46 protein-coding genes (1 of these 46 running past the window's edge) are annotated in these 57,671 nt (G+C 73.2%); 30 read left to right on the top strand and 16 right to left on the bottom strand.

Annotated elements, in window-relative coordinates; genetic code table 11:
• On the top strand, window positions 1–518 hold the 3' portion of the coding sequence (locus ABZ386_RS40770; protein WP_358968569.1) for a hypothetical protein. 532 nt of this gene lie to the left of the window's left edge; the window shows 518 of its 1,050 coding nt (coding positions 533–1,050); its start codon lies off the left edge, out of view; its stop codon occupies window positions 516–518.
• A gap of 18 nt (window positions 519–536) precedes the next feature.
• Here the strand turns inward: ABZ386_RS40770 and ABZ386_RS40765 are convergent, their stop codons facing one another.
• From ABZ386_RS40765 to ABZ386_RS40755, 3 genes are all read right to left on the bottom strand, one after another.
• Window positions 537–1,100: a cysteine hydrolase gene (locus tag ABZ386_RS40765; protein WP_356505947.1), complete on the bottom strand. Its 564-nt coding sequence runs from the start codon at window positions 1,098–1,100 to the stop codon at window positions 537–539.
• Window positions 1,101–1,142: 42 nt separating this feature from the next.
• Window positions 1,143–3,665, bottom strand: coding sequence for a SpoIIE family protein phosphatase (locus ABZ386_RS40760; RefSeq protein WP_351335325.1), 2,523 nt, complete (start codon window positions 3,663–3,665; stop codon window positions 1,143–1,145).
• Window positions 3,666–3,762: 97 nt separating this feature from the next.
• Window positions 3,763–8,031 (bottom strand): HAMP domain-containing protein, encoded by a 4,269-nt coding sequence (locus tag ABZ386_RS40755; RefSeq protein WP_351335327.1) that lies wholly within the window; start codon window positions 8,029–8,031, stop codon window positions 3,763–3,765.
• 400 nt (window positions 8,032–8,431) lie between these two features.
• Between ABZ386_RS40755 and ABZ386_RS40750 the strand changes: the two genes are divergently transcribed.
• Window positions 8,432–9,103, top strand: a complete 672-nt coding sequence (locus tag ABZ386_RS40750; RefSeq protein ID WP_351335330.1) for a pyridoxamine 5'-phosphate oxidase family protein — start codon at window positions 8,432–8,434, stop codon at window positions 9,101–9,103.
• Window positions 9,104–9,131: 28 nt separating this feature from the next.
• Here the strand turns inward: ABZ386_RS40750 and ABZ386_RS40745 are convergent, their stop codons facing one another.
• Complete coding sequence (locus ABZ386_RS40745; protein WP_356673990.1) at window positions 9,132–9,737, bottom strand: PP2C family protein-serine/threonine phosphatase; 606 nt, start codon at window positions 9,735–9,737, stop codon at window positions 9,132–9,134.
• A 10-nt stretch (window positions 9,738–9,747) separates the two neighbouring features.
• Between ABZ386_RS40745 and ABZ386_RS40740 the strand changes: the two genes are divergently transcribed.
• Complete coding sequence (locus tag ABZ386_RS40740; protein ID WP_358968565.1) at window positions 9,748–10,347, top strand: hypothetical protein; 600 nt, start codon at window positions 9,748–9,750, stop codon at window positions 10,345–10,347.
• Here ABZ386_RS40740 and ABZ386_RS40735 read toward each other — a convergent pair.
• A complete protein-coding gene (locus ABZ386_RS40735; protein ID WP_355723624.1) occupies window positions 10,322–11,416 on the bottom strand; it encodes a glutamate--cysteine ligase in 1,095 nt (364 codons plus the stop codon). The genes ABZ386_RS40740 and ABZ386_RS40735 overlap by 26 nt on opposite strands.
• Before the next feature lie 249 nt (window positions 11,417–11,665).
• Here ABZ386_RS40735 and ctaD point away from each other — a divergent pair, with 249 nt between their 5' ends.
• From ctaD to ABZ386_RS40700, 7 genes are all read left to right on the top strand, one after another.
• Window positions 11,666–13,381, top strand: a complete 1,716-nt coding sequence (ctaD, locus tag ABZ386_RS40730; RefSeq protein WP_351335341.1) for a cytochrome c oxidase subunit I — start codon at window positions 11,666–11,668, stop codon at window positions 13,379–13,381.
• Window positions 13,378–13,752 carry a hypothetical protein gene (locus ABZ386_RS40725; protein WP_351335344.1) on the top strand — a complete coding sequence of 125 codons (375 nt, stop codon included), beginning with the start codon at window positions 13,378–13,380 and terminating at the stop codon, window positions 13,750–13,752. Before ctaD ends, ABZ386_RS40725 begins: the two co-directional genes overlap by 4 nt.
• Window positions 13,753–14,020: 268 nt before the next feature.
• A complete protein-coding gene (locus ABZ386_RS40720; protein ID WP_358968563.1) occupies window positions 14,021–14,347 on the top strand; it encodes a hypothetical protein in 327 nt (108 codons plus the stop codon).
• 107 nt (window positions 14,348–14,454) lie between these two features.
• Window positions 14,455–15,546 (top strand): hypothetical protein, encoded by a 1,092-nt coding sequence (locus ABZ386_RS40715; RefSeq protein ID WP_358968560.1) that lies wholly within the window; start codon window positions 14,455–14,457, stop codon window positions 15,544–15,546.
• A gap of 92 nt (window positions 15,547–15,638) precedes the next feature.
• Complete coding sequence (locus ABZ386_RS40710) at window positions 15,639–16,169, top strand: 2Fe-2S iron-sulfur cluster-binding protein (RefSeq protein WP_356505935.1); 531 nt, start codon at window positions 15,639–15,641, stop codon at window positions 16,167–16,169.
• The gene (locus ABZ386_RS40705) at window positions 16,166–17,170 is read left to right on the top strand and encodes a xanthine dehydrogenase family protein subunit M (protein WP_358968558.1); all 1,005 of its coding nucleotides are present in this window, start codon (window positions 16,166–16,168) and stop codon (window positions 17,168–17,170) included. The genes ABZ386_RS40710 and ABZ386_RS40705 overlap by 4 nt, the downstream gene beginning before the upstream one ends.
• The gene (locus tag ABZ386_RS40700) at window positions 17,167–19,266 is read left to right on the top strand and encodes a xanthine dehydrogenase family protein molybdopterin-binding subunit (RefSeq protein ID WP_358968555.1); all 2,100 of its coding nucleotides are present in this window, start codon (window positions 17,167–17,169) and stop codon (window positions 19,264–19,266) included. Before ABZ386_RS40705 ends, ABZ386_RS40700 begins: the two co-directional genes overlap by 4 nt.
• Before the next feature lie 134 nt (window positions 19,267–19,400).
• Here ABZ386_RS40700 and ABZ386_RS40695 read toward each other — a convergent pair whose 3' ends face one another.
• Window positions 19,401–21,272 carry a hypothetical protein gene (locus ABZ386_RS40695; RefSeq protein ID WP_358968551.1) on the bottom strand — a complete coding sequence of 624 codons (1,872 nt, stop codon included), beginning with the start codon at window positions 21,270–21,272 and terminating at the stop codon, window positions 19,401–19,403.
• 247 nt (window positions 21,273–21,519) lie between these two features.
• On the opposite strand from ABZ386_RS40695, the gene ABZ386_RS40690 reads away from it, so the two are divergent.
• The 3 genes from ABZ386_RS40690 to tgmB all read left to right on the top strand — a co-directional run bounded on the left by ABZ386_RS40690 (window position 21,520) and on the right by tgmB (window position 23,155).
• A complete protein-coding gene (locus ABZ386_RS40690; protein WP_351335363.1) occupies window positions 21,520–21,831 on the top strand; it encodes a YkvA family protein in 312 nt (103 codons plus the stop codon).
• 132 nt (window positions 21,832–21,963) lie between these two features.
• Entirely contained in the window at window positions 21,964–22,155 is a 192-nt protein-coding gene (tgmA, locus tag ABZ386_RS40685) for a putative ATP-grasp-modified RiPP (protein WP_031120348.1), read from the top strand.
• Between the two features lie 16 nt (window positions 22,156–22,171).
• A complete protein-coding gene (gene tgmB / locus ABZ386_RS40680) occupies window positions 22,172–23,155 on the top strand; it encodes an ATP-grasp ribosomal peptide maturase (RefSeq protein WP_358968548.1) in 984 nt (327 codons plus the stop codon).
• Window positions 23,156–23,191: 36 nt separating this feature from the next.
• Here the strand turns inward: tgmB and ABZ386_RS40675 are convergent, their stop codons facing one another.
• The gene (locus ABZ386_RS40675) at window positions 23,192–23,395 is read right to left on the bottom strand and encodes a hypothetical protein (RefSeq protein WP_031111422.1); all 204 of its coding nucleotides are present in this window, start codon (window positions 23,393–23,395) and stop codon (window positions 23,192–23,194) included.
• A 137-nt stretch (window positions 23,396–23,532) separates the two neighbouring features.
• Window positions 23,533–24,006 carry a hypothetical protein gene (locus tag ABZ386_RS40670; RefSeq protein WP_351335369.1) on the bottom strand — a complete coding sequence of 158 codons (474 nt, stop codon included), beginning with the start codon at window positions 24,004–24,006 and terminating at the stop codon, window positions 23,533–23,535.
• A 185-nt stretch (window positions 24,007–24,191) separates the two neighbouring features.
• Between ABZ386_RS40670 and ABZ386_RS40665 the strand changes: the two genes are divergently transcribed.
• Window positions 24,192–25,202 (top strand): helix-turn-helix domain-containing protein, encoded by a 1,011-nt coding sequence (locus ABZ386_RS40665; protein ID WP_356618864.1) that lies wholly within the window; start codon window positions 24,192–24,194, stop codon window positions 25,200–25,202.
• Between the two features lie 2 nt (window positions 25,203–25,204).
• Here the strand turns inward: ABZ386_RS40665 and ABZ386_RS40660 are convergent, their stop codons facing one another.
• From ABZ386_RS40660 to ABZ386_RS40645, 4 genes are all read right to left on the bottom strand, one after another.
• Window positions 25,205–25,456 carry a DUF5133 domain-containing protein gene (locus tag ABZ386_RS40660; RefSeq protein ID WP_114257127.1) on the bottom strand — a complete coding sequence of 84 codons (252 nt, stop codon included), beginning with the start codon at window positions 25,454–25,456 and terminating at the stop codon, window positions 25,205–25,207.
• Between the two features lie 115 nt (window positions 25,457–25,571).
• On the bottom strand, window positions 25,572–26,852 hold the full coding sequence (locus tag ABZ386_RS40655) for a CHAT domain-containing protein (RefSeq protein WP_358968545.1): 1,281 nt from the start codon (window positions 26,850–26,852) through the stop codon (window positions 25,572–25,574).
• Between the two features lie 2 nt (window positions 26,853–26,854).
• Entirely contained in the window at window positions 26,855–29,263 is a 2,409-nt protein-coding gene (locus ABZ386_RS40650) for a dynamin family protein (RefSeq protein ID WP_358968543.1), read from the bottom strand.
• Window positions 29,264–29,936: 673 nt separating this feature from the next.
• Entirely contained in the window at window positions 29,937–30,782 is an 846-nt protein-coding gene (locus ABZ386_RS40645; protein ID WP_358968540.1) for an aldo/keto reductase, read from the bottom strand.
• 296 nt (window positions 30,783–31,078) lie between these two features.
• On the opposite strand from ABZ386_RS40645, the gene ABZ386_RS40640 reads away from it, so the two are divergent.
• The 6 genes from ABZ386_RS40640 (at window position 31,079) to ABZ386_RS40615 (ending at window position 41,685) form a co-directional block, all read left to right on the top strand.
• Complete coding sequence (locus ABZ386_RS40640; RefSeq protein ID WP_358968538.1) at window positions 31,079–32,614, top strand: acyl-CoA carboxylase subunit beta; 1,536 nt, start codon at window positions 31,079–31,081, stop codon at window positions 32,612–32,614.
• 131 nt (window positions 32,615–32,745) lie between these two features.
• A complete protein-coding gene (locus ABZ386_RS40635; RefSeq protein WP_358968535.1) occupies window positions 32,746–34,512 on the top strand; it encodes a fatty acyl-AMP ligase in 1,767 nt (588 codons plus the stop codon).
• Window positions 34,509–38,573, top strand: coding sequence for a type I polyketide synthase (locus ABZ386_RS40630; RefSeq protein WP_358968533.1), 4,065 nt, complete (start codon window positions 34,509–34,511; stop codon window positions 38,571–38,573). The genes ABZ386_RS40635 and ABZ386_RS40630 overlap by 4 nt, the downstream gene beginning before the upstream one ends.
• Window positions 38,574–38,594: 21 nt before the next feature.
• The gene (locus ABZ386_RS40625; RefSeq protein ID WP_356618873.1) at window positions 38,595–39,563 is read left to right on the top strand and encodes an alpha/beta hydrolase family protein; all 969 of its coding nucleotides are present in this window, start codon (window positions 38,595–38,597) and stop codon (window positions 39,561–39,563) included.
• A 122-nt stretch (window positions 39,564–39,685) separates the two neighbouring features.
• Window positions 39,686–40,906 carry a helix-turn-helix domain-containing protein gene (locus ABZ386_RS40620; RefSeq protein WP_358968530.1) on the top strand — a complete coding sequence of 407 codons (1,221 nt, stop codon included), beginning with the start codon at window positions 39,686–39,688 and terminating at the stop codon, window positions 40,904–40,906.
• Window positions 40,907–41,043: 137 nt separating this feature from the next.
• Complete coding sequence (locus tag ABZ386_RS40615) at window positions 41,044–41,685, top strand: cutinase family protein (RefSeq protein ID WP_358968527.1); 642 nt, start codon at window positions 41,044–41,046, stop codon at window positions 41,683–41,685.
• A gap of 64 nt (window positions 41,686–41,749) precedes the next feature.
• Here ABZ386_RS40615 and ABZ386_RS40610 read toward each other — a convergent pair whose 3' ends face one another.
• The gene (locus tag ABZ386_RS40610) at window positions 41,750–43,471 is read right to left on the bottom strand and encodes a hypothetical protein (RefSeq protein ID WP_358968524.1); all 1,722 of its coding nucleotides are present in this window, start codon (window positions 43,469–43,471) and stop codon (window positions 41,750–41,752) included.
• Window positions 43,472–43,691: 220 nt separating this feature from the next.
• On the opposite strand from ABZ386_RS40610, the gene ABZ386_RS40605 reads away from it, so the two are divergent.
• The 3 genes from ABZ386_RS40605 to ABZ386_RS40595 all read left to right on the top strand — a co-directional run bounded on the left by ABZ386_RS40605 (window position 43,692) and on the right by ABZ386_RS40595 (window position 45,863).
• Window positions 43,692–43,922, top strand: coding sequence for a hypothetical protein (locus ABZ386_RS40605; RefSeq protein ID WP_031120363.1), 231 nt, complete (start codon window positions 43,692–43,694; stop codon window positions 43,920–43,922).
• 201 nt (window positions 43,923–44,123) lie between these two features.
• Entirely contained in the window at window positions 44,124–44,534 is a 411-nt protein-coding gene (locus tag ABZ386_RS40600) for a VOC family protein (protein ID WP_351335401.1), read from the top strand.
• A 327-nt stretch (window positions 44,535–44,861) separates the two neighbouring features.
• Window positions 44,862–45,863, top strand: coding sequence for a substrate-binding domain-containing protein (locus ABZ386_RS40595; RefSeq protein WP_351335404.1), 1,002 nt, complete (start codon window positions 44,862–44,864; stop codon window positions 45,861–45,863).
• 118 nt (window positions 45,864–45,981) lie between these two features.
• Here ABZ386_RS40595 and ABZ386_RS40590 read toward each other — a convergent pair whose 3' ends face one another.
• Window positions 45,982–46,977, bottom strand: a complete 996-nt coding sequence (locus ABZ386_RS40590; RefSeq protein ID WP_114257115.1) for a LacI family DNA-binding transcriptional regulator — start codon at window positions 46,975–46,977, stop codon at window positions 45,982–45,984.
• 250 nt (window positions 46,978–47,227) lie between these two features.
• Between ABZ386_RS40590 and ABZ386_RS40585 the strand changes: the two genes are divergently transcribed.
• The 4 genes from ABZ386_RS40585 to ABZ386_RS40570 are packed head-to-tail and all read left to right on the top strand — an operon-like array spanning window position 47,228 to window position 51,530.
• Window positions 47,228–48,178 carry a TIM barrel protein gene (locus ABZ386_RS40585; protein ID WP_355721890.1) on the top strand — a complete coding sequence of 317 codons (951 nt, stop codon included), beginning with the start codon at window positions 47,228–47,230 and terminating at the stop codon, window positions 48,176–48,178.
• 9 nt (window positions 48,179–48,187) lie between these two features.
• Window positions 48,188–49,627: a sugar porter family MFS transporter gene (locus ABZ386_RS40580; protein WP_351335408.1), complete on the top strand. Its 1,440-nt coding sequence runs from the start codon at window positions 48,188–48,190 to the stop codon at window positions 49,625–49,627.
• Between the two features lie 20 nt (window positions 49,628–49,647).
• On the top strand, window positions 49,648–50,667 hold the full coding sequence (locus ABZ386_RS40575; RefSeq protein ID WP_358968521.1) for a Gfo/Idh/MocA family oxidoreductase: 1,020 nt from the start codon (window positions 49,648–49,650) through the stop codon (window positions 50,665–50,667).
• The gene (locus tag ABZ386_RS40570) at window positions 50,664–51,530 is read left to right on the top strand and encodes a sugar phosphate isomerase/epimerase (protein WP_351335413.1); all 867 of its coding nucleotides are present in this window, start codon (window positions 50,664–50,666) and stop codon (window positions 51,528–51,530) included. Before ABZ386_RS40575 ends, ABZ386_RS40570 begins: the two co-directional genes overlap by 4 nt.
• 18 nt (window positions 51,531–51,548) lie before the next feature.
• Here ABZ386_RS40570 and helR read toward each other — a convergent pair whose 3' ends face one another.
• Window positions 51,549–53,708 carry an RNA polymerase recycling motor ATPase HelR gene (gene helR, locus ABZ386_RS40565; protein ID WP_358968518.1) on the bottom strand — a complete coding sequence of 720 codons (2,160 nt, stop codon included), beginning with the start codon at window positions 53,706–53,708 and terminating at the stop codon, window positions 51,549–51,551.
• Window positions 53,709–54,015: 307 nt separating this feature from the next.
• On the opposite strand from helR, the gene ABZ386_RS40560 reads away from it, so the two are divergent.
• Window positions 54,016–54,240 (top strand): hypothetical protein, encoded by a 225-nt coding sequence (locus ABZ386_RS40560; RefSeq protein ID WP_358968515.1) that lies wholly within the window; start codon window positions 54,016–54,018, stop codon window positions 54,238–54,240.
• A 106-nt stretch (window positions 54,241–54,346) separates the two neighbouring features.
• Window positions 54,347–55,231 (top strand): Gfo/Idh/MocA family oxidoreductase, encoded by an 885-nt coding sequence (locus tag ABZ386_RS40555; protein ID WP_356506366.1) that lies wholly within the window; start codon window positions 54,347–54,349, stop codon window positions 55,229–55,231.
• Window positions 55,232–55,282: 51 nt separating this feature from the next.
• Here the strand turns inward: ABZ386_RS40555 and ABZ386_RS40550 are convergent, their stop codons facing one another.
• A complete protein-coding gene (locus ABZ386_RS40550) occupies window positions 55,283–56,197 on the bottom strand; it encodes a GNAT family N-acetyltransferase (RefSeq protein WP_358968512.1) in 915 nt (304 codons plus the stop codon).
• A gap of 261 nt (window positions 56,198–56,458) precedes the next feature.
• Here ABZ386_RS40550 and ABZ386_RS40545 point away from each other — a divergent pair, with 261 nt between their 5' ends.
• On the top strand, window positions 56,459–57,571 hold the full coding sequence (locus ABZ386_RS40545) for a PP2C family protein-serine/threonine phosphatase (protein WP_351335424.1): 1,113 nt from the start codon (window positions 56,459–56,461) through the stop codon (window positions 57,569–57,571).
• Window positions 57,572–57,671 lie beyond the last annotated feature (100 nt).

Below are 57,671 nucleotides of genomic sequence, written 5' to 3'. Positions count from 1 at the left end.
ACCCCACCGTCCGCCTGCGCTATCCGGCCGCTCGCGAGGTCCTCACCGACTACGGCCGCCTCGGCCTCTACCCGGAACTGCTGGACCTTCTCGGCTGCTCACAGCTGCCCGCGGAGCGCGTCCAGCACCATCTGCACGAACTCGCCGCGACGTTCGACGCCACCGTCCCCGTGGCGAAGACCCCGTTCCCCTTCAGCAGCGACATCAGCCCCGCCGCGCGGCCGATCGCGATCGACGGGAGCCAGAGGCTCATCGACTCTGGCGACCACCGCGAAGCGGTCTTCTGGATCATCGCGACCTTCGCCCGCTGCCACATCATCCTGGCCACCGACGCGCCCCGACTGCACGAAGCCCTCCTCCCGGCCTTCCAGGCGGCCGTCACCGATCTCGGCATCGGCTCCACCCGTGACCTGATCCACCGGGCCGAAGAGGTGACCCGGTTCCTGCCCCGGCTCTGGCAGACCACCGAGGACATCCTGCTCTACAACCCCGACATCACCGATGAGCGGAGCAGGTGAGGTCGGGACGGCCTCCCGCTATCGCGGTGCGATGGCTTTGAGCCAGTCCTCGACGGTGACGACGTCCGCCCACTGCGGGAACAGCTTCTCGGTGAGCATCGCGTGCACCTCGGGGTCGGTGTCGAGGCAGGCATCCGCCAGGACGGTGAGGCCGAAGTCCAGGTCGATGGCGCGCCACAGGGTGGACAGCACGACGGCGCTGGTGGCGATGCCGGTGAGAACGAGGCTGTCGATGTCGCGTGCCCTGAGGACCAGGTCGAGGTCGCTGCCCGAGAACGCGCTCCCCCGCCTCTTGGTGACCACCACGTCGCCCTGCCGGGGCGCGACCTCGTCATGGATCTCGGTGCCCGGGGCGCCCTCGGTGAACAGGCCGGTCCGCACGACGTTCGCCATCACCCTGTTGCGCGGGCTGACCTCCGGATCGCCCGGCCGTAGCCCCATCACCACGTAGATCACGGGGATGCCGGCGGCCCGGGCACCGTCGATCGCTCCGCGCAGGCGCGGCAGATACCCGGAACCGTCGTCGGCGATGGCCACGACGTCCCGCTGGACGTCCATCACCAGAAGTGCGCTGTTCGCCATGCGTGCCGTCCCTTCTCCGTTGTCAGTACACCTTGGAGTGGTTCAGCCGACCCGGATGCCGACGAGGCACGTGTCGTCGTCGGTGTCCGACCTGCTGTAGGTCAGCAGGCGGTCCAGCTGCTGGTCGAGTGTGCTGGGTGCCGTGCGGGCGGTGGTCAGCAGGTGGGTCAGGGACTCCTCCACGGGTCGGTCACGGCGCTCGACCAGGCCGTCGGTGTACATCAACAGGGTGTCCCCGGCGGCCAGTTGGATCTCGGACTCCTCGTACGCGACCTCCGGCACCGCGCCCAGCAGCAGCCCCCTCACCAGGGGCAGCGGAGCCGCCTCGCTGCCCCGGACGAGCACGGGCGGCAGATGGCCCGCCCGGGCCCAGCGCAGCGTCCGGCGGACCGGGTCGTACAGACCGCACACCGCCGTCGCGGTGACGGAGCCCGTCAGATGGTGCGCCACGATGTTGAGCCACGACAGCAGCTGTCCCGGCCCCGCGCCGGTCACCGCCAGACCGCGCAGCGCGTTGCGCAGGACGACCATGCTGGTGGCGGCCTCGATGCCGTGCCCGGCCACGTCCCCCACGCACAGCAGCACGAACCCGGACGGCAGGACGACGGCGTCGTACCAGTCGCCGCCCACCAGCTGCTCGGTCTCCGCTGGCCGGTAGCGGACAGCCACCTGGAGGCCGCTCACCTGCAATGGCGCCTGGGTGGGAGGCATGATGGCGTGCTGCAACTGCAGGGTCAGCCGGTTGCGTTCGGTGGCCTGCTGCTCGGTGTGCGCCAACTGGTCGCGGGTGGCGGCGAGGGCCACCTCCGTCCAGTGCTGCGCGGAGATGTCCTGGCAGGCGCCGCGGACCAGGAGCAGCCGGTCGTCGGTGTCGAGCACCGGTTCCGCGACGATCCGGATGTGGCGGGTCACCCCGTCGGGCCGCTGCAGCCGGAAGGCCGCGGCCGCCGGCCGCCGGTGGTGCAGCAGCGTGCGCAGGAAGCGGCGGATGGAGACGCCGTCGTCCGGGTGGGCGTGGGACGGCAGTTCCTCCAGGGGCACCGGGGTGCTCGACTGCGGGCGCCCGTAGAGGTCGAACAGCTGCCCGTTCCAGGTGATCTCACCCGTCAGCACGTTCTCCTCGAAACCGCCGATGCGGCCGAGACGCTGGGCGTGCTGGAGCAGGCTCGCCAGGCGCGCCGTCTCGTCCTCGATGCGCCAGATCAGGAGGACGGACGTGCCGTGCCGGCTGATGCTGATGTCGGCGACCGCCGAGAGGGGGACCTGGTCGACGAGGGCGGTGAGGTTCATCCGGCGGGCCCGGAACGGCTCGCCGGTGGCGTAGACCCGCTCGACGCGCTGGAACAGCTCGCTGTCCCCGGCGGCCATCGGGTACGCCTCGAGCAGCAACGCGCCGCTGACGACCGCCCGCGGCCGGCCGGCCGGGTCCAGGAAGCGGTTGTTCACGTGCTGGATGCGGAAGTCGGCCAGGTGCCCGTCGCCGTCCAGGTGGGGCACCAGGACCAGGGCGGGGTCGTGCAGGCCGTCGGCCAGGTCCATCAGCTCCGCGGCGTCCGGCAGGACGCGCGGCTCCTGGGCCCCTGCCTGCGGCGGCGTGTACGTCTCCAGCGTGTGGGCGCACAGCTCGGCCAGCGCCTCCACCTGGCGGACGACCTGCGGGGGCTGCGGTGTCAGGGGCGCCGGCCAGGCGATCTCCAGCACGCCGTGGATACGCCCCCCGGTGCCGGCGGGCAGGGCGACCCTGCCGCCGTCCGGGTGGTAGTGCAGGCCGATGCTGGGCAGTCCGGTCTCCCCGAGGGAGGTGATCCACTGGCCCTCGCGCTCGATGAGGCCCCGTCGCGCCACGGTGACCACGTCCGGCGGGACGTAGCGCCAGCGCGTGGCCTCGGCCGGTGAGAAGCCGGCGCTGCCCGCCAGGGTGAGCGAACCGTCGGAACCCGCGGCCCAGACGGCCACGGCGACCGCGCCGAGGGGGCGCAGCGCCTGCTCCAGCAGGGCGTCGGCGACGGCCTGGGTGTCGTCCGCGGCCAGGACGCCGCTCTCGGCGGCGCGCAGGCGTACGGCGGCCGACTCGGACTCCGCGGCGTCGGCGGCCTTCGTGGCGGCGAGGAACGCGTCCGTCACCTCGGACATGCGGTCGCGGGCGGCCTGGTTGATGACGTCGACGGCGAATTCCAGAGGGGTGACCCGGGCCTGCTCGGCCAGTTCGGCGAGTTGCCGGGCGGCCTGGACGGGCCCGCACTTCAGCCGTTCGACCAGGACGCCCTTGGCGAGCTCGATCAGGGCCCGCCCCTCGGCCTCCGCCTGGGCCGCCCGCACCTCCCGGCTGAGCCGTTCGACGGTGGCCGCCAGCCGGCCCACCGGGGAGGCGGGCGGAACACCGCCGACGTCCGGGAGCGGCCCGTCGAGGGAGGCGAACGGCCCGTCGGCGAGCGCCCACTGCTCGTCGGGAGTCGCCGACGGCCCGCCGGACGTCACCGGCGGGACGGCGGACGCCGGACCGGCGGCGGTGCGCTCGGGCTCACCGCCCTGATCCGGTTCACGCGGCTGCTCGGAGATGCTCACGGTGTGGATGCTCCTCGGCTGGAGCGCCCTGGGGCGCGGAACGACGGGCGCTGCGAAGCGCCCGGCCCGGGGGTGTGCGGGGCGGGCGCCGGTGTCCTCATGCGGGCAGCCAGCGCCGGACGCAGGCGATGAGGTCGCGGGTGTCGACGGGCTTGGTGACGTAGTCGCTGGCGCCCGAGGCGAGGCTCTTCTCCCGGTCGCCGGGCATCGCCTTCGCCGTGACGGCGATGATGGGCAGCTCGGCGTACTGCGGCATCCTGCGGATCTCGGCCGTCGCGGTGTAGCCGTCCATCTCCGGCATCATCACGTCCATCAGCACCAGCGCGACGTCCGGGTTGTTCACCAGTGTCTCGATGCCTCTGCGCCCGTTCTCGGCGTGCAGCACCCGGAAGCCGTGCAGTTCCAGGATCCCGCTGAGCGCGAAGAGGTTCCGCGCGTCGTCGTCGACGACGAGGACGGTACGGCCGGCCGACGCCTCGTCGAGGAGGTCCGGCGCCGGGTGCTGCGGTTCCTCGGGCCGGACCAGGGAGAGCACGTCCCCGGGCTCCTCGGCGGACAGGTGCAGGGCGATGCGCTCGCGCAGTTCGTCGAGGCTGGAGAGGAACTCCAGCGCCCCGCCCGCCGAGCGGGACCGCAGCGTCTCGTCCAGGGACACGTCCACGGGGTGGCTGCTGTGCACCAGGACGGGGACGCTCGCCAGCGCCGGGTCGCCCTCCAGTGCCTGGAGGAACCGGGACGCCTCGGCGTCGCGCATGCCCAGCTCCAGGACGACGCAGTGGCACGGTTCGGCCGCGAGGGCACCGGCCGCCTCCTGCGCGCCGACGGCGGTGATGATGTCGACGGCGGGCCGCTGCCCGCCGTCGGCGCGGCCGTGGGTCAGGTCGGCGACCACGCTCTCCGCGACGAGGGTCAGCAGGCCGCGGGGCCGCTCCTCCACGACGAGCAGGCGCCGGGGCCGCGGTCCGGGCCCGGTCTGGAGCACCGGCACCGGGCGGGACGAGCCTTCGGGCAGCTCGGCCGCTGCCCGCTCCGGAGTGCCGCGGTGGCCGAGCACTTCCTCGAAGTCGGGGCGGGCCACGGGCAGGAAGAGCGTGAACGTGCTGCCCTGGCCGGGTGTGCTGTGCACCGTCACGGCACCCCCGAGCAGCTGGGCGATCTCCCGCGTGATGGACAGGCCCAGGCCGGTGCCGCCGTACTTGCGGCTCGTCGTGCCGTCCGCCTGCTGGAAGGCCCCGAAGATGGTCTCCAGGTTCTGTTCCGGGATGCCGATGCCGGTGTCCTTCACGCGGAAGGCCACCACGGCGCCGCCGCGGATCACGCCGTCGGGCACCTCGTCGTCGGCGGCGGGTTCGATGGCCAGTTCCACGCCGCCCTGCTCGGTGAACTTGACGGCGTTCGACAGGAGGTTGCGCAGCACCTGGCGGAGCCGGGAGTCGTCCGTGAGGAGGTCCGCGGGCGCGCCGGGAGCGGTCGTCACCGTGAACTCCAGGCTCTTCTGCGTCGTCATCGGCCGGAACGTGGCCTCGACGTACTCGATGAGCTGACGCAGCGTCACCCGCTCGGGCGTGACGTCCATCTTGCCGGCCTCGACCTTGGACAGGTCGAGGATGTCGTTGATCAGCTGGAGCAGGTCCGAGCCGGCGGAGTGGATGATCTGCGCGTACTCGACCTGCTTCGGGGTGAGGTTGCGGGACGGGTTCTGCGCCAGCAACTGGGCCAGGATGAGCAGGCTGTTGAGCGGGGTGCGCAGCTCGTGGCTCATGTTGGCCAGGAACTCCGACTTGTACTTGGAGGCCAGCGACAGCTGCTGGGCGCGGGTCTCCAGTTCCTGCCGGGCCTGCTCGATCTGCAGGTTCTTCGCCTCGATGTCCCGGTTCTGCGCCGCGAGCAGGGAGGCTTTGTCCTCCAGTTCCGCGTTGGAGCGCTGGAGTTCCTCCTGCTGTACCTGCAACTCGGTGGAGCGGGCCTGGAGTTCGGCGGTGAGGCGCTGCGACTCGACGAGCAGCTCGTCGGTGCGGGCGTTGGCGACGATGGTGTTGAGGTTGACGCCGAGGGTCTCCATCAGCTGCTCGAGGAAGTCCCGGTGGATCTGCGTGAAGGGGGTGACCGAGGCCAGTTCGATGACGCCGAGGACCTGGCCCTCGACGACGATGGGCAGCAGCACCAGCGCGGTCGGCACGACCTCGCCGAGGCCCGAGGAGATGGTGACGTAGCCGGGCGGCAGCTCGTCCACGGCGATGGTGCGCCGGCTGCGCGCGGCCTGGCCGACCAGGGTGCGGCCGAAGGCGATGCGGGTGGGGCGGCCGCTGTCCTCGGGGTAGCCGTAGGAGCCGACGAGCCGCAGTTCGGGTCCGTCGTCGCCGTCCTCGGCGAGGTAGAAGGCGCCGTACTGGGCGGACACCAGCGGCACCAGCTCGTCCATGATCAGTTCGGCGACGACGGGCAGGTCGCGGTGGCCCTGCATCAGGCCCGAGATCCGGGCGAGGTTGGTCTTGAGCCAGTCCTGCTCCTGGTTGGCCCGGGTCGTCTCGCGCAGGGACTCCACCATCGAGTTGATGTTGTCCTTGAGCTCGGCGACCTCGCCGGACGCCTCCACGTTGATCGAGCGGGTCAGGTCTCCCTCGGCGACCGCGCTGGTGACCTCGGCGATGGCCCGCACCTGCCGGGTCAGGTTGCCCGCCAGTTCGTTGACGTTCTCCGTCAGGCGCTTCCAGGTGCCCGAGACGCCCTCGACCTCGGCCTGACCGCCGAGGCGCCCCTCGGTGCCGACCTCGCGGGCGACGCGCGTGACCTCGTCGGCGAACGCGGACAGCTGGTCGACCATGGTGTTGATCGTCGTCTTGAGTTCGAGGATCTCGCCGCGGGCGTCCACGTCGATCTTCTTCGACAGGTCGCCCCTGGCCACGGCGGTCGTCACCAGCGCGATGTTGCGCACCTGGCCGGTGAGGTTGTTGGCCATCGAGTTGACGTTGTCGGTGAGGTCCTTCCACGTGCCGGCGACGTTCGGCACGTGCGCCTGGCCGCCGAGACGTCCCTCGGTGCCCACCTCGCGGGCCACGCGGGTGACCTCGTCGGCGAAGGCGGACAGCGTGTCGACCATCGTGTTGATGACCTCGGCGAGCGCCGCGACCTCGCCCGCGGCCTCGACGGTGATCCGCTGCGACAGGTCGCCGCGCGCCACGGCGGTGGCGACCTGGGCGATGGAGCGGACCTGGCCCGTGAGGTTCGACGCCATCACGTTGACGTTGTCGGTGAGGTCCTTCCAGGTGCCGGACACGCCGCGCACCTGCGCCTGGCCGCCGAGACGTCCCTCGGTGCCCACCTCGCGGGCCACGCGGGTGACCTCGTCGGCGAACGCGGACAGCTGGTCGACCATCGTGTTGATGGTCGACTTCAGCTCCAGGATCTCCCCACGCGCGTCGACGGTGATCTTCTGGGAGAGGTCGCCCTTGGCGACGGCGGTCGCGACCAGGGCGATGTTGCGGACCTGGCCGGTGAGGTTGCCCGCCATGAAATTCACCGAGTCGGTGAGGTCGCGCCATGTGCCCTTCACGCCCTTGACGTCGGCCTGTCCACCGAGGCGCCCCTCGGTGCCGACCTCGCGGGCCACGCGCGTCACCTCGTCGGCGAACGCGGACAGCTGGTCGACCATCGTGTTGATGGTCGACTTCAGCTCCAGGATCTCCCCACGCGCGTCGACGGTGATCTTCTGCGAGAGGTCGCCCTCCGCCACCGCCGTGGTGACCTGGGCGATGGAGCGGACCTGGCTCGTCAGGTTGCCGGCCATGTGGTTCACGGAGTCGGTGAGGTCGCGCCAGACGCCGGCCACGCCGGGCACCTGGGCCTGGCCGCCGAGGCGTCCCTCGCTGCCGACCTCGCGGGCGACGCGGGTGACCTCGTCGGCGAACGCGGACAGCTGGTCGACCATCGTGTTGACGGTCTCCTTCAGCTGGAGGATCTCGCCGCGGGCGGGTACGTCGATCTTCTGGGAGAGGTCGCCCTTGGCCACGGCCGTGGCCACCTGGGCGATGTCGCGGACCTGGGTGGTGAGGTTGCCCGCCATGGCGTTGACCGAGTCGGTCAGGTCGGCCCAGGTGCCCGAGACACCCGGCACCTCCGCCTGCCCGCCGAGCGTCCCCTCGGTGCCGACCTCGCGGGCCACGCGGGTGACCTCGGAGGTGAACACGGACAGCTGGTCGACCATGCCGTTGAAGACCTTGGCGATGTCGCCCATGAGGCCGTCGGCGTCGTCCGGCAGACGGGTGCCGAAGTCCCCGTCCCGTACGGCCGTCAGGCCCGCCAGGAGCCGCCGCAACTCCTGATCGCCCGGCACCGCATCGACGACACCGGTGCTGTCGCTGGTCATGCGCACCCTCGTTCCGCTCCCCAGGAGTCCCCGCACGCCGAGGACTCGGAACTCACCCGGGCCCGCTTCGGCGGCCCGGCTGCCGTGCCTGCATTTCCGTGGTCACGGATCTGCGCGACGTAGAAATACGCCGCAGGCTAACCCAGGTTTCGAGCCCGGAACAAAGCGTGGGCGACGGTTCGGGCCGGGGGGGAGGTTCCCCGTCCGTCCGCTCCGGCCCTCGCGCAGCGGGAACTGCCGCCGTCCGCCCGACAGGAGGGACGCCGGGCCCGCAAAGGGGCGCGGGAGGGCGGTTGTTCTACCCTCACGTGCAGGGCCGGTGATGCTTTTCGGCCTGCAAGGCGATGAAAATCAGTCACGCGCGCCGTGGCGGAGGCCGCACTTCCTGCCAGGAGGACCCTTGTACGACGACCAGCGGGCAGAGCGCCCCGGAAGCCACGGAGAGCACCGGATCCAGCGCGAGTTGGGCACCGTCGAACGCGCCGACCGGTTCTACGACGAGCAGGTGCTGGACCGGCTCAATCCGCGGATGCGGGAGTTCGTGGCCCGCCAGGAGATGTTCTTCCTCGCCACGGCGGACAGCCGCGGGGAGTGCGACAGCACCTTCCGGGCCGGCCCGCCCGGCTTCCTCCGGGTCCTCGACGACACGACTCTGGCCTACCCGGAGTACCGCGGGAACGGCGTCATGGCCTCGCTCGGCAACATCCGGGAGAACCCGCACATCGGCATCCTGATGATCGACTTCTCCCAGGACCGTATCGGCCTGCATGTCAACGGCCGCGCCCGGCTGGTCACCGATGACGCCATGCGCCGGCGCCATCCGGGCCTGCCGGTCGACCCGGTGCCCGGCCGCCGCCCCCAGATGTGGGTGGAGGTCGAGGTGGAGGAGGCGTACATCCACTGCTCCAAGCACATACCGAGACTCGTCCCGGCACCGCTGCGGCAGAACCCGGCCAGGGAGGGCGGCCCGGCCGCCGAGGGCGAGCAGGCCTGGGGCACCGACGACGTGCGGCGCAAGGGCGGCGACTACTTCGGGGCGGCGGCCCGGCGGCACGGGCTGGCGTCACGCTGAAGCCTCGCGACGGACAGGCCGGGACCGGTCAGTCGTCCTCGTGGTCGGCCGGGTGTCGCCGTGAGGGGTGCAGGCCGGTCAGGTCGGCTGCCGTCCGGGCCGGTTCCAGGTCCGGGCCGATCCATTCGCAGATGAGGGGCGCAAAGTCTCGGGGACGGGCAGCCCGTCGGCGTGGTGGCGGATCAGGAAGTCGGTGAACCGGTCCAGGCCGAATTCCCGGCCGCCCGAGCGGCGCGCCTCGCCTGATGCCGTCGGTGTAGAGCACGACGCGGTCGCCGGGCTGGAGGTGCTCCTCGCACACCGTGCCGGGCAGGCCGAGGCCGGTGCCCATCGGGTGGGCCGGCGGGCAGCCGAGGTGGGTCGTGTAGCGGTTGTCGCGGATGACGATCGGCGGGTGGTGGCCGCGGTTGACCCACCGCAGGCCGCCGGTGCGGGTGTCGGGCGTGGCCAGGACACCGGTGACGTAGCGCCGGTGGTCGTACTGCTCGAGGAGGGCGGCCTCGACGGCGTCCGCCTTGGCGAGGAGGCCGGCGCCCTGGCGGCGGGCGTTGCGGCAGGCTCCCAGCGCGAGGGCCCCGGAGAGTCCGGCCGCGGTGTCGTGGCCCATCGCGTCGAGGATCGTCAGGTGGACCAAGGGCCCGTCGATGGCGTACTCGAAGACGTCGCCGCTGATGTGGGACCAGCCTGGCCAGCGCGTCGCTGGTGGTCCGCTTGCTGACGACGATCAACGAGACGAGGGCGGCCAGCGCCTCCATGTCCGCGCGGGTGCCGGCGTCGTTGCGCCCGGTGCTCACCCGCAGCAGCCCGATGCGTTCGGTCCCGTCCAGCAGCGACACCCACCACTCGAACGTGTCGGCGGGCAGGACGTCGCCGTGCTGGAAGGCCCGCCCGGCGACCGTCCCCTCGACCTGCAGCACGGGCTCGTCCGCGTGGGCCGCGGCCTCGTCGCCGGGGAGGAGGCACAGGGTGTTGCGTTGCAGGTCCGCCAGGTAGATCAGCACGTGGTGGAAGGCGGCGGCGCGTGCGCACGCGGAGGCCCTGGCGGGCAGCAGCTCGATCGGCATGAGGTGACTGGCGTCCAGCAGATCGGCCAGCATCCGCCGCCCGCCCTCGCCCCGCAGGCTCACCGCCCACCTCCGTTCGTCGCACCGGACGGCTGCCCCCGGCGGCCTCCGGCAAGCAGGAGCGCCGAGCCGCGCAAGCCGGCCGGGTGGTCCGTCACGGCATCGTGCCCCGGGCGCTGATCAGGTCGGTGACCGCCGGGAGGCCGCCCCGCGTGAGGGCGGCGCGCTGCCGGTCCGCTCCGGTGCCGTCCTGCAGGAGCCGGTGGATCAGGGACGTGACCTGCCGGGTGTCGCCGGACGCGTCGAGCGCGGGAGCGACGTGGCGCAGGAACTCGTAGAGCATGTCGCCGGCGCGGTGCGGTGTGCCGCCCGGATCGACCAGGGTGTCGTCGAGGCCGTGGCGGGCGGCGTGCCACATGGCGGCCTGGAGCATTTCCGGGGCGCAGTCGGGCACGGGCGCGCCGGCGGCCGTCTCCGCCAGGGCGGTCTCCACCAGGCCCCGGGTGATCGCGGCGAGCATGACCGCCTCGTCCGCGCGCAGCTGGACGTCCAGGCACCGCACCTCGACGGTGGGGTAGCGCGACGACAGGCGGGCCTGCCAGTAGAGCTGGCCGGTGTCGGAGATCAACCCGGCCTCCGCCAGCCGCTCCACGCGCCGGTCGTAGTCCGCGGCGTCCCGGAAGGCCGGGGGCATGCCGCTGACGGGCCAGCGGCTGAAGATCACCGTGCGCCAGCTGGCGAAGCCGGTGTCGTGGCCGTCCCACAGCGGGGAGTTCGCCGCCATGGCCGTCAGGGTGGGCAGCCAGGGCCGGATCCGGTTCAGGACCTGCACACCCGCCTCGCGGTCGGGCACGGCGACATGGATGTGCGTGCCGTTGACCAGCTGCTCCGCCACCAGCTGCGGCGCCTGCGTGACCATCGCCCGGTAACGGGCCTGGTCGGTGACGGCCACGGGACGGCCGTGACGCACCGGCGGTGTCCCGCAGGCGGCGATCCTGCAGCCGTGCTCCTCGGCGGCCACCGAGACGGCGTGCCGCAGCCGCAGCAGATGCCCTCCGACCTCCTCCAGGGTGTCGCACACCGGCGTGGCCACCTCGACCTGCGCCTGCAGCAGCTCGTACTGCACCTCCTGGTCGGCCACGAGATGGCCCACGCCCGCCGCGGCACGCACCTTGTCCGCGTGGGGCACCGGCAGGCCCGTCACCGGGTCGAGCAGCAGGTACTCCTCTTCCACGCCGATCGTCGTCATCGACCACCCTCTGTTCCGCCCGGCTGCCGGGCCGGACCGCCATCCGAGTGCCGCGGTTGCTTCACGACAAACCATGACACATCACGTGAAACGGGTGCTCGGCCACCCGGACGAATGGATCGTTCGGCCGTTCGGCCGAGCGCCTGGCGAGGACACGCGAGGGGGACGGACCGGCAGGGCTAGTTTCCTGCGAGCCGGACACCGCTCCGCCCCTACGTCCACACACCGTTGCTGCCGATCGAGGAACTGATGGCGACCTATACCGAGCCCGTCGCGCCGGTACCCGCGGGCGAGCGCCGCGGCAGGGGAAAGGTGATCGTCACCTGGGTGACGACCACCGATCACAAGAAGATCGGGCACCTGTACCTGATCACGTCGTTCCTGTTCTTCCTGATCGCCGGGGCACTGGCGATGGCCATCCGGGCGGAGCTGGCACGGCCGGGGCTGCAGATCCTCTCCAGCGAGCAGTACAACCAGGCGTTCACCATGCACGGCACGATCATGCTGCTGCTGTTCGCGACGCCCACCTTCGCCGGTTTCGCCAACGCCGTCATGCCCCTGCAGATCGGCTCGCCCGACGTGGCGTTCCCCCGGCTGAACATGCTGTCGTACTGGCTGTTCCTCTTCGGCGGCCTGATCGTGCTCGGCAGTTTCCTCACCCCGCAGGGCGCCGCCGACTTCGGCTGGACCGCGTACACCCCGCTCAGCGGCGGCGAGCGCACGACCCACGTCGGCGGGGACCTGTGGATCATGGGGCTGGCGCTGTCCGGCTTCGGCACGATCCTCGGCTCGGTCAACTTCATCACCACGATCATCTGCATGCGCGCCCCGGGCATGACCATGTTCCGGATGCCGATCTTCACCTGGAACGTGCTGCTCACCTCGGTGCTGGTGCTGCTGGCCTTCCCGGTGCTGGCGGCCGCGCTGCTGGTGCTGGAGGCGGACCGGCGGTTCGGCGCGCAGGTGTTCAACGCCGAGAACGGCGGCGCGGTCCTGTGGCAGCACCTGTTCTGGTTCTTCGGCCATCCCGAGGTCTACATCCTGGCGCTGCCGTTCTTCGGCGTGATCAGCGAGATCATCCCGGTCTTCGCCCGCAAGCCGATCTTCGGTTACACCGGTCTGATCGGCGCCACGATCGCGATCGCCGGCCTGTCGGTGACGGTGTGGGCGCACCACATGTTCGCGACCGGCGCGGTGCTGCTGCCGTTCTTCTCCTTCATGACGTATCTGATCGCCGTGCCGACGGGCGTGAAGTTCTTCAACTGGATCGGCACGATGTGGAAGGGCTCGCTCTCGTTCGAACCGCCCATGCTGTGGGCGGCCGGCTTCCTCGTCACCTTCCTCTTCGGCGGTCTGACCGGTGTCATCCTGGGCTCCCCGCCGCTGGACTGGCACGTCACCGACAGCTACTTCGTGGTCGCCCACTTCCACTACGTGCTCTTCGGCACGATCGTGTTCGCGATGTTCGGCGGGTTCAGCTTCTGGTGGCCGAAGATGACCGGCACCGTCCTCGACGAACGCCTGGAGAAGATCCACTTCTGGACGCTCTTCACCGGCTTCCACACCACGTTCCTGGTGCAGCACTGGCTGGGCGCCGAGGGCATGCCCCGCCGCTACGCCGACTACCTGGCCGCCGACGGTTTCACCGCCCTCAACACCGTCTCCAGCATCGGCGCCTTCCTGCTCGGCCTGTCGACGCTGCCGTTCCTCTACAACGTGTGGAAGACGGCCCAGAAGGGCGAGAAGGTCGAGGTCGACGACCCGTGGGGCTACGGGCGCTCGCTGGAGTGGGCGACCTCCTGCCCGCCGCCGCGGCACAACTTCCTCACGCTGCCCAAGATCCGCTCCGAGTCACCGGCCTTCGACCTGCGTCACCCGGACCTGGCCGGCCTCGACGAGGCGGAGAACACCGGCGGGCGGCGCGATGTGCTCGACGCCGGCGGGCACAAGGGCGAACGGCCGTGAGACGCGGCAGACGCGAGGCCCCGGCCGGCGGGCCGCCTCACGTCCTGGCCGACGAGGTGGAGGGCTATCTCCTCGCCCAGAGCCACCACGACCAGGCGCGGCGCGAGGCCGAGGACCTGTGCGCCCGGATGCCCTGGCTGACCACCGCCCAGGCCGAGGAGGTCGCCGGGCACTACGTCCGCAAGCGCCTCGACGTCACCCGTCAGCTGCTGCTCGGCACGGTCCGGCGGGCCGAACAGCTGCGGCACGAGTACGAGAGCCGCTACGCCGTCCTGCGGCTCGCCCTGCTCAGACGCCACGCGGCCGGTGCGTGCGCCGTCCTCGCCTGCGCCGCCGGGGTGGGCGCGCTGGCGGGTCTGCCGCCCCGCTGAAGGCCGAGCCGGCCCAGGGCCTCGCGGCGAGCGAGCAGGACCCGCCCCGATGCGGATGGTGGGCGGGCCCTGCTCGTGCGCACCATTGTCGAAGAACCCCTGCGGGCCGGGCCACGAGTGAGATCCAAGTGTCTGCGCGCGGCGCGCACACCCCGCGCGCAGGGCGCACTCCCCGCACTCCCGCCCCTGCCCCCGGGCGCCGACCGGGGCCGCAAGGCGCTGCCCCCGTCCTCACATGGCACAGCTCGGCACGGGTACGCGGTGCCCCATGAACGACGACAACACCACGGAACCGAACGACCGCGGGAGCCGGCCGGAGAGCACCGAGGAGGAGCGGGCCGCCGCCCGTCCCTTCAGCTATCCGCACCCGGAGCGGCGCGCCGGTGTGCGCGCCACCCGCCACATCAGCCGCGACGAGGCCGACGCGGACAGCGTCCCCGGCGTGCCGGGCGGCTACGGCACCACCGGCGGCGGTCAGGCCGGCGGCCGGAGCGCACCCCGTCCCGGCGGGGAGGACACCGCCGAGGAGTCGGGCGTGACCGACGTCGTCCCGGGCCGCGAGCCGCGTCCCGACCGGGGAGGTGACCGCTCGTAGGTACGTACGGGACGGGAGCCCCGACCCGGACGCGACCCCGGGTGATCCCCGCCGGCCTGCGGCGACGATACTGGCAGGCACACGTACCCCCGCTCACAGATGGACCCATGCCGACCTCCCCCACCGTCCGCCCCTTGACCCCCGCCACGGTGTGGCTGGCCCGCGGCCGCCGTACCGGGGGCGCCGCGGAAGACGCTCTCCGGCGCTCGTTGCAGCAGCGCAAGGACAGCCAGGACATCGACGACTTCGTGGAGCTGCCCGCCGACGAGGCCGCCCCCGCGGAGCGGGTCTTCGAGGCCCGCTGGCGGGTGGACGACGCGGTGACCGTGCGCGCCCGGCTGAGCCTGGCGCCCGGCCCGGGCGACATGCAGGAGTGGCTGCTGGTCGCGGAGGCCGAGCAGCCCTGGCGGGAGGCGTGGCCGTCCCCGGCGGGCCTGTTCTGGCCGGAGGAGCCGGACACCGCCTGGGTTCAGGACGCCGCCACGCAACTGTCCCTGCGGGAGATCAACCCGCTCCCCCAGGACGACAAGGACACCCGTCGCCTGCTGCGGAACGCGGTGCGCGGCGGCTGGCACATCCACGTCGTCGTCCACGAGGCGATGACCACCGACGAGCGCGGCCGGGTGCCGCTCGCGCGGTGGCTCCCGCCGGGCCTGCGGCACCGTGTGGTGGAGCACCGCGCCGCGCCCCAGCAGCACCGGGGCCTCAACTGGGCCCTGCGCGACCTCGGTGTCGAGGTGCCGCGCGGCGGTGCCGCGGTGCTGCCCGGCACGCCTGCCCCCGAGGGGTACGACGCCCAGGACTTCTCCGTGCGGGCGGTCTTCCTCGACGGCTCGGAGCCGGCCGACCTCGTCGACGCCGTGACGCGGTTCGCGGCGCTCCCGAGACCCCTGCCCGACGGCGCCGAGGACGCCCTCACCGCGCTGCGGGAGGACTGGCACCTGCTGACGCTCCAGGAGGAGCTGGAGCGCCAGCGCGGTCTGGTGGCCATGTACGCCGAGGCGCTGGAGGCCATGACGAAGTCGCGTGACCTGTACCGGGAGGCGGCCGAACGCGCCCACGAGGCCCTGGCCGCCTACCAGGAGTCCGCCGGGGCCGCTCCGGTCCGGCAGGAGCCGTCGGGTCCGCCCGCCGCGTCCCCGCTCCAGCAGCTCACCCGGACCCTCGAACGCTTCAAGAAGGTGAAGTCGGAGCCGTAGCGCCTTCCTCGTGGGGCGCACGTGTCAGTCGGGGGCTGCTGGATACGCGTTCCGTACGGCAGTACGGCCCGCCCGGAAAGGTCCCCGACGACATGGGCAACGACCAGCACCACTCGGCGACGACGCTCCGCGTCAACGGCAAACCCCACACGCTCACGGTCGATCACCGGCGGGTCCTGCTGGACCTCCTGCGGGAGGACCTCGGTCTCACGGGCGCCAAGAAGGGCTGCGACCACGGCCAGTGCGGTGCCTGCACGGTCCTGGTGGACGGGCGGCGCGTGAACAGCTGTCTGCTGTTCGCCGTCGCCCTGGACGGCTGCGAGGTCACCACAGTCGAGGGCCTCTCCGGCGACGGGGAGGAACCGCATCCGCTGCAGCGCGCCTTCCTGGAGCGCGACGCCTTCCAGTGCGGGTACTGCACCCCGGGCCAGATCTGCTCCGCGGTCGGCGTGCTCGCCGAGGCGGGGGCCGGGCACCCCTCGCACGTCACCGATCCCGGGGCGCCCTCGGGTGAGCCGGTGCCGCTGGACCGGGACGAGATCCGGGAGCGGCTGAGCGGCAACCTGTGCCGGTGCGGCGCGTATCCGCGGATCGCCGAGGCGGTGGAGGACGTGATCCCGTGAAGGAGTTCGCCTACGTCCGCGCCGGGAGCGTCGAGGAGGCGACCTCCGCGTACGCCGCGCACGCCGGCGCCCGCTATCTCGGCGGCGGCACCAACCTCGTCGACCTGATGAAACTCGGCGTCGAGACGCCCACCGCGCTCGTCGACGTCACCCGGCTGCCGCTGGACACGGTGGAGGAACTGCCCGACGGCGGGCTGCGGATCGGGGCGACGGTCCGCAACAGCGACCTCGCGACCCACCCCCTGGTACGCGACCGGTACCCGGCGTTGTCGCAGGCGGTGCTCGCGGGTGCCTCCGGGCAGTTGCGCAACGCGGCGACGACCGGCGGCAACCTGCTCCAGCGCACCCGCTGCCCGTACTTCCAGGACCTGTCCAAGCCGTGCAACAAGCGCGAGCCGGGCAGCGGCTGCGGCGCGCGGGACGGCGTCCACCGCGACCACGCGGTGCTGGGGCACTCCGCGCACTGCGTCGCCACCCACCCCTCGGACATGGCGGTGGCGCTGGCCGCCCTGGACGGGCGTGTCGAGCTGCACGGCCCCGAGGGCGCCCGGAGTGTCGCGGCGGCGGACTTCCACCGGCTGCCCGGCGACCGGCCCGAGCGGGACACCGAGATCCGGCCCGGCGAACTGGTCACCGGCGTGGTGCTGCCGGCCGCCGCGGCAGGGCTGCCGTCGGCGTACCGCAAGGCACGCGACCGGGCCTCGTACGCCTTCGCGCTCGCCTCCGTCGCGGTCGTGCTGCGGCTGGCGGACGGTGTGGTCGACCATGCGGGTCTCGCCTTCGGGGCGCTGGCGCACCGGCCGTGGCGGGCGCGGCGGGCGGAGGAGGCGCTGCTGGGCGCGGCCCCCACCCGCGCCGCGTTCGAACACGCCGTCGACCTCGAACTCGCCGCCGCGCAGCCGCTGCGGGACAACGCCTACAAGGTGCCGCTCGCCCGGAATCTCGCCGTGGACGTGCTGTCCCGGCTCACGGACACCGCGCTTTCGAGGAGGGCGGCATGACCGGCAGCGTGGGCGCTCCCGCCGGGCGCCGGGAGGGACGGGAGAAGGTCGGCGGCACCGCCCGCTACGCCGCCGAGTACCACGTCCCCGGGCGGGCCCAGGCCTGGCCCGTGCCGGCGGCCGTCGCCCGGGGGCGGGTGACCGGCGTCGACACGGCGGCCGCCCTGGCCGTGCCGGGGGTGCTCGCCGTCCTCACCCACGAGAACGCGCCGCGGCTCGGGGAGCCGGACGACGCCACGCTCGCCGTGCTCCAGGACCCTCGGGTTCCGCACCGGGGCTGGTTCGTGGCCCTGGTGGTGGCCGAGACCCTGGAGGCGGCCCGGGCCGGTGCCGCCGCCGTCCGCGTCGACTACGACGCCGAGAAGCACGACGTGGTCCTCACCGCCTCGCACCCGGGCCTGTACGTGCCCGAGGAGGCCAACGCCGGTGAGCCGGGCCTGCGCGAACACGGCGATCCCGACGGGGCGTTCGGCTCCTCGGCCGCCCGGGTCGACGTGGCGTACCGGGTGCCGCCGCTGCACAACCACCCCATGGAGCCGCACGCCAGCACCGCCCGCTGGGAGGACGGCCGGCTCACGGTGCACACCTCCAGCCAGGGCACCAACGCCGTACGGGCCGCGCTCGCGGGGCTGTTCGGGCTGCCCGAGGAGCGGATCGTCGTCACCGCCGAGCACGTCGGCGGCGGCTTCGGCTCCAAGGGGACACCACGGCCCGACGTCGTGCTCGCCGCGATGGCGGCCCGGCAGACCGGGCGGCCGGTCACCGTGGCACTCCCCCGCCGGTACCTGCCCGCCGTCGTCGGGCACCGCGCCCCGACCCTGCACCGGCTGCGCCTGGGGGCTGATCCGGACGGCCGTCTCGTCTCCCTCACGCACGAGGTCGCCACGCACACCTCCCGCGTCAAGGAGTTCGTGGAGTACGCGGCGGTCCCCGCGCGGGTGATGTACGCCGCGCCCCACCGCCGTACGGTGCACCGGGTCGCCGCGCTGGACGTGCCGTCGCCGTCGTGGATGCGGGCGCCGGGCGAGGCTCCGGGCATGTACGCGCTGGAGTCCGCCATGGACGAGCTGGCGACCGGACTCGGCATGGACCCGGTCGAGCTGCGCGTCCGCAACGAGCCGGACGTCGAACCCGACAGCGGCAGGCCGTTCAGCAGCAGGCACCTGGTCGAGTGCCTGCGGGAGGGCGCCCGGCGCTTCGGCTGGGCCAGGCGCGATCCCCGCCCGGGCGTCCGCCGGGAAGGGCCCCTGCTGCGGGGCACGGGTGTGGCGGCGGCGACGTACCCCGTCATGGTGGGGCCCTCCACGGCCGCGGCCCGCGCCCTGCCCGACGGGACGTACCTGGTGCGGGTCAACGCCACCGACATCGGTACGGGGGCCCGGACCGTGCTCGCGCAGGTGGGCGCCGACGCCCTCGGGGTGCCGCTGGAGCGGGTGCGCATCGAGATCGGCAGCAGTGAGCTGCCCGCGGCGCCGCTGGCCGGCGGCTCGTCCGGCACCGCCTCCTGGGGCTGGGCGGTGCACGAGGCCTGCGCCCGGCTGGCCCGGCGGCTGGCCGGGCACACCGGGCCGCTGCCCGGGCAGGGCATCGAGGCCCGCGCGGACACCTCCGGCACGGCGGACGCCGAGAGCGACCGGGCGCGGCACGCCTTCGGGGCGCACTTCGCCGAGGTCGCCGTGGACACGGTCTCCGGCGAGGTGCGCGTCGGCCGGCTCCTCGGCGTGTACGCGGCCGGGCGCATCCTCAACGCCCGTACGGCGCGTTCCCAGTTCGTCGGCGGCATGGTGATGGGCCTGGGCATGGCGCTGACCGAGGGCAGCACCGTGGACGCGGCGTTCGGTGACTTCGCCGAGTCGGACCTGGCCTCGTACCACGTGCCCGTGCACGCCGACGTCGGCGAGATCGAGGCGCACTGGCTCGACGAGGACGATCCGTGGCTCAACCCGATGGGCGGCAAGGGGATCGGGGAGATCGGCATCGTCGGGACGGCCGCGGCGATCGGCAACGCGGTCCATCACGCCACCGGCGTCCGCTTCCGTGAACTCCCGCTCACGCCGGACCGGTTGCTGGCCGGGATGCCCGGCCCGCGGGCGTAGCACGCGGGTTGGACCGGGCCCACGGGTGAGCGGATCCGGTCCGGCGCGGTGACCTGGGCGTCACTCCGCCGGTCCGGATCCGCCGCGGTGACGGGGCGACTCCGCCGGTCCGGATCCGCCGCGGTGACCGGGCGTCACTCCGCCACGGGGCCCGGCTCGGGTGCCGGTGCGGGCGCCCACTGTCGGCTCGCGATGGGCGCCAGTACGCGGAAGACCAGCGCGACGAGGGCCAGCAGTGCCGCGCAGACGGCGACCGCGGCGGCGAGCCAGGGCGGGGCGAGGGCGAGGTCCACGGCCCGGGACAGGGACGCCGCCGGGTAGGAACTCCCGTACGCCTGGGCCCCGGCCAGCACCGTGGGCACCAGCACCGCCCCGGCCAGCACCACGGCGACGGGGCGCAGGGCCAGCAGCAGCGCCAGCACCGTGCACAGCACCGACAGGCCGAGGGCGAACGCGTGCAGGCGCAGGGAGGCGTCGCCGCGCTGGAGCGGGAAGTGGGCCACCGCGCACACGGCGAGTGCCAGGGCGGCGAGCCAGCCCGACCAGGACACGGAGCGGGCGAAGCGCTCCTGGGCGCGGTCGCGGTCCGGGGGCGGGGCGTCGAGGGTCCGGTGGGTCTCGCCGGCCGCGGCCTTGCGTGCCGCACGGCGCTTGCCCGGCCGGGCGGGCACCCCGGGCTCGGCGGCTCCGCCGCCGGGGTGCGACATCCCGTTCGGCGGGCGGCGCTCGCGGTCCAGGCGCTCCAGGCCGAGGCGGTCGATCAGCTCGACCAGTTCGCCGACGGACCGGCCGGTGGCGGCCGCCCGCAGTGCCTCCTCGCGGACGTGGGGCTCCTGCGGCTCCTTGTGCAGCAGGGTGACCAGCCGGGTCACCTCCTCCACGGGGCGGTGGGCGGCCGCGGCCCGGATCGCCTCGTCCGCGCAGTCGGCGTCGCGCGGAGGCTTGGTCAGCAGGGCGATCAGCCGGGAGACGTCCTCCACGGGCCGGGTCACCCCGGCGGTGCGCAGCGCGTCGACCTTGGCCTGGGTGTGGTCGGGCGACTCCTCCAGCGAGGTGATGAGGTCGACGACCTCCTCCAGCGGCCGGTCCGCCACGGCGGCGTGCACCAGGTCGCTGACCGCGTCGCCGTACGGCACACCGCCGGTGCCCGGCCCGGTGCCGGGCCGGAGCTCCACCGGATTGTCGTCCAGCGAGCGGATGACGAACGGCCGCGCAGGGGCGTGGTCGGTCTGGTCCTGGCCGGGCGCGGGCGGCTGCGCGGGCTCGTGGGACGCCTGGGGCGTCCGGTCCGGAGCGACAGCACCGGGTTGCGCGTCCACCGCTTCGGTCCCGCCCGGGGTTGAGGCACCGGGGTGAGCGTCCGCCAGGCCGCTCCGGTCCAGGACGGGGGCGCCCGACTGTCCGTCCGTCACCGTCAGGTCGCCGGGGGCGGGATGTGCGGTCGCGTGGTCCAGGTGAGCGGGGCCGGGGGCGGCGGGCCGCTCGGCCGCCGAGTCCACCGGGCCGGAGCCCGGCGCGGCGGCGGGCCGCTCCGCCGCCAAGTCCGCCTGGCCGGAACCCGGCGCGGCGGCGGGCCGCTCCGCCGCCAAGTCCGCCTGGCCCGAGCCCGGCGCGGCAGTGGGCCGCTCGGCAGGTTGGTCCGAGACGGGGGCGACGGGCCGCACGGACGCCTCGGCCGGGCCGGGGGAAACGGGCCGCGCCGGTGCCTGATCCGCAGGGTCGAGGCCGGGGACAGCGGGCCGCGTCGACAGCCGGTCCGCCTGGCCCGGGCCCGGAGCGGCGGGCGCGGCGTAGGACAGGTCCGCGTGGTCCGGGCCAGGGGCCGCGGGCCGCTCGGTCGGCCGGTCCGGCCCGTCGGGGCCCGGCGCGGCGGGCTGCGTGCTCGTCTGCTCCACCTGGTACGTGCCGGTGGCGACGGTGGTCTCGGCGGACGGCTGGGCGGACCCGTTCGGCTCGTTGGGTATGGCAGGTTCGTTCGAGCGGGGTGATGAAGAGCAGGTGGTCATACTCGCCTCCATGGGAAGAGTGCGGCCGCTCCTGCGCCCCCCGTCGTGTGACGAGCGACGTTACGGTGACCATTACTAGGCGCCCCCGTCACACCGTGCCACTCGGGTGAGCCACCGGGATGACCGCCCGCACGGGAAAATCCGCCGACGCGCCGACATGTCGGGCCCCGGGCGCAATACAGCCGCCGGAAACGGGAATCCAGGAAGGGACACCCCGTGTCGCGGCACGCCAGGAGGAGGGCAGCCCGTGGATACGACCACAACGGTGATCATTCTGCTCGCGGGTCTCGCGGCCCTCGTCCTCGCCTTCGCCGTCGGCGTCCTCGTGCGGCTGGTGCGGACCCGGCGCGATCTGCGGCGCGCGGGGCTGCCCACCGGCCCGCGGTGGGTCTTCTGGGGCGCGGTCCTCTATTTCGTGCTCCCCGCCGACCTGCTGCCCGACCCCGTGTACCTGGACGACATCGGTGTCCTGCTGCTCGCTCTGCGCACTGTCCGCGGCTCCCTCGGCGAGCGGGAACGCAGTACGTCACACCGGCCGGACCGTCAACCGGCCCGATGACTACGGAAAGTAAGGAAACCAACCACCCGTTCGATTCGTATAAGTCTCTGGAAGCCGAAACGAGCCGGCGGACCGGGTGGCCGCGCCCCTGGACCTTCGCTTGATCGGCGTAGTACCGACGAGGGAGAGACGATGCAACCGTTCGCGCTCAACTACGCGCGCCCGGCAGTGGAGTTGGAAGCGGCCACTCCGTACGTGTACGACGCCGGGCTGCAGCTGAACGTGCTCCGCGACGGCCGGGTCGCCGCCTGCGACTTCGCCGTGTTGAGAGAGTTCGGCACCACGACGTCCACCGCCGGTTCCAAGACCCACTTCGACGACTGACCGCGGGCCGCCGAAGATGACCGTACTGATCCTCACCTGTGAGGAGGACGTGACCGCGGACATGGTGGTCGTGCACCTGAACGGCGCCGGGGTTCCGGTGGTCCGGGTCGACCCCGCCGACCTCACGGGGGGCGTCGCGCTGTCAGGGGAGTACGTCCACGGCCGGTTCCGCGGCCATCTGTCCGCCGGGGGGCGGCTGGTGAGCATCGGGGGGTTGCGGTCGGTCTGGGTGCGCCGGCCCGGCACCCCGGCCGCGCGGGCGACGCAGCCGTCCGCGTGGCTGACCGAGGAGGCCGCGCAGGCGCTCTACGGCATGCTGCGGGGCTCGGACGCGCGCTGGATGAACCATCCCGACGCGGCCGGCCGGGCCCGGCACAAGCCCTGGCAGCTGCGTCTGGCCCAGCGGTGCGGCCTGCCCGTGCCGGCGACGCTGATCACGACCTTCCCGCGCGCGGCCCGGGAGTTCGCCGAGCGCTACCCGGACCTGGTGGTCAAGCCGGTGTCGGGCGCGCATCCGCAGGACCCGCCACGGGCGGTGCCGACGACCCGGGTCGCGCCGGACACGGACTTCTCCGCCGTCGCGTTCGGGCCGACGCTGTTACAGCGGCGGATCGCCAAGCGGGCCGACATCCGGCTCACCGTCGTGGGCGGGCGGATGCTGGCCGCCCGCAAGGCGACCGCTGCGGACGCGGATCCCGACGAGGTCGACGTGCGGTTCGCGGCCCCCGGCGCGCCCTGGCAGCCGGCCGACGTGCCGCCGCGCGTCGCTACGGGCGTCCTGGCCTATCTGCGCGAGGCCGAACTGGCGTACGGCGCCTTCGACTTCGCGGAGGACGCCGACGGGACCTGGTGGTTCCTGGAGTGCAACCAGTCGGGGCAGTTCGGGTTCGTCGAGGTGGAGACGGGGCAGCCGATCGCCCGCACCATCGCCGAGTGGCTGGCCCGGCCGGTCCCGGAGGAGCCGTCGCGCGTCAACGGCTCGAACGCGACGGCGCGCTGAGCACCGGGCCCGGCGCACACCGGGCCCGCCGCCGGGTCACTGAGGTCGCGGGCCGGGGAGCATGCCGGCGCGCTGCCAGCCCGCTCCCGGGGAGTGCGGCCGGTCGTAGCCGAGGGACTGCGAGGGCCGCATGACCAGCTCCAGTTCCCTGCTCACACGTTCGGCCTCGCGGCGCACCTGTGCGGGTACGTCGCCGCGCTCCGCGATGAGTCGGTCGTAGATGGGGGAATCCTGGAACACCCGTCAACGTGCCTTTCTGCTCGTCGGCCCCACGAGGGCGAGACTGCGAGTGTAGGCGGCACAGAGTCCCGGAGTGTGAATTCCCTGGGATGACTTGACGCAGACCGGACATCCGTGACAGGCGAAACGGGGCGGTCTCAGGCTCCGGTCGTGGAACCCGGCCGGACGATCATCAGGACGGTGACCGTGGCCCAGAGCAGGTTGAAGATCCCGGTGAACATGGCGAGTTGCACGGTGTTCCGGTGGTCCACGGTCTGCTCGCCCTTCAACTGCCCGAGGAGTTCCTCCTGACGGGGCAGGACGAACGCGACCAGGACGCCCGCGGCAGCGGCGGTCAGCGCGATGGAGGTGACGAGCCATCCGCTGCCCAGGACGCCCATCGCGGCGCCGGTGGCGAACCCGAAGAGCGGGACCGTCAGTCCGACACCGGCGTAGACGCGGCAGATGCGGTGGAGCAGCGCGACCGTGCCGAGCTCCGACGGGCCGGGGGCGCCGCCGCCCGCGGGAGCCGCGCGGCGCGCCGCCGGAGGGAACATGCTGGCCGCGACGGTCACGGGACCGATGGCGACGATGGCGGCCAGGACATGGAGCGAGAGCAGGATCTTGGTCACCGGGGCTCTTTCCGTGCAGACGATCGACAGCGCTCACGCTAGGAAGCCCCGACGTGATCTCCCAGGGGCTGGAACGACAGCTTCCCACGGGTTCCCGCCAACTCCCCCGACCTGCTCCTCTGCTGCGGGAGCCACCGCGGTCCCCATGTCACGGGGTTGGCGGAAATGCCCCTAGGGTGGCGGCCATGCACACCGTGGCGATCCTGGTTCTCGATCACGTGGTGCCGTTCGACATGGCGGCGCCCCAGCAGACGTTCGCGTGGACCCGGCTGCCGGACGGGCGGCCCGCCTACCGGGTCCGGTTGTGCGCCGAGACACCGGAGGTGCGGGCGGACGGCGGTTTCACCCTGCGCGTCGACCGGGGACTGGAGGCCCTGGCCGAGGCGGACACCGTCATCGTGCCGGGCTGCTCGCCCGAGGCGGCGCCGCCCTCCGCCCGGGTGCTGGCCGCCCTGCGGCAGGCGGCCGAGGCCGGTACCCGCATCGCGTCCGTGTGCGTGGGCGCGTTCGTCCTGGCGGAGGCGGGGCTGCTGGACGGGCTGCGCGCCACCACGCACTGGGTCGCCGCGGGCGACCTGGCCCGCCGGTTCCCGCAGGTCGAGGTGGAGCCGGACGTGCTGTACGTGGACAACGGGCAGATCCTCACCTCGGCCGGTGCGGCCGCCGCGCTGGATCTGTGCCTGCACATGATCCGCCGGGACCTGGGGTCGGCCGTCGCGGCGGGCATCGCCCGGATGTCGGTCATGCCGCTGGAACGCGAGGGCGGCCAGGCCCAGTTCATCGTGCACGAGCACCCGCCCGTGCCCCGGGGCTCGGCGCTCGAACCGCTGCTGGAGTGGATCGAGGACAACCTCGCGCAGGAGGTGACGCTCGGCGCGCTGGCGGCGCGCGCGGGGATGAGCGAGCGGACCTTCAGCCGCCGCTTCCGTGAGCAGACCGGCACCACGCCGTTGCAGTGGCTGCTGCGGGCGCGGGTGCGGCGCGCCCAGTACCTGCTGGAGAACACCGACCACTCGGTCGAACGGATCGCGGGGCAGGCCGGGTTCGGGTCACCGACCGCGTTCCGGGAGCGGTTCCGCAAGGTGGTGGGCACCACGCCGTACGCGTACCGCACGGCGTTCCACGGGAAGACCGCTGCCCCGGCGGCCCGTTCCCGGACCGCCGGGGCAGCTCCGGGTCCGGGCCCGGGCTCCTGATCTCAGCCGACCAGCGTCAGACCGTTCTCCCCGTCCGCGTCCGCGGCAGCGGACCGCTCCTTGGTGAGCAGCAGCACATCCGCCTTGGCGATGGCATCGCTGATGTCGGACGTCCCCATCATCACGCACAGCGTGTAACTGACGTCGTCCAGTTCGCGTGCCGTCGCCGGCGTGTGCCTCTCCGCTTGAGCGATCCTCAGCGACGCATACCGCGTCAGCAGCTCTCTGACGGCCTTCCGGTCCGGTACGAGCACGTAGCGCCCCTCTCTGTGGTTTGCGCTGCGTATGCCCGAACCACGCGGAAACATTCACACCTTTTTCTCAGCAGTGACGGATCTGACGAGAAATGACCACCCGCTGATCGACGGATCATCGTGTGGTCTCCAGCCGACTGTCGATTCCGCAGTGCAGCGTGTAGGTCAACGCCAGCGGGTTGGAGAACTCCCGTGCGAAGCGGTGCACGAGAGCCATGGTGATCTCGCCGGCCGTCAGACCACTGCCCAGATAGAGGTCGAGGAACGCGTAGGCGTACTCCGCCGCGAAGCTCTGCGGGATCTCTATCTGTGAGCCCAGCACACCGCACGCGCCCATGTCGACCAGGGCTCTGCCCAGATGCTCGAGTTCCGGCGAGGCGGCTGCCTGGCCGGTGTGGCAGGCGTTGAGGAGGACGAACGGACGGAAGATCGCGTCCGTGGAGCCTCGGTACCTGGTCCGTTCCCGCAGGATCAGATCCGCGTCGACGCACCGTTCGTCGGACAGCTTGACGGCGAGGTGCGGATGCTGCGAGCCGTTGTCGACGAAGCGCCCGTGACACCAGAAGTACATGATGTCGTCGTCCAGTACGGCATCGGACAAGGCACTCAGCAGCGCCGCGGACTGCGTCCGCACCGTCAGGGTCGCGCGTTCCTCCAACAGCTTGCGGACCTGCGGTGCCCGGCCCACTTGAGCAAGGGCCACATCCGTGTTGAGGCTCGCCGCCGGCAACCGGCGAGGAGCCACCTCACCCTGGATCACCGGGTACGACGCCCCGGTCTGCTCCACCTGGTGCCGGTAGCCGAGGAATCCGGAGAACGCGTGCGGGGCGTCCGGCGTTTCGACGGCGAGCATCGGCCAGGGCAGATGGAGGTCGGAGTCGAAGCTGATGCGCAGTCCTTCCTCCCCGCCGAGCACGCCCAACAGGTGCGCGCGGAACTCCCTCACCTCATGGTTCTCCCCGGCGAGGAGCCGGTCGAGCAGGTACTGGCCCTCCCTGGCGAGCTCGGTCGTGAGCAGTTCGGCGTCCGCCGCGTACGGGGTCAGATCGGCCGCGTCGGCGAGCGGGTATCCAGCGACGGCGGTGCCGTCGCCGTCCACGAGCTGATGCCGTACGAAGAGATCGCGCCAGGTCGTACGCAGTCGTCCGGCCGTCCTGAGGACGGCGGTGGCGGTCGCGGTGAGGTACGCATGGTGGATCCGAGTCCGTGGGCTGCGCTCGCCGGGCCTGAAGGCCGTCATGTGGAGCCCGTCGGTTCCACTGCGTCGCAGGGCGACGATGAGGTCCAGCGGTGCGTCACCGGGCGGTGCCGCGTCAGCCCCGCCCCGCCTCGCGGGCAGAGCCGTGAAGTCGCGCGACGGATTGTGCAGAACACGAACCGTCGCCTCCTCGGACATGGTCAACTGCTTCCCCCTCCGGCAGCGCCGGAGACCGGCGCGAGGAGGGGCGCCGGGACGTGGACGATCGCCTCGAAGTCCTGGAGCACGCGTCCCTGGTCCCGGTCGTACACGGTGAAGCGCAGACGGTGAGCGCCGGGTTCACGCGCGATGAAGGTGAACGCCGCGGGCGGGCCTTCGACGGCGTACTCCGCCGCCGGTGGCTCGAGGGAAGCCGCGGACCCTACGGAGGAGACCAGCACCATGGGAGGCAGCATGTCTTCCGCTGCCGCCCCGCCGGGGCCGGCCGGTTCGAGTCGTACGTCCACCACGACCGGCTCGCCGACCCGCAGGGCCGCGGTCCGCAGGGTCAGACGAGGCGCCCACGACTGCGGCCCGCCCGTGGCCGGTCCGAGGCCCTGGCCTGCGGCCGTCTCCTCGGTGGCGCGCATCTCCTCGACGAGCAGGCGGTACTCGGCTTCGATGTATTGCAGCGAGTCGAGGCAGGACATCAGATCCGTCTCTTGTCGCCGCGCGGACCGGGCCCATGACCGTATGTCTTCCCGACTGCGGTTCTCCGCGGCATGGAGGAACTCGCGCAGGGGCTCCACAGCCAGTGCCGCCACTTCCTCGGCGTCGCGCGACGCTCCCTTGCGCAGTGCCGTGGCCACCTTCTCGGCGGTCTCGGCCCGCAACCGCGCCTCCAGTTCGGAGAACGAGGACAGGGAGATCAACCAGACGGCGACCTGCGCCATGCCGGGGAGAGGCACACTGCCCAGGATGCGGTCCAGCGTCGAGAAGGAGGTCGGTGTCACCGAGGTGGCCGCCAGCAAGCGCGTCAAGGTGAAGTCCGCGAGCGGGTCGGCGGGCGCCGTGTCGAAGAGACCGGCCAAGTGATCCAAGGCTTCCCGCACCGTGCCACGCACCGTGTCGGTCCAGAGGTCCACCTCCTGCTGCGCCCGCCGCAGGAGCAGACCGGTCAGTTCATCGGCCCTGGCCCGCAGAGTGTCCTGCAGCCGGAGTCCCACCTTCGCCGTGAGCTGCGCCTCCGTCGCCCACCGCGGGCACTCGTCGGCGACGTGGTTGAAGAAGCGCTCGCCCTCCACCACGATCGACTCGCGGGTCCGTTCGATGAGAAGCGTCCCCTCTCGACGAGCGTGCCACAGCCGTTCGGCGAGGACGGCTTGGTCGCTCCGCAGTACGTGCAGCGCGTCGTGCCCGGATGCCACCAGGGAGTCCACCGTCATTCCCAGGTCACGAGCGGACCGCAGGAGAGCGGGCGCACGCTGCGCCGCGGCCCGTCGTAACAGTGCCCGTTCGAGTTCGGCCAGGCCCGTGTCCGGGATCGCCGTACCGTCCTGTCCGCCGCCGGCCGTCGGTGTCCCGCGAGCATGGACGAAGAACAGCGCGTCACCGGCGCGCATCAGCGGAGTCACCTGCTCGCGCAGGTGCGCGCGCAGGGCGGACCGCTGGTGCTCGGGGACCCGGTCCTCCTTGGTGACGACGAGGAAGGCGGGGACGGCCCTCGGTGCTCGTAGGCGATCGCCTAGGAACCGGGCCTCCGTGAAGGACAGCGGATCGCTCGCCGTCAGCACCGCGATCAGCAGATCGGCACCGAGCACCGCTGGGCCCGTGTCGTGCCGCCCGTAGGAGTGGTCGGCGTCCATGCCGGGTGAGTCGACGAAGACCAGTCCCTCCTGGCACAGCTCCGCGGGCCAGTGGATCTCGGCGCGCTCATAGCGCGCCTTTGGCCTCAAGCTGTCGCGGCCGGGCGCAAGGTGCGCCGCGACGTCCCGCACGGTGACCTCTGTGCGGGGCGCTGGCGGGGATCCGCCGGAGCGGGCCGGATACAGGTAGGCCGTGGGGGCCGGTCCGTAGGAGACCACGGTGGTCACCCCGGTGGTGCGCTGCGGGGCCTGGGGGAGCACCTCCGCGCCCAGGAGGGAGTTGATCAGGGTGCTCTTGCCCACGCGGCTCCGGCCGACCACCACGACACGGAAGCGGTCGTTCGCCAGGGCGGAGGATTGCCTGAGGAGCCGCTCGTGCGTGTCTCCCCTGCCGAGAGCGCCGGCTGCCGCCGCGGTACGCCGCACCAAGGCGATCAGGCGGCCGCGATGGTGATCCCCGGGCACGTGACCCGACCGGGACTCGACCGGGTCCGTCGGCGTGTCCGGTTCGCCGGCCCGCTCGGCCCATGCGCGAAGAGCCGCACCGAACTCCGCGTCCGCGGCGGCCCGTGCGGACAGAGCGGCGCTCAGCAGGTGAGCACGCGCTGCCCGGGCCGGCTCCTCTTCCAGCGCCGCCATCTCGCGAGCCCCCGGTCCGACGGAGCCGCGCACCAAGTCACTCAGCGCGGCCCACGCCTGCCGTTCACGCTCACCGGCGTCACGCCTCGCCAGCGACATCAGCAGTCGCGCAGGAATGTCGACCACGGCTCACCCCGCCCCCTGGACGCTCCGCGACAGCGCCCTCACGACACGTTAGCGCCTGGACGACCGCCGATGGGCCGCTACGGGATCGGTCAGTCGTGGCCGGCGGCCCCGTGGGCTGCGCTGTACCGGCCCGGGGAGGAGGCGGCGTCCTCCGCGGAACCGTTTATTCGCGTGCTCGCGCGGGGCAGCGTCCCAGGGCACCGTCGGTGCGCATCGCCAAGGGAGCGACAAGGAAGGTGGGGAACGTGCGTATCAAGCGAGCGCTGACCGGTTTAGCCGCATCCGTGTTCATCGGAGGGGCTGCCGTCCTGGCCACCGCCGGGCCCGCACAGGCCAATGAAGTCCAGTGCCAGAACTACCTCCACCAAAAGGGCTACGCAGTCGGCCCCCGGGTGAAGGAGGCGTGCCGTGTGGCAGAGAGGGTGGATACAGGCATGTGCCGGGACCTGCTGCTCATAGCCGGAGTCAGCCGCAACCACGCGACGACGGCCTGTGCTCTCGGAGCCCTCTGAACAGCTCGGCCCGCCGCATGCTTCCGCCGGCCGCGCAGAGCGACGGCGGAAGCGCCGCGTGGTAGTCGCGGCAGCGGTGTGCGCATGGTGCTCGCGGTTCGAGGCGACCGCTCGGAGCCGACGCCGGAGGGCGCGTCCGCGGAGGAGGACCGGCGGCGCGCTCAGGCTCCGTCCAGTTCCGCCAGTTCCTCGGGCGTCAGGGTGAGGTCCGTGGCGGCGGCCGAGTCGCGGATGGTCTCCGGGCGGCTCGCGCCCGGGATCGGCACGACGACCGGCGACTTGGCGAGCATCCACGCCAGGCACACCCGCTGCGGGCTCACCCCGTGCGCCTCGGCGATCCGGGCGAACGGGGCGTGGGCGGAGCCGAGTTCACCGGCCCGGGAGATGCCGCCGAGGGGGCTCCAGGGCAGGAAGGCGATGCCGAGTTCGTCGCACAGGCGCAGCTCCGGCTCGCTGGAGCGGAAGGCCGGGGAGAACTGGTTCTGCACGGAGACCAGGCGCCCGCCGAGGATGTCGTCGGCCTGCCGGATCTGCTCGGGGTTCGCGTTCGAGATGCCGGCCATGCGGATCTTGCCCTCGTCCAGGAGGTCCCGGATCGCGCCGAGGGACTCGGCGTAGGGGACGCGCGGGTCGGGGCGGTGGAACTGGTAGAGCCCGATGGCCTCCACGCCGAGCCGGCGCAGCGAGGCCTCGCAGGCCGCCTTGAGGTGGCGGGGGCTGCCGTCGAGGGTCCAGCTGCCGTCGCCGGGGCGCAGGTGGCCGCCCTTGGTGGCGACCAGTACGTCGGCGCCGCGGTCGTGGGAGGCGAGGGCCTTGGCGATGAGGGTCTCGTTGTGACCGACCTCGTCGGCGTCGCGGTGGTAGGCGTCCGCGGTGTCGATCAGGGTCACTCCGGCGTGGACGGTGGCGAGGGAGCGGTCCTCGTCCGGTCGTCCCTCGATGGACATGGGCATCGCGCCCAGTCCGATCGCGCTGACCTCGACGTCACCGATACGGCGGGTGTGCATGGGCTCGTGACCTCTTCCGGCTGTCGTTCCGCTTGTCCGGCGATGGTGCGGTCCAGCCTGGTCGCCGCATGCCCGGACGTCCAATAGAAGAAGGAGAACGCATTCAGCACCCGCGCCACTGAATCGCGTCCGGCGGTCCCTTGTCACACGGGTATGAAATTCGGCGCCGGAGCACTCAACTCCCCCACACAGTACGGCGATCCGCACGGCCCTCCCCCGCCTCGCTGCCATATTCGAGAACCGCTTCGGAGGTGGTTGTGAGCACAGAAGTGACAGCATCCGGTCCGGGGGAGATCGTGACGCACGCGCCCGGGAGCACCGCGGAACGCGTCGCCGGCCTGGCGGACCGCCGCGCGCGGGCGGTGGCCCCGGGCGGACCGCGCAGACGCGGGGAGTTCTCGGCCCGGGAGCGGATCGAACGGCTCGTGGACCAGGGCTCCTTCACCGAGACCGGCCTGTTCGTGCGGGCCCGGCCCATCGGGCAGGACGACCGACGTCCCTACGGCGACGGGGTCGTCACCGGGTACGGCACGGTCGACGGCCGCCCGGTGTGCGTGTTCGCCCAGGACTCCGCGGTGTTCGGCGGCAGCATGGGCGAGGCCTTCGGCGAGAAGACCGTCGCGCTGATGGAACTGGCCCTGAAGACCGGCTGCCCGGTGATCGGGCTCAACGACGGCGGTGGCGCCCGCATCCAGGAGGGCGTCGCCGCGCTCGCCCTCTACGCCGAGCTGGTGCGCCGCAACGTCAAGGCGTCCGGGGTGATCCCGCAGATCTCGGTCGTGCTCGGGCCGTGCGCGGGCGGTGCCGCGTACTCGCCGGCGATCACCGACTTCACGGTGATGGTGGACGGCGCCTCGCACATGTTCGTCACCGGCCCCGACGTCATCGAGACGGTCACCGGCGAGCGGACCACCGCCGAGGAGCTGGGCGGCGCCCGCACCAGCAACGCCGTCAACGGCAACGCCCACTTCCTGGCCGCCGACGAGGAGGACGCCCTCGACACCGTGCGCGACCTCCTGTCGTACCTGCCCGCGAACAACCTGGAGCGGCCCCCGGAGTACGCGCCCGGGCACGCGCCCTCCGGGGCCGGGCTCGACAGTGTCGTCCCCGACCGGCTCGGCGAGGCCTACGACATGCGGGACATCCTGCACGCCGTCGTCGACGACGGTGAACTGCTCCAGGTGCAGGAGCTGTTCGCGCCGAACATCATCTGCGCCCTGGCCCGCGTCGAGGGCCGCTCGGTGGGTGTCGTCGCCAACCAGCCGCTGCACGCCGCCGGGGTCCTCGACATCGACGCCTCCGAGAAGGCGGCGCGGTTCGTGCGGTTCTGCGACGCGTTCGGCATCCCGCTGCTGACCTTCGCCGACGTGCCCGGCTACCTGTCCGGCGTGCGGCAGGAGCAGGCCGGCATCATCCGGCGCGGGGCGAAACTGCTGTACGCCTACGCCGAGGCGACCGTGCCCAAGGTGACGGTGGTGGTGCGCAAGGCGTACGGCGGCGGTTACGCGGTGATGGGGTCCAAGCACCTGGGCGCCGACGTCAACCTCGCCTGGCCCACCGCCCGGATCGCCGTGATGGGCGCCGAGGGGGCGGTGGGCGTGCTGCACCGGCGCGAACTCGCCGCCTCCGACGACCCCGAGGCCCTGCGCGCCCGGCTGCTCGCCGCGTACGAGCGCACCCACGGCACCCCGTACCTCGCCGCCGAGCGCGGCTACGTCGACGCCGTCATCGCGCCGCGCGAGACCCGGGGGCAGGTGTGCCGCGCGCTGCGCGCCCTGCGCGGCAAACGCGCCCCGATGCCGGAACGCCGGCACGGCAACATCCCCCTCTGACCACATCTCCGACCACATCTTCGACCGCGCCTGCCTGACCCCGCCTGTCTGACCACATCCCTCTGACCGACTCCCTCTGACCGCCCTTTCGCGACTCGTCAGCCGATCCGCGCCGTGAGGAGCCCCGCCCGATGGACAGCCGTCGCCCCCCGCTCGCGCCCGCTCACCCGACGCTGCCGGAGTTCGTGCGGCACTGGGCCGAGACCACCCCGGACCGCCGGGCCTTCACCTTCGTCGAGCATCCCGCGCCGCACTCGCGCGGCGTCCACCGCACGCTGACCTGGCGCCGGCTGGACGTGCGGGTGCGGGCGCTCGCCGCGCGCCTCGCCGAGGAGGCCGGGCCCGGTGACCGGGTCGCCCTGCTGTGCCCGCAGGGCACGGAGTACGTGACCGCCTTCCTCGCGGCCCTGGCCGCCGGGCTGGTCGCGGTGCCGCTGTATCCGCCGGGGCTGCCCGGGCACGCGGACCGGCTCGCGGGCGTCCTGGCCGACGCGCGGCCCTCGGTCGTGGTGACCACGGGCCGGGCCCGGGACGAGGTGCGGGACTTCCTCGGTGCCGACGGGCCGCGGCTCGTCGTCGCGGACGAGGTGCCCGACGACGCCGGACGGGACTGGCGGCCGGTCGCCCAGGACCCCGGGGCGACCGCCTACCTCCAGTACACCTCCGGTTCGACCCGCGCCCCGGCGGGCGTGGAGATCAGCCACGGCAACGTCGTCGCCAACGCCCGCCAGGCACTGGCCGCCTACGGTGCCGACGCCCGCCCGGTCACCTGCGTGGGCTGGCTGCCCCTCTACCACGACATGGGGCTGGTGCTCAGCGTCGCGGCGCCGGTGGTGCGCGGGCTGCTGTCGGTGCTGATGGACCCGGCCGCGTTCCTGCACGAGCCCGTGCGCTGGCTGCGGCTGCTCGCCGCGCACCCGAACGCCGTGAGCGCCGCGCCCAACTTCGCCTACGACTACTGCGCCGCGACCGTCACCGACGAGCAGAAGGAGGGCCTGCGGCTGGACGGGGTCACCGCGCTGATCAACGGCAGTGAGCCGGTCCGCCCGGGCACGGCCGACCGTTTCCACGCGGCGTTCGCCGGCCAGGGCCTGCCGCCCGGCACGCACTGCCCGTCGTACGGGCTGGCCGAGGCCACCGTGTTCGTCTGCGCGGCCCGGCCGGGTGAGCCGCTGCGCCGGTTCGCGCTGGACCGTGACGCCCTGGCCGCCGGGAAGGCCCTGCCGGCCCGGCCGGACGATCCCCGGGCCGTGCTCCTGGCGGGCTGCGGGACCCCGGCGGGCCAGCGGGTCAGGATCGCCGACCCCGTGACGCGGGCCCTGCTGTCCGAGGGCGAGGTCGGCGAGATCTGGGTGCAGGGGCCGAACGTGGGCCGCGGTTACTGGAACCGGGGGCCGGGGGATGTCTTCGGGGCCGAGTTCGCGGACAGCGCGGCCGGTCCGGGCGGCTGGCTGCGCACGGGCGATCTGGGGACGGTGCTGGAGGGGCAGCTCGTCGTCACGGGGCGGCTGAAGGACCTGATCATCGTCGACGGCCGCAACCACTATCCGCAGGACGTGGAGGCCACGACCCAGGACGCGCACGAGGCGGTGCGCCGGGACCGGCTGGCGGCGTTCGCCGTGCCGGGCGGCGCCGGTGGCGAGCGGGTGGTCGTCGTGGCCGAGCACGCGCGGACCGCGCGCCTCGCCGAGCTGGACGTGCCGGCTGTGGTGCGGGCCGTGCGGGGCGCGGTCTCCGCGCGGCACGGGCTGCGGCTCGCCGACGTCGTCGTGGTCCCGCCGGGCACAGTGCCGCGCACCTCCAGCGGCAAGGTGTCGCGGGCGCTGACCCGGGCCAGGTACCTGGAGGGCGCGTACGGCGGGCAGGAGCGTGCGGCGACGGCGGGTGCGGCGGGATGAGGCCCGCCGACGAGGGCGCGCTGCGCCGACTGATCGCCGAGCGGGTGGCCGGCTGGTACGGCACGGCCCCCGAGGACGTCCCCATGGACCGGCCGCTCGCGGATCTCGGCATGGCCTCGCGGGACGCGGTCGCCCTGGCCGGTGAACTGTCCCGGGCGACGGGCCGCGAGCTGCCGGCGACGCTGCTGTGGGAGACGCCCACCGGGGACGCCCTGGTGGCGCGGCTGTGCGGCGCGGAGGCCGAAGCCGCCCCGGTGCCGCGCCCGGGAGCGCCGGGCGGACAGGGCGGGCCGACCGGGCAGGGCGAGCCGGTCGCGGTCGTCGGGGTCGGCTGCCGGCTGCCCGGCGGGGTGCACGGCCCGGACGACTACTGGCGGCTGCTCTGCGAGGGAACGGACGCGATCCGACGCGTCCCGGAGGACCGCTGGCGCGACTTCACCCCCTTCCCGCCCGCCGACGCGCATCCGCTCGGCGGCTACCTCGACGACATCGCCGGGTTCGACGCGGACTTCTTCCGCATCACCCCCCGCGAGGCCGCGGTGATGGACCCCCAGCAGCGGATCCTGCTGGAGGTGGTCCACGAGGCGCTCGACCACGCCGCCGTGCCGGCCGGGTCCCTGGCGGGCACCGCCACCGGGGTGTTCGTCGGCATCTCCGCACCGGAGTACGGGCAGCTCACCGGCGCCGACCCGGCCGCCGTCGACCCCTGGGCCCCGGCCGGGGGCGCCCTGAGCGTGGCCGCCGGACGGCTCGCCTACGTCCTGGACACGCGCGGGCCGAGCCTGGCCGTCGACACGGCCTGTTCGTCGTCGCTGGTGGCGGTGCACCACGCCTGCGTCAGCCTGCGCACCGGCGAGAGCGACACGGCGATCGCCGCCGGCGTCAACCTGCTGCTGTCGCCCGCCGTGAGCGTCGCCTTCCGCAGGGCGGGCGCCCTCGCGCCGGACGGGCGGTGCAAGCCGTTCTCGACGGCGGCCGACGGCATCGGGCGCGGCGAGGGCTGCGCGGCCGTGATCCTCAAGCGGCTGTCCGACGCGGAGCGGGACGGCGACCGCGTGCTGGCCGTCGTCCGGGCCTCCGCCGTCAACTCCGACGGCCGCTCGAACGGCCTGATGGCGCCGAACCCGGCCGCCCAGCAGGCGCTGCTGCACAGCGCGTACGCCCGGGCGGGGCTGGCCCCGGCGCACGTCGACTACGTGGAGGCACACGGCACCGGCACTCCGCTGGGCGACCCGATCGAGGCGGGCGCGCTCGGCGCGGTGCTCGGCGCGGGCCGCGACCCGGACCAGCCGCTGCTGCTGGGGTCGGTCAAGGGCAACCTCGGTCATCTGGAGTCGGCCGCGGGCGTCGCCGGCCTGGTGAAGACCGTGCTGGCCCTGCACCACGACCGCATCCCGCCGTCCCTGCACTGCGCGGAGGGCAGTTCCCTCGCCGACGCCCGGCTGCGGGTGGTGACCGAGCCGGAGCCCTGGCCCCGCTACGGCGGCACGGCCGTCGCGGGGGTCTCGGGGTTCGGCTTCGGCGGCACCAACGCCCATGTGGTGCTGGAGGAGGGGCCGCCGGGCCTGGTCCCGGCCCCGGCGGCCGGGGAGCCCGCCGCGCGTCTGCATCTGCTGTCCGACGTCGACGCCGAGCGGATCCGCGACACGGCGGGCAGGCTCGCCGACCGGCTGCGTGGCGGCGCGGCCCGTCCGGCCGACGTGGCGCGCACCCTGGCCGGGCGGGCCGGCCGGGGTCCCGTACGCGCCGCCGTGGTCGCCCGTGACCGCGCCGAACTGGTGGACGCGCTGGACGCGTTGGCGGCAGGGCGTCCGGACGCGCGCGTGGTGACCGGTGACCGCGACCGGGTGGGGCCCGGCCCGGTGTGGGTGTTCTCCGGCTACGGCAGCCAGTGGCCGGGCATGGGGCGGCGGCTGCTGGCCGAGGAGCCCGCGTTCGCCGCCGCCGTCGAGAAGCTCGACCCGCAGCTCGCCCCGGAGTGCGGTCTGTCCCTGTACGACCACCTGTCCTCCGGGGCGGCCCTGGACCGCCTGGAGGTCGCCCAGCCCGTGCTGTTCGGGCTCCAGCTGGCACTGGCCGAGCTGTGGCGTTCCCACGGGGTCGAGCCCGCCGCGGTCATCGGCCACTCCATGGGCGAGGTGGCGGCGGCCGTCTGCGCGGGCGCGCTGGACGTGGCGGACGCGGCGCGTGTCATCGCCGTACGGGCCCGGCTGCTCAGCGGGCTGCGGGGCGGGGCGATGGCGGTGGTGGACCTGGACGACGCGGAAGTGGAGTCGCTGGAGGGGGGTGTGCACGTCGCCGTGCACTCCTCGCCCCGGCAGAAGGTCGTCACCGGCGAGGAGGCGGCGGTGGCCCGGCTCGTGCGCCGGCTGGAGGGGCAGGGCCGGGCGGCCCGGGCCATGCGGGTCGTCGGCGCCGGGCACTCCCCGCACGTGGACGGGCTGTTGCCGGAGCTGGTCGAGGCGCTGTCCGGCGTCCGGGGCCGGCGACCGGTCGTCCCGGTCCACTCCACCGTCCTGGACGACCCGCGCGGCGACTGCGTGTTCGACGCCGATCACTGGGCGGCCAACCTGCGGCGGCCCGTACGGCTGGACCGGGCGCTCGCGTCCGCCGCGGCCGACGGCCACACCGCGTTCGTGGAGATCTCGCCCCACCCGGTGCTGACGGGTGCCGTCGCCGACACCGTGCCCGGCGCGCTCACCCTGGCCACGCTGCGCCGGGACGCCGACGGGGCGGAGGCGTTCGCCGGGCGACTGGCCGCCCTCTACGCGGCGGGCCAGCCGCTGCCCGTGCCACCCGGCCGGGTCATCGACCTGCCCGCACCGCGGTGGCGGCACGTACGGCACTGGTGGACGGACGGCCGGGGCCGCCCCGGGCCTGAGCCGACGGAGGGCGTAACGGCGGACGGCCGGGCCCACACGGAACCGGAACCGGAACCGACGGACGCACCGAGCCGCGTGGCACCGGAACCGGCAGACGGCCGCACGGCCCCGGCGCATGGTCCCGCCGAGCCGGCGGAACCCGCCTCCGTCCTGGCTCGGCTGGTCCACCACATCGCCGCCGTCACCGGTCATCCGCCCACGCGTCTGACCCCGGGCACCGCCCTGGCCGACCTGGGCCTGGACTCGCTGATGGCGGTCCGCATCCGTACGGCCGTGGAGCGCGAGTTCGGCATCGAGCTGCCCCTGCGCGCCCTGTTCACCGCCGTCACCGTCGAGGACGCCGCCGCCCGCGTGCGGCTCGCCCTGAACACCCCGCTGCGCCCGCTGCGCGCGACCGGCTCCCGTCCGCCGCTGTTCCTGGCCCACGCCGCCGGCGGCCCGGTCACCGTGTACCGGGCGCTCGCCGACCGCCTCGGGGACGACCGGCCGGTGTACGGCCTGGCGCGGATCGAGCAGGCCCGGACCGTGCCGGAGAAGGCCCGCCGCTACGCCGAGGCCATCGCAAGCGCCCACCCCGACGGGCCCTGCGTGCTGGGCGGCTGGTCCTTCGGCGGGTTCGTCGCCCAGGAGACCGCGCGGCAGCTGCGCGCCGCCGGGCGGGACGTCCCGCTGGTCGTGCTCATCGACTCCGTGCGCCCCCTGCCCCGCCCCGGCCAGTCGCGCGCCGACCGGATCCGGACGCACTTCGAGGGCTTCGCCCGGCACGTGGCCGATGCCTACGGCGTGGAACTGCGGCTGCCTTACGACGAGCTGGTCGCCATGGACGACGACCGGGCGCGCATCGACGCCGTGCTGCGGGCGCTGCGCGAGGCCGCCGACGTGCCGCCCGCCGCGCTGGAGCACCAGCGGGCCTCGTACCTGGACCTGGGCATCGGGGAAGCGCACCGGCCCGGCGGCTACGACGGTCCGGTGGTCCTGTACCGGGCCGCCGAACCCGCGCCGCACACCGTGCGCGACCCGGCGTACGAGCGGGACGACGAGGCGCTGGGCTGGGACGAGGTGTGCCCGCGCCTGGAGGTCGTGCCGGTGTCCGGTCACCATCTGTCGCTGCTCGACCCGCCGCACGTGGACGAGCTCGCCGCCCATCTGAGCCGGGTGCTCGCCGAGCGGGCCCCCTGAACCGCAACCCGAGGAGCCGCCATGCCCGACCTGCCCCAGCCGGCCCGCACGCCGGAGCCGGCCACCGGAGTGTCCCGGCGCGCCGTCGCCAGAGCGACGGCCGCCGCCGGTCTCGCGGTCCTGTTCGGGGCCGCGGGCGGCACGGCCCGTGCCCGGGCCGCCACCCGGCCGGGGCCGCGCACCCTGGACGTGTCCGTGCCCTCCGCCGCGCTCGGCCGCACCGCACCGGTCCGGCTGATCCTGCCGTCGGACTTCGCCGCGCGGCCCGAGAAGAAGTACCCCGTCCTGTATCTGCTGCACGGCGCCCACGACGACTACACGTCCTGGACCCGGGAGACGGACATCGAGGCCTTCACCGAGGGCCGCGACCTGATCGTGGCGATGCCGGACGCGGGCCCCACCGGCATCCCGAGCGTGTGGCGCGGCGGCCCCGACTACGAGACCTTCCAGGTGAAGGAGGTGCCGGCGCTGCTGGCCCGGGAGTACCGGGCCTCCGGAGTCCGGGCGGTCGCCGGGGTGTCCACCGGCGGCTACGGCGCGATGGCCCACGCGGCCCGCCACCCCCGGGCGTTCACCGCCGCGGCCTCCTACAGCGGCATCCTCGACACCACCGCCCCCGGTGTTCCCGCCATCATGGACGCGATCGTGGCCCGGGAGAACCTGCCGGCCGCGTCGCTGTGGGGGCATCCGCTGCTGAACGCGCTGACCTGGCGGGACTTCAATCCGCGCGCCCGCGCCACCGGGCTGCGCGGCACCGCCCTGTACATCTCGCAGGGCAGCGGGGTGGGCAGCGGCGGCGATCCGCTGCCCGGGATCCTGGAGAGCGCGCTGTGGCCCTCCGCCCAGGGCTTCGCCCGCGCGCTGACCCTCCTGGGGATCCCGGTCACCACGCACCTGTATGCGGGAGGAGGACACGACTGGCCTTACTGGAAGCGGGAGTTCACCGCCTCGTGGCCGATGCTCGCCCATGCGCTGGGCGTGCCGGAGTGACGGGGGTGCCGTCGGGGCACGGAACGGAGCGGATGGGTCGTCCGTCCCACACAGGACGTCCCACTCGTCCCCCTGGCAACAGCCCGTGGGCGAGCCGCTTCCGGTCGAAAGGAGTGTCCGTGATGGCCGTGCCCACTCCGCACGGCGTGCCGGACCGTCCCGGCACGCCACCGGTGCCGCCCGAGCTGGCGGAGCTGCTGCGCGTCCAGCTCGCCGCGGTCGCCGACGAGGTGGAGGAGGAGGTCCGCCGCCAGGTCCCCGAGTACGCGCGGCCCGCGGACGGGACGTACCGCCAGAACCTGCGGTCGGGGGTGGTGCAGGCGCTGACCCTGTTCGTGGACCACATCGCCGACCCGCGGGACGACGGCGGCTCGATCGCGGCGACGTACTACGAACTCGGGCGCGGCGAGGCCCTGGAGGGCCGCAGCCTGGACGCGTTGCAGTCCGCGCTGCGGGTCGGCGGGCTGCACGCCTGGCGGCTGATGGGGCGTACGGCGGAGGAACTGGGCCTGGACTCCACGGTCGTGGCCGCGCTCGGGGAGCTGGCGTTCCGGACCGTGCACGAGGTCGCCGAGGCGGCCGCGGCCGGCTACGCGGAGGCCCAGCTGCGCAGCTCCGACGAGCTGGAGCGGCGCCGCGGGCGGCTGCTCGACCTGCTCCTGGAGGACGGCCCCGTGGCGTTGGAGGCCGTGCAGGACCTGGCGCACAGCGCCCGCTGGCCGGTGCCCCGGACGGTCGCCGTCGTGGCGCTGGCGGCGGCGCCGGACCGCCGGGAGGAGGACCGGCCGCTGGCGGCGGCGGGCGCGCTGGTGGACATGGAGTCCCGGCCGCCGCGGATGCTGGTGCCCGACCCGGACGGTTCGGGACGGTTCGGCGGCCGGGCGTTCGCGCTCGCGCTGCGCGGCCGGCCCGCCGCGGTCGGCCCGACGGTCGCGGTCACCGAGGCGGCGCAGTCACTGCGCCTCGCCACCCGGGCGCTCGGCCTGATGGGGCGCGGGGTGCTCCCCCGCCAGGGCGTGGTGCACTGTTCCGACCATCTGTCGACACTGCTGCTGTACGGCGACGAGCCGCTGCTCGACCGGCTCCGGGCGCGGGTCCTCGCGCCCCTGGACACCGTCTCGGCGGGGCAGCGCGACCGGCTCGCCGAGACCCTGCTGGCCTGGCTGCTCAGCGGCAGCAACGTGCCCGACGTCGCCGTGCGGCTGCACATCCACCCACAGACGGTCCGCTACCGCCTGCGCCAGCTGGAGAAGCTGTTCGGCTACGCCCTGCACGATCCGGAAACCCGCCTCGATCTCATTCTCGCGTTGCGCGCGGAATCACTGGGAACGCGGCAGGACTGAATCCCGTACTCAATCGGCGACAAAAAACCGCGGTGATTCCATAATCCCGTCCATAACACCCGGCGAGGGGCAGCGAATACGTTCGGGCCGTCCTTTTTCGCAGGCGCTCGACGCGCCTCACACGCGGAGGATCCCCCATGCGTATCCGCTTGTCCCTCGCCGCGCTCTCGCTGGCCGGCGGGGCCGGGCTTGCCACCCTCTCGGCTCCCCCGGCCGCCGCCGCGGCCTGCTCGGACGTGGAACTCGTCGCGGCCCGCGGCACGTTCGAGCCGGGCACGCTCGGCTTCATCGTCGGCGACCCGGTGTTTTCCGCCCTGCAGAAGAAAGTGCCGGGCAAAAGCCTGACCAGCTACAAGGTGAACTATCCCGCGGACCTCTCTCCGACGTCTGCGACCCAGGGCAATCTGGACCTGGTGAACCACGTGAAGAGCCAGGCCGCCGCCTGCCCGAACCAGAAGTTCGTGCTCGTCGGCTATTCGCAGGGTGCGAACGTCGTCGACAACTCGATCGGCATCAGCAGCGCGGGCGCGGTGGTGGGCAGCCCCATCGTGGCCACGCTGCCCGCGGCGGTCGAGCCGAAGGTCGCCGCCGTGCTGCTGTTCGGCAATCCGATCCGGGCGCTCGGCAAGAGCGTCACCGGCACCTACCAGAGCCGCACCCTGGACATCTGCGCCAAGGGCGATCCCGTCTGCGAGAGCGGTGGCGGAGACGTCGGGGCGCACCTGGGCTACCGGGACGACGCCGACGCGGCGGCCACGTTCGCCGCGGGCAGACTGTGAGCCGTAGCGGCGTGTGAAGGGGCCCGGGAGGAGATCCTCCCGGGCCCCGGGCGTGCGTGCGGGGTCAACGGGGTGCGCGGGCGAAGGCGGCGAGGCCGGTGGAGACGGGTTCGGGCCGGCCGTCGTTCTGCTCGGCCGCGGCGGTCAGCACGTCGAGGTGCTGGTAGCCGTCGGCAATCACGGGACGCAGCTCGGGCGGGACCCGGCCGGCGAGCAGTCCCTCACCGGCGAGGACGGTGAGCACCGGGTTGGCCTTGAGCCCGTCCGGATGGACGACGAGCTTCTTCACCTGCGGCGAGGTGGACATCTGTATGTCCGTCACGAGCTTGGTCGGGAAGTACTGCTCGGTGAAGTCCAGCGGCTGCTCGGCCAGGCTGCGGGCCAGTTGCCGGATGTCGGTGACCTCCTCCCCGGGGCCGGTGAACGGCGTGCCGTCGGCCGACCGGTAGCCGGGGTCGTCGGGGTCGCCGACCCGGTCATAGGTGCGCCAGGTGTAGAGCGGGCCCTGCGGCCGGTCCGGGATGGCCTTGTACGCGGTGCCGTACAGCCCGGGCTGCTCCGTGCCGCCGTTGGCGACGGGGAAGCTCTTGTCGGCGATCGGCCCGCCGTCGAAGAAGCCGACACTGGTCTGCAGGAACGCCAGCGGCACGGAGTTGTCGTCGAGCAGCGCGCCGAGCACGGCCCCGTTGGTGAGGCGGAAGTCCTTCACGGCGGGCTTGCCGGTGAGGAAGGCGGCGGTGTCCTTGGAGAACAGGACGCGGTGGGTGGCCTCGATGTTGAGGTTGGAGGGCAGGTAGCGGGGCAGGGTCGCCTCGGCGTCCGGGTTCTTGAGAGCACCCATTCCCGCGATGCCGAGCAGCGTCATGGTCTCGGGGTTGAGCAGCACCGGCGCGGACAGCGTGCGCGGCAGCACCCCGCTGTCGAGCCCGGCCTGGATCACGCCGTACCCGAGGCCGATGTCGGGCAGGTTGGTGTCGTCGGGGAGGCTGCCGCTGAGGTCGGCGAGCGAGGTGGAGACGGTCGTGTCGAGGGCGAAGTAGCCGGCGCACTGGTTGTACCCGGCGTCCGAGGTGGTGGCCCGGTCGCCGTCGAAGTCGGCGGCGGCGAAGTACCCGGTGATCACCCCGCCCAGCGAGTGCCCGCCGCACAGCACCTTGCGCTTGCGCTGCGCCTGGTTCGGCAGCTCGGCGGCGAGCAGGTCGTACTGGTCGCGGACGGTCTGCTCGATGCCGAGCTTCGCCATCCAGCCGAGTTGCCGATTCTCGGCGAAGCCGTCGAAGGTCCGGCCGTCGACCTGTTTGCCGCGGTAGTAGTAGTCGACGGCGGTGTGCTGGTCGCCGGAGGCGATGCCGGTGCGGTCCTCCAGGCAGTTGGAGCGCCGGTCCAGCGCCCAGAACTCGATGTGCAGGCCCTGCCCGGCGGCGCGCGCCACGGTGTTGCGGGCGACGCTGTCGAACGCGCCGGCTCCTTCCAGGATGCCGGGCTGGGCGATCAGGATCCGGTCCGCGTCGGCCGACGCGGCGGGCCCGTCGGCGGAGCGGTAGCGCAGGTACGACAGCCAGTCGCAGGCGGCCGGACGGGGCCCGGCCGACTCCGGCAGCGGCACCTTCACCCGCACCACCGACTCCGTCACCCCGGTCACCGGCGACGTCGACACCACCGGTGTCTCGGTCCGCGCCCCGTCGGCCCGGGCGCCCGGGGCGGCGGCCGTGAGTGTCCCGGCGGTCAGCAGCACCGCCAGTGCGGCGCCGCGCCACTTCCCTCTACTCCTGAGGTTCATGTCCATGCCACGGACGCTAGGGCTGTGGCGGGGGGCCGCTCAGGGGGTGCTGATGAGAACTCAGTTTCCGGATCGCGGCTTGTCACCGGCGCACAGCGGACCCCGCGGGCGCCGGGCCGGGGAGCGGCCGGCGGCAGGGGCTCGGCACCTGCTGGGCGGACCGGTTCGTCCCGCTTCCGGTCGCGGCCGAGCTGCGAACCGCCGGTTTCGGGCGCATGGTGGGGTCATGGACGGTCAACCCCCTGTGGTCGTGCAGCCGCCCGCGTCGGACGGCGGACGGCTGGTGACCATCCACGGCGAGAACATGGGCGTCGCCTACAGCCTGTTCGACGTGCTGGACTTCCTGCACCGCGAGGGCCTGCCCACGACGGACACGGCCGTCGACGACACCGAGCTGATCGAGTGGCGCGGCGGAGGCCCGTACGACTGGAACAACGGGTCGGCCGACGAGGCCTGAGCCCCCGTACGACAGCCCCGGCCCCGCCTCAGTCCACCGGCGCCCGCCCCGCCGGCCGGCCGGTCGAGACGGTCGCGCTGGGCACGCCGTCCCGGCGTCGGTTCCCGGCGCGTCGGGTCGCGAACCCGCTCGGCGCGCCGTAGCCGGTGTCCGGCGTTACGCTGCGCGCAACCCGCCCCCGCCCCCTTCCGGGAGGTTCTCATGGTCTCGCGTCTCAACCCCTACCTCACCTTCGACGGCGACGCCCGGCAGGCGATGGAGTTCTACCAGGAGGTCTTCGGCGGCACGCTGGACCTCAACACCTACGGCGACTTCGGCCAGCCGGACGCCCCGAACGCCGACCAGGTCATGCACGGCATGCTGGAGACCCCCAGCGGCTTCACCCTGATGGGCGCCGACAACCCGCCGGGCATGGAGTCCCCGCAGGACAGCCGCTACTCCGTGAGCCTGAGCGGCGACGACGACGCCGAGCTGCGCGGCTACTGGGAGAAGCTCTCCGAGGGCGGCTCGGTGTCGGTACCGCTGGAGAAGCAGATGTGGGGCGACGAGTTCGGCATGTGCACGGACCGCTTCGGCGTCCCGTGGATGGTCAACATCAGCAGACCGGAATAGCCGAGCCCGGAACGACCGGAACGGTCCGGGACCGTCCGGGCCGTCCGGCCGAGGCCGTCCGCTCCCCGCCGTTCACCACCGGCGGGGAGCGGACGGCCCTTTTTGTTGGAACGTCCTGACAAAGCTGTTGACATCACTCGAAGGCGCCCGCATAGTACCTGCCACTAGAGCGCGCTAGTGGCGCGCTCCAGCCACCGCGACCGCGGCGGTCCGCACCCAGGACCACCGCACATCCCATGACCGCCGCCGCCCAGGGCACCCACCCAGCGCCTCCCTCCCCGGACCGGGCGCGGCCCCCTCGTCCCAGCACAGTGAGGTGCACCCGACATGCGCAGACACCACAGAGCCGCCGCCCTGACCGCCGCCGTCCTCGCGGGCACCCTGCTCGCCGCCGGCTGCTCCAGCGGCTCCGGCGGGAAGAAGTCCGAGGCCGGCGGCACCGACGCCGCCGCGGGCAAGGCCACCACCCCGCGGATGACGGTCGCCCTGATCACCCACGCGGCGCCCGGCGACACCTTCTGGGACCTGATCCGCAAGGGCGCCCAGGCCGCCGCCGCGAAGGACAACATCAAGCTCGTCTACTCCAGCAACCCGGCCGCCGGGAACCAGGCCAACCTGGTGCAGAACGCCATCGACCAGAAGGTCGACGGCATCGCGCTCACCGCCGCCAAGCCCGACGCCATGAAGGCGGTCGTGGCCAAGGCCAAGGCGGCCGGCATCCCCGTCGTCGGCTTCAACTCCGGCCTGGACGACTGGAAGGAACTCGGCATGCTCGAGTACTTCGGCCAGGACGAGAACATCGCCGGGCAGGCCTTCGGCGAGCGCCTCGACCAGCAGGGCGCCAAGCACGCCGTCTGCGTGATCCAGGAGCAGGGCCAGGTCGCCCTGGAGGCCCGCTGCGCCGGCCTGAAGAAGGGCTTCCAGGGCACGACGGAGATCCTGTACGTCAACGGCACCGACATGCCCTCCGTGAAGTCGACCCTGACCGCCAAGCTCCAGGACTCCTCCATCGACCAGGTGGTGACGCTCGGCGCCCCCATCGCCCTGACCGCCGTGCAGTCGGTGAAGGACGCGGGCAGCAAGGCGAAGGTCGCCACCTTCGACCTCAACAAGGACCTCGTCGGAGCGATCCAGAGCGGCAGCGTCGAGTTCGCCGTCGACCAGCAGCCCTACCTCCAGGGCTACCTCGCCGTCGACGCGCTGTGGCTGTACCGGACGAACGGCAACGTCAGCGGCGGCGGCACCGCTCCCGTGCTCACCGGTCCGGCCTTCGTCACGAAGGACAACGTGGACACCGTCGCGGAGTTCGCCAAGAAGGGCACCCGCTGAGGAGGGGACGCGCTAAGGGGTCCTTTCACTATGAGCGTCCGATCAGATCGCGTGGTCTGGCGCCTTGCGAGGTGCGGTGCCAGGCCGCGCGACCCGGACGGGCATAGTGAAAGGACCCCTAAGGAGCCGGCACCGGCCCGCTGGTCCCCCGCACCACCAGCTTGGGATCCAGCACCGCCTCCCGCGGCTCCAGCTCCCCGTTCTCCAGCCGCTCGACGGCGAAGCGGACGGCGTGCTCGGCCATGAGGACCGCGTCCTGGCGGACGGTGGTCAGGCCGATCGGCATCAGGTGGGAGAGGTGGCTGTCGTCGTAGCCGACGACGGACAGGTCGCGCGGGACCTCGACGCCCGAGCGGGTGAGCGCCATCAGCAGGCCCATCGCGCAGCGGTCGTTGCCGGCGAGGACCGCCGTCGGCAGCGGCTGTCCGGCGTCCCGCTCGGCCAGGAGCAGGCGGCCCGTCTCGATGCCGGACTCCTCGGTGTGGTGGCCGGGGATCACCCTCGCCTCCCCCTCCAGCCCGTGGCGGCGCATCGCGGCCCGGTAGGCGCGCCGCCGCTCCGCCGAACCCGGTCCGCGTCCGCCGTCGATGTGCACGATCCGGCGGTGCCCCAGCTCCACCAGGTGGTCCATGGCCTGCCGGACGCCCTTGGCCTCGGCGGAGTGCACGAAGTCGACCCGGGCCTGGGGGACCCGGCGGCTGACCGAGACGGCGACCGTGCGCTGCCCCAGCTCGTCGAGGTAGGCGGGCGCGGCGTCCGGGCCGAGCAGGATCACCGCCTCGCAGCGGTGGCTGAGCAGCGCCTCGACCGCCTTGGCCTCGCTGCGGCCGTGGGTGGCCCCGGAGAGCAGCACGTCGTAGCCGAGGCGCTCGGCCTCGGGGTAGATGCCGGTGATGAGGTCCGTGTGGAAGGTCTGGTGCACGGTGAACATCACGCCGAGCGTGCGGCTGCGGCCCCGGGCCAGGAGCCGGGCCGCGCTGTCCGGCCGGTAGCCGATCTCGTCGGCCACGCGCAGGACCCGTTCCCGGGTCTCCCGGCTGGCCCCCGCCTGGTTGCGGAAGATGATCGAGACGAGCGCGCGGGACACGCCCGCCTTCTCGGCGACGTCCGCCATCGTGGGCCGCTGCCTGCCCGCTGCATCCACCTGTGAACCTACCCTCCGACGCCGCCCACCTTACGGGGTGTCCCGCTCGGGGAGCCGTGCGGGAGCCGCTCGGATCCGCGTACGGGGATCCTGAAATCTCCCGGCAACAAGCTATTGACATGACATTTGGACAGGGGTCATCGTACTCGAACTAGAGCGCGCTAGTAGAGCGCATCAGTTCCACGCCCTGCCCCCTTCCTCTCCCCGAAGGACTCTCACCATGGCAACGGTGCCAGCCCCGCTGCGTACGACCGTCGGCAACCTGTGCCTCGGCTCCGCCCCCGACTCCTGGGGCGTCTGGTTCCCCGAGGACGAGCACCAGGTGTCGTACACCCGCTTCCTCGACGAACTGGTCCAGGCCGGCTACGAGTGGCTGGAGCTCGGCCCGTACGGGTACCTGCCCACCGACCCGCGGCGGCTGAAGGCCGAGTTGGACGCGCGGGGGCTGAAGGTCTCCGGCGGCACCGCGTTCGGCGCGCTCCACCGGCCCGAGGCATGGGACGAGATGCTCGCCCACGTCCGGCAGGTCGCCGCGCTGACCGCCGCCGCGGGAGCGCACCACCTGGTCTTCATCCCGCCGATGTACCGGGACGAGAAGACGGGTGCGTTCACCGAGTCGCCCGAGCTGACCGCCGAGCAGTGGGCGGGGTTCGGCCGGGCCGCCGACCGGCTGGGCAAACTGCTGCTGGAGGAGTACGACGTCCGGCTGGTCGTCCATCCGCACGCCGACAGCCACATCCAGACGCAGCCGGAGATCGAGCGGTTGCTGAACGAGTCCGACAGCCGGTACACCAACCTGTGCCTGGACACGGGGCACGTGGCGTACGGCGGCGGGGACAACCTCGATCTGATCCGCCGGTTCGGTGAGCGCGTCGGCTACGTGCACATCAAGCAGATGGACCCGGAGATCCTCGCCCAGGTCGCCGCCGAGGACCTGTCGTTCGGTGAGGCCGTGAAGCGCGGCGTGTGCGTGTCGCCGCCGGCCGGGGTGCCGGACCCGGCCGACGTGGTGGCGGAACTCGCCAGGCTCGACGCGGAGTTGTTCGTGATCGTCGAACAGGACCTGTACCCGTGCGCTCCCGAGGTGCCGCTGCCCATCGCGGTCAGCACCCGTGAGCACCTGGCCGGCTGCGGCCTGTCGGGTACCCGGCGCCCGAACATCGACAGGTAAGGAGCGGCCATGGACGTCAGGGACGACACGACACCGGCCCCCATCCCCACCCCCGCCACCGCCGTCGCGGACGACGCCCCGCCGGCGGTCAGGCGGCGGCTGCGGCTGATCACGATCATCGCCACGTTCGGTGGTCTGCTCTTCGGCTACGACACGGGCGTCATCAACGGCGCCCTGCCCTACATGACCGACGACCTCGGCCTCACCCCGGTCACCGAGGGCATGGTCACCAGCTCGCTGCTGCTGGGTGCCGCGCTGGGCGCGGTGACCGGCGGGCGGCTGTCCGACGCGCGCGGCAGGCGGCGCAACATCCTGCTGCTGGCCGTGCTGTTCTTCATCGGCGCGCTGGGCTGCACGCTCGCGCCGACGACCGAGGTGATGATCGTGGCACGGTTCGTGCTCGGTCTCGCGGTCGGCGGTGCCTCGGTGACCGTGCCGGTCTATCTCGCGGAGGTGTCGCCCGCCGAGCGGCGCGGCGCCCTCGTCACCCGCAACGAGCTGATGATCGTCACCGGTCAGCTGCTGGCGTTCACGTCCAACGCGATCATCGCGCAGGTCGGCGGCGAGTCCGGTGGTGTGTGGCGCTGGATGCTGGTCGTCGCCACGCTGCCGGCCGTGGTGCTCTGGTTCGGCATGCTGGTGATGCCGGAGAGCCCGCGCTGGCTGGCCTCGCGGAGCCGCTTCGGCGAGGCCCTCGAAGTGCTGCGCCAGGTGCGCTCGCAGGCCCGGGCCGAGGCCGAGCTGAAGGAGGTCACCGCGCTCGCCGTCAAGGACGAGCAGGAGAAGCTCGGCGGCTGGCAGGACATCAAGAGCACGCCCTGGGTGCGCAAGCTGATGTTCGTCGGGTTCGGCATCGCGATCGTGCAGCAGATCACCGGCGTCAACACGATCATGTACTACGGCACGCAGATCCTCACCGACGCCGGTTTCGCCGCCGACAGCGCGCTGACGGCGAACATCGCCAACGGTGTGATCTCGGTGCTGGCCACCTTCGTCGGCATCTGGCTGCTGGGCCGCGTCCCGCGCCGCCCCATGCTGATGACCGGTCAGATCGGCACCACGGCGGCCCTGTTGCTGATCGGCGTCTTCTCGCTGGTGCTGCCGTCCGGTGATCCGCGGGCCTTCGCGGTGCTCGCCATGACGGTCACGTTCCTCGCCTTCCAGCAGGGCGCGATCTCGCCGGTGACCTGGCTGATGCTGTCGGAGATCTTCCCGATGCGGATGCGCGGCTTCGGCATGGGCGTGGCGGCCGTGGTGCTGTGGCTGACCAACTTCGTGATCGGGCTGGTCTTCCCGTCCCTGGTCTCCGGGATCGGGATCTCCAACACCTTCTTCCTGTTCGTGGTGGCGGGCGTGCTGTCCCTCACCTTCGTGAAGCTGTACGTCCCCGAGACCAAGGGCCGCACCCTCGAAACCCTCGAAGCCGAGCTCCGGGCGCGCTTCTCCTGACCACCCCGCAAGGAGTCATCATGACCGTACGTGTAGGCGTCATCGGCGCCGGAATGATCGGCCAGGACCACATCCGGCGGCTCACCGAGGTGGTCACCGGGGCGACGGTCACGGCCGTGACCGACATCGACGCCCGGCGCGCCGCCGAGGTGGCGGCCCGGACCGGTGCCACGGCGCTGCCCACCGGCGCCGAGCTGATCGCCTCCCCCGACGTGGACGCCGTCCTCGTCACCTCCTGGGGGCCCACCCACGCCGAGCACGTCCTGAGCGCGATCGCCGCCGGCAAGCCGGTGTTCTGCGAGAAGCCGCTGGCCACGACCGCCGAGGACTGTCTGCGGATCGTCGAGGCCGAACGGGCGCACGGGCGGCGGCTGGTGCAGGTCGGCTTCATGCGCCGCTTCGACCCCGGCTACCGGCAGATGAAGGAGGTCCTGTCGACCGGTTCGCTCGGCGCCCCGCTGATCGTGCACTGCGCCCACCGCAACCCGACCGTCCCGGAGTCGTACCACTCCGCCATGGCGGCCCAGGACACGGCCGTGCACGAGATCGACGTGCTGCGCTGGCTGCTCGACGACGAGATCGTCTCCGCCCAGGTGGTCACCCCGCGCGCCACGAGCAAGCGGTTCCCGCACCTGAAGGACCCGCAGATCATGATCTTCGAGACGTCCGAGGGCGTCCGGATCGACCTGGAGGTATTCGTCAACTGCCAGTACGGCTACGACATCCAGTGCGAGGTCGTCGGCGAGGACGGCCTGGTGCGGCTGCCCGACCCGGCGGCCGTCGGGATCCGCACGGCGGCCCGGCACGGCACGGGTGTGCTGCAGGACTGGAAGGACCGGTTCGCGGAGGCCTTCGACACCGAGTTCCGCGAGTGGGTCGCCTCCGTGGCGGCCGGCACCGAACCCACCGGCCCGTCCGCCTGGGATGGCTACGCCGCCACCGTCATCACCGACGCCGCCGTCCGGTCCCTGGAGTCCGGCGGCGAGACCGTCACCACCGACATGAAGCCCCGCCCCGCGTTCTACGGAGGGACCGCGTGAAGATCGCCCTCGACCCCTATATGTTCCGTGCGCTGCCCATCGACGAGATGGTGCGTACGGTCGCCGAACTCGGCTACGAGTACATCGAGTTGTCGCCGCGTGCGGACTTCATGCCGTTCTTCCTGCACCCGCGGGCGGACGACGCCCGGGTGGCGGAGCTGAAGCAGTCGCTGCGCAGGCACGGCGTGCAGCTGTCCTCGGTACTGCCGCTGTACAAGTGGTCCTCGCCGGACGAGACCGAGCGGCAGGCGGCCGTCCGCTACTGGAAGCGGATGATCGAGATCACCGTCGAACTCGAATGCCCGCTGATGAACTCGGAGTTCAACGGCCGCCCCGAGCAGGCCGCCGAGAGCGAGGCCGCGTTCTGGCGCTCGCTGGAGGAGCTGCTGCCGGTGTTCGAGCGCGAAGGCATCGCTCTGAACCTGGAGGCCCACCCGGACGACTTCTGCGAGGAGAACACCCCGGCCGTCGATCTCGTCCGCGCGATCAACAAGCCGTGGGTGAACTACCTGTACTGCGCCCCGCACACCTTCCACCTGTCGGGCGCGGACCCCACGGCCGACATCGCCGCGATGATGCGCTATGCCGGTGACAAGCTCCAGCACGTGCACATCGCGGACTCCTTCAACCACAAGGGCTCCAGCGGTCTGCGCTACATCCTCAACCCGCCGGGCACCCCGGCCCGGATCCACCAGCACCTCGACATCGGTCAGGGCGAGGTCGACTGGGACGTCTTCTTCGGCACCCTGCGCGAGCTGGGCTTCGACGGGGTCGCCACGGCCTGCGTCTTCGCCTGGGAGGAGCGGGCCAGGGAGTCTTCGGCGTTCATGCTGGACCGCATCCGCAAGGAACTCGCCGCGTAGTGCTCCCGCCCGGGCGGCTCAGGAACTCGTGAGCACCACGAGCTGCTGGGTCGCCCGGGTCATCGCGACGTAGTGGTCGACCGCGCCCTCGACGCCGGTGCCGAAGTCCTCCGGGTCGACGAGCACGACCAGGTCGAACTCCAGGCCCTTCGACAGCTCCGGGGTCAGCGACCGCACCCGCGGGGAATCGGGCCGGAACGTGGGATCGCCGATGACACAGGCGGTCCCGTGCGGATGGCCGGCGAGCCAGGTGTCGAGGACCGAGTGCAGCTCCACGGTGGATCCGTGCACGACGGGAACGCCGCCGCTGCGGATCGAGGTGGGCACGTTGGCGTCCGGCAGCGCGGCCCGGATGACCGGCTCGGCCTCCGCCATGATCTCCTCGGGCGTCCGGTAGTTGATGCTCAGGGACGCCATCTCGACCCGGCCGAACCCGACCCGCTCCAGCCGTTCCCGCCACGACTCTGTGAACCCGTGCCGTGCCTGGGCGCGGTCCCCGACAATGGTGAAACTGCGGGACGGGCAGCGCAGCAGCAGCATCTGCCACTCCGCGTCCGTCAGTTCCTGGGCCTCGTCGACGACGATGTGCGCGAACGGCCCGGCGAGCCGGTCCGGGTCGTCGGTGGGCAGGGCTGACTCGTCGACCAGGGAGTTGCGCATGTCCTGTCCGTGCAGCATGACCAGCACGCCTTCGCCGTCGTCGTGGGTATGGGCCTCCAGCAGGTTGTCGATGACCTTATCCATGCGTTCGCGTTCTGCGGCGACGGCGGCGGCGTGCCGGCGCTTGCGCCTTGACGCCTCCGGGTCGCCGAGCCGCTGCCGTGCCGCGTCCAGCAGCGGCAGGTCGGACACCGTCCAGGCGTGGGGATCCTCGCGCTGGAGCTTTCGCACGTCGTCGCGGCCGAGCCAGGGGGCGCACATCCGCAGATAGGCCGGTACCGACCACAGGTCCCCGACGAGATCGCTCGCCTCCAACAGCGGCCAGGCTCGGTTGAAGGCCGTGAGCAGGTCCCTGTTCCGCGACAGCGACCTGCGCAGCAGGGCGGCCGGCGCGTCGCCCTCGTGCTTGTCCTCCAGGATCGTGAGCAGTTCCTCCCAGACCTGGCCGCGCGCGTCGTTGTGCGGGGTGCCGGGTTCCGCCGCCGCGAACGCCACGAGCCAGTCTTCGGCGCTGAGCCGGATGTCGGACCAGTGGGTCGTGACCGTCATGCCCTCGGTGGGCGGCTCCTCGTAGAACGTGACGGCCTTCTCGAGCGCCTTCACCATGTCCGCGGACGACTTCAGGCGCGCGACGTCCGGGTCGGTCTCGACCGCCGCTTCGGCTCCCTCGTCGACGAGGTCCCGCAGGACGCAGGTCTGGACGCCCTCCTCGCCGAGGCTGGGCAGGACGTCGGAGACGTAGGACAGGTAGGGCCGGTGCGGGCCGACGAAGAGCACGCCGCCTCGGCGGTGCTGCCCGAGGCGCGGGTCGGAGTAGAGGAGGTAGGCGGAGCGGTGCAGGGCGACGACGGTCTTGCCCGTGCCGGGGCCGCCGTCGACGACGAGGGCGCCGCGGGAACCGGCGCGGATGATGGCGTCCTGGTCGGCCTGGATGGTGCCGAGCACGTCCCGCATGCGGGGCGAGCGGTTGGTGCCCAGGCTGGCGATGAAGGCGGACTGGTCGTCGAGCGCGGCGTGCCCGTCGGCCCCGTCGGCGGTGAACACCTCGTCCCAGTAGTCGGCGATGCGGCCGTCGGTCCAGCGGTAGCGGCGGCGGCTCGCCAGGCCCATCGGGTTGGCGTGCGTCGCTCCGAAGAACGGTTCGGCGGCCGGGGAGCGCCAGTCGACCAGCAGCCGGCGCCCCTCGCTGTCCGTGAGTCCGAGGCGCCCCACGTACACGGGGCCGGAGCCGTCCGCGGCGACCATGTGCCCGAGGCACAGGTCGAGGCCGAAGCGGCGCAGGGCGCGCAGGCGCGCGGTGAGCCGGTGGATCTCGGCGTCCCGGTCCATGGCCTGCCGTCCCTTGCCGCCGGGCGCCCGGCGCTCGGCTTCGAGGCGGTCGGTCAGTTCGGCGACCGACTGCTCCAGGCAGTCGGCGACGGCGGCGAAGTGCCGTTCGTCCCCGGCGATCAGCGCGGGTGCGGCCTTGTGTGCGAGGCGGTCGGGAAGGTCGAACGCGCTCGTGGTCGCAGGGGTCACGTCATGCTCCCGTTTCCGCAGGTCCTGGGCTTGAGAACCGACAGTGTGCGGGAGACGGGGGGCCTTGCCGCAAGGCCCCCTGTGCGCTATAAGTTGAGAGTGGCAAGGAAAGCGTTCCTTGCCTTTCGTGTTTCCGGGCCGGTGTACGCCGGTGTCACCGGCGTACGGGGACTGGGGACGGTGAGCGGGAGCTTCGATCTGACCGCCCGTCTGGAACCCCGGTCCGCCGGGGCGGCGGGAGGACTCCGGGTGGTGACCTCCGCCGACGGCGGCGAGTACCTCGACCTCAGACCCGACCCGGCGTCCGGTGACCTCGTCGTGGACCGCGACCACGCGGCCCTCGGCCCGCGCGCCCACGGCGGCTCGTACCGCGTCCCCCACCGGCGGCGCGCCCTGGCGGATCGAGGCGCGTGCCGGGAGCGGGGGCGGTCTCGGTCACGCGGTCAGCGCCTGGGACCTGCGGCCGTACACCGTGCGCTCCCTGGCCGGTGCCGGTTCCGGGCCGGCGGACGCCGGTCTGGTGCGCCCCTGATCCCTGCCCGGGCTCCCCCGCGGCCGGTTCCGTGTGACACGCTCTTCGCCGAGCGGTCGGCAGGACCGGCCGCGGCGGTTTTCCGGCACCGTGGAGAGGCGGCGGCATGCGCACAGGACTGCTCGGCACCGGCCCGTGGGCGCAGCTGGCCCACGCGCCCGCACTGGGCGGGCACGAGGAGCTGGACTTCGTCGGCGTGTGGGGCCGCCGCCCCGAGGCCGCCAAGGAACTGGCCGAGCGGCACGGCGTCCGCGCGTACGACGACGTGGACGCGCTGTTCGCCGACGTCGACGCGGTCGCCGTCGCGCTGCCTCCGGACGTGCAGGCCGGGCTGGCCGCGCGGGCGGCCCGGGCCGGGTGCCACCTCCTGCTCGACAAGCCGCTCGCGGCGACGGTGGGGCAGGGGCGGGCCGTGGTGGAGGCCGTCGAGGAGGCCGGTGTCGCCTCGGTCGTGTTCTTCACGGCCCGCTTCCAGCCCGAGCCGGCGGCGTGGATCACCGAGCAGGCGGCGGTGCCGGGCTGGTTCACCGGGCGGGCGCAGTGGCTCGGGGCGGTGTTCACCAGCGAGAGTCCCTTCGCGACGCCGTGGCGGCGGGAGAAGGGCGCCCTGTGGGACGTCGGGCCGCACGCGCTGTCCGTGCTGCTGCCGGTGCTCGGCGACGTGCGCCGCGTGACGGCGGCGGCCTACGGGCCCGGGGACACGGCACATGTCGTCCTCGACCACGCGGGCGGCGCGTCGAGCACCCTCACTCTCAGCCTGACGGCACCGCCCGCCGCGTCCGGTGCCGCCGTGGAGCTTCGCGGGGAGGCCGGGGTCGCGGTGCTGCCGGAGAGCGCCGACGGAGCCGTCCCCGCCCTGAGGCGGGCGGCGGACGCCCTGCTCGCCGCCGCCCGCACCGGCCGCCCGCACGCCTGCGACGCGGCGTTCGGCCTCCGGGTCACGGAGATCCTCACGGCGGCGCAGGACCTGCTGAACGGGGCCGCGCGCTAGGTCTCCCGCGGCCCCACCCCGCCTGCCGGGAGACCTGCGCTGCCCGCCGGGTCACTCCCCGCTGTCCGGCGCCGGCTCGCGCGCCGGCTGGAAGTCGAGGCGTTCCTTGACCACGGGGTAGCCGGCCTTGGTGAAGTTCGCGGCCATGGGGAAGTTGCCCCGGTCCGTGGCGGCGGCGACGAACTGCGCGCCCTGCGCGACCAGGAAGTGGGTGCACTCGGCCAGGAGGTCGTAGGCGTAGCCGTGGCCCCGCTGGTCGGGCAGGACGCCGATGAAGCCGATGCACGGGCCGGAGGGGTTGTGGGCCGGGATGTGGATGCCGGCCATCTCGCCCCCGGGTGTGTACGCGACCTGCCACCACGCGCGGGGCGAGGGGCACCAGTGGAAGAAGTCGAGTTCCTCCTGGGCCGCCCGGTCGAGTCCGCCCTGCTCGATGGCCTTGAGCGCGTGGGCGTCCAGGGTGACGGAGTGGATGCGGCGCAGCGCGTCGAAGAACACGGCGTCGTCCGGTTCGGCGCGGAACTCCAGGCGCCCGGGCCGCTCGGGCAGGCCGTGGTCGGGGGTCCAGCGGTACAGGAGGCGTTCGACGAGGAGGTCGTAGCCGGCCATGCGGGCGGCGCTGAAGCGGGTCTCGGCCGCGGTGCGCAGGGCCGGGTCGTCGCGCCAGCCCGCGGGCAGGTTCAGCTCCAGGTCGACCTGCCAGGGGGCGGAGCGCAGGAGCGCGGCGCCCGCCGCCTCCTCGCCTTCCGCCACGTCGAACCAGTTGACGTTGAGGGGCTCGGTGTCGTCGGGGCCGCCCCACCAGGCGCCGCGGGCGACGACCCGGCCGTCGCGCAGCGCCACGCGCTTCCAGTCGGGGCGGTGCCGGGTCAGCCGGTGGCCCTCACGGGCGCCCAGCGGGTCGGGCAGGGTGTCGAAGAGTGCGGCGTCGCTCGCGTCGAGCGCGCGGATGACCGGATCGGTCATGGGTTTTCCTCCGGGAGGCGGAACTGCACGAGCGCTCCCGGTGGGTCAGTCGCAGCACGCCGGGACTACGGGGAGGGAGCGCGGGAACGGTGTGAACTGCACGGCTCTGCCCTCCTTTTGCTGGTCTCGGGGCGTGGCGCGCCACACGTTACGGGATCACCGGTCGCCCGTCCACGGAATTCCGGACCGGGCTCGAGCGGGCCCCGGGAGCCGTCGCGCGCCCGGCGTGCGGCGGCCGGTCGGGCGTAGCAGCGTGGTGGTGTGAGCAGTGCGCGCGGCCGGTTCCGCCGGGCCCCCGACCGGGGCGGGCGCGGCTGGCTGCGCGGCGCGCCGCCGCCGGTGTGGGCGCGGGTGCTGCCGTCCGCGCTGCTGGCGGGCGTGTGCGCGGCGGAGCTGATCAGCCCGGAGCCGCTCGACATCGGCTTCCTGCTGGGCGCCATCCCGCCGCTGGCGGTCCTGGCGCACGGCCCTGCGGCCACGGCGGTGCTGGGCGCGCTGGTGGTGGTCGTGCTGAGCGTCCCGGTGTTCAACCTCAACGCCCCGGGCAGTACGGATTTACTCACCGTGTGCTTCGTCTCGGTCCTGAGCGTGCTGCTGTCGTTCGTGCGCAGCAGGCGGGACGCGCAGCTGGACACCGAGCGTGCGGTCGCCGAGGCCGCGCAGCGGGCCGTCGTGCCGCCGCTGCCGGAGCGGGTGGGGCCGGTGCGGTGCGCGGGGCTGTACCGGGCCGCGCAGCGCGGGACGCTGGTCGGGGGCGACTTCTTCGACGTCCGGGCGGGCCCTTACGGCGTGCGGGCGGTGATGGGTGATGTGCAGGGGCACGGGCTGTCGGCCGTCGCCACGGTCGCGTCGCTGCTGGGGGCCTTCCGGGAGGCGGTGCTGGACCTGCCCGACCCGGAGGCGGTGGCGGCCCGGCTCGACCGGAGGATGGCGGTGGACTCCGCGGACGAGCCGCATGCCGAGCTCTTCGCCACGGCGGTGCTGCTCGACTTCTCCCCCGACGCGCGCCGGGTGCGGATCGTGGCGTGCGGGCAGTCCGGCCCGCTGCTGCTGCGGGACGGGCGGGTCGTCGAGCTGGACGTCGAGCCGTGCACGCCGCTCGGGCTGGGTCTCGCCGGGGCCGCCCCGCCCCGGGTCGTCTCGGTGCCGCTGCGCGCCGGTGACCGGCTCTTCCTCGCCTCCGACGGTGTCACCGAGGCCAGGGACGCCGGCGGGGCCTTCTATCCGCTGGCCGAGCGGCTGCCGGACCTCGCGCACGAGGATCCGGCCGCCCTGGCCGAGCGGGTGTGGGCCGACCTCGTCCGGTACAGCCCGGACGTGCGGGACGACGTCACGATGCTCGTGCTCGCGCCCTGCCCGCGGGGCGGGCCCTGACGCGGCCGGGGGGGGGGGCGGCGGGGGGGGCGGCCGGGCCCCCCCCCGCGAACGGGGGGCTGCACTATCTGCCCTCACTGGTGTTCCGGTACCACGACAC

The organism is Streptomyces sp. NPDC006140, from assembly GCF_040628815.1.
In the GTDB taxonomy this organism is placed as follows: Bacteria; Actinomycetota; Actinomycetes; order Streptomycetales; family Streptomycetaceae; genus Streptomyces.
The sequence above is the reverse complement of the archived record's forward strand: the minus strand, read 5'-3'. Positions and strand labels throughout refer to the sequence as shown.

Coding starts and splice junctions, on each gene's coding strand:
- ABZ386_RS40590 (WP_114257115.1), bottom strand. CDS start 46,977: ATGGCGGACGTCGCCGAGAAGGCGGGCGTGTCCCGCGCGCTCGTCTCG.
- ABZ386_RS40585 (WP_355721890.1), top strand. CDS start 47,228: ATGGCAACGGTGCCAGCCCCGCTGCGTACGACCGTCGGCAACCTGTGC.
- ABZ386_RS40600 (WP_351335401.1), top strand. CDS start 44,124: ATGGTCTCGCGTCTCAACCCCTACCTCACCTTCGACGGCGACGCCCGG.
- ABZ386_RS40665 (WP_356618864.1), top strand. CDS start 24,192: ATGCACACCGTGGCGATCCTGGTTCTCGATCACGTGGTGCCGTTCGAC.
- ABZ386_RS40630 (WP_358968533.1), top strand. CDS start 34,509: ATGAGGCCCGCCGACGAGGGCGCGCTGCGCCGACTGATCGCCGAGCGG.
- ABZ386_RS40605 (WP_031120363.1), top strand. CDS start 43,692: ATGGACGGTCAACCCCCTGTGGTCGTGCAGCCGCCCGCGTCGGACGGC.
- ABZ386_RS40755 (WP_351335327.1), bottom strand. CDS start 8,031: ATGACCAGCGACAGCACCGGTGTCGTCGATGCGGTGCCGGGCGATCAG.
- ABZ386_RS40695 (WP_358968551.1), bottom strand. CDS start 21,272: ATGACCACCTGCTCTTCATCACCCCGCTCGAACGAACCTGCCATACCC.
- ABZ386_RS40595 (WP_351335404.1), top strand. CDS start 44,862: ATGCGCAGACACCACAGAGCCGCCGCCCTGACCGCCGCCGTCCTCGCG.
- ABZ386_RS40615 (WP_358968527.1), top strand. CDS start 41,044: ATGCGTATCCGCTTGTCCCTCGCCGCGCTCTCGCTGGCCGGCGGGGCC.
- ABZ386_RS40710 (WP_356505935.1), top strand. CDS start 15,639: ATGGGCAACGACCAGCACCACTCGGCGACGACGCTCCGCGTCAACGGC.
- ABZ386_RS40740 (WP_358968565.1), top strand. CDS start 9,748: ATGGCGTACTCGAAGACGTCGCCGCTGATGTGGGACCAGCCTGGCCAG.
- ABZ386_RS40550 (WP_358968512.1), bottom strand. CDS start 56,197: ATGACCGATCCGGTCATCCGCGCGCTCGACGCGAGCGACGCCGCACTC.
- ABZ386_RS40635 (WP_358968535.1), top strand. CDS start 32,746: ATGGACAGCCGTCGCCCCCCGCTCGCGCCCGCTCACCCGACGCTGCCG.
- tgmA (WP_031120348.1), top strand. CDS start 21,964: ATGCAACCGTTCGCGCTCAACTACGCGCGCCCGGCAGTGGAGTTGGAA.
- ctaD (WP_351335341.1), top strand. CDS start 11,666: ATGGCGACCTATACCGAGCCCGTCGCGCCGGTACCCGCGGGCGAGCGC.
- ABZ386_RS40655 (WP_358968545.1), bottom strand. CDS start 26,852: ATGTCCGAGGAGGCGACGGTTCGTGTTCTGCACAATCCGTCGCGCGAC.
- ABZ386_RS40555 (WP_356506366.1), top strand. CDS start 54,347: ATGCGCACAGGACTGCTCGGCACCGGCCCGTGGGCGCAGCTGGCCCAC.
- ABZ386_RS40765 (WP_356505947.1), bottom strand. CDS start 1,100: ATGGCGAACAGCGCACTTCTGGTGATGGACGTCCAGCGGGACGTCGTG.
- ABZ386_RS40700 (WP_358968555.1), top strand. CDS start 17,167: ATGACCGGCAGCGTGGGCGCTCCCGCCGGGCGCCGGGAGGGACGGGAG.
- ABZ386_RS40715 (WP_358968560.1), top strand. CDS start 14,455: ATGCCGACCTCCCCCACCGTCCGCCCCTTGACCCCCGCCACGGTGTGG.
- ABZ386_RS40720 (WP_358968563.1), top strand. CDS start 14,021: ATGAACGACGACAACACCACGGAACCGAACGACCGCGGGAGCCGGCCG.
- ABZ386_RS40735 (WP_355723624.1), bottom strand. CDS start 11,416: ATGACGACGATCGGCGTGGAAGAGGAGTACCTGCTGCTCGACCCGGTG.
- ABZ386_RS40610 (WP_358968524.1), bottom strand. CDS start 43,471: ATGGACATGAACCTCAGGAGTAGAGGGAAGTGGCGCGGCGCCGCACTG.
- tgmB (WP_358968548.1), top strand. CDS start 22,172: ATGACCGTACTGATCCTCACCTGTGAGGAGGACGTGACCGCGGACATG.
- ABZ386_RS40645 (WP_358968540.1), bottom strand. CDS start 30,782: ATGCACACCCGCCGTATCGGTGACGTCGAGGTCAGCGCGATCGGACTG.
- ABZ386_RS40625 (WP_356618873.1), top strand. CDS start 38,595: ATGCCCGACCTGCCCCAGCCGGCCCGCACGCCGGAGCCGGCCACCGGA.
- ABZ386_RS40580 (WP_351335408.1), top strand. CDS start 48,188: ATGGACGTCAGGGACGACACGACACCGGCCCCCATCCCCACCCCCGCC.
- ABZ386_RS40620 (WP_358968530.1), top strand. CDS start 39,686: ATGGCCGTGCCCACTCCGCACGGCGTGCCGGACCGTCCCGGCACGCCA.
- ABZ386_RS40575 (WP_358968521.1), top strand. CDS start 49,648: ATGACCGTACGTGTAGGCGTCATCGGCGCCGGAATGATCGGCCAGGAC.